Here is a 47,923-nt window from a genome sequence, read left to right on the forward strand (position 1 = left end):
CAGCCTCCTGCTCCTTGATCATCCCGATGATCTGCTCCTCGGTGAAACGGCTCTTCCTCATTCCTCTGCTCCTTCCTTGGGGCAGACTCTACATCAAAGCGAGGGAGCCAACCGGGGGCAGGTCAGGTTTTGCCAACGCTCAGTCGGCATATCGCGAGGGGAACAGCCGTTTCTGGTAAAAAGCCGGCGGGCAGCGCCCAAGCTGAAAATGCTGGAAATCGCTCGGTACGCTGATAGCTTCGCGTTGTGGAACTGATCTTCGTGAAGCGCGCCGGGAAATTTGATGAACTCACCGTTGTGAGGGAAGACGGCGTTTCGGAAACAATCTCCTGCCCGAAGCAGGGAATCATCCCCCACGACATGGCTCACTATGCGGTGGAGAGCGTGCTTGCGCATCGAGGGTTCCTGTCGCTCGTGCAGGATGGACTTCGGGCTGATTTCGCAGCGCAGGGTGGCGACAGCGAAGCCGCAATCGAGCGCTTGGTCGAGACATTCCAAGCCGAGATGTGGGGCGGTCGTGTGCCCGTCACGGACTTGATTGCGACCTATGAGCATGCGTGTGAAGCTCGGGGGCACAGCGTTGCACCGATTTCGGCGGAGGATGTGGAAGCGATTCGAGATCGGCTTGATGACCTTTCTCGCCGCTGGTCCGCTCTGGCGCTGAACGAGCAGCTCAAGCTCGAATTCTAAAGCTGGCGGCAGCCGAAGGCGTCAAGGTCAGAAGCGTCGGTATATCCACGTCTCTCGGCGGGTCGACTGGCCGCCCCGGAATGAAACGGTCTGATCAAGCCGGGCAGTCTGGCTTCCGCGCCGCCCGCGCCGCCGCGACCGCCTGGAGGATGCGGATCGTCTGGTGTTCGGCCTGTGCCTTAAGGTGGCGCGGCGCGGAAACCCAGAGGTCCGGGTGATATTGCTTGAGCAGCGCGCGGCCCTTCGCCTCGACCTCCGCGCGGCTCGCATCCGGAGCGACTTCGAGGACGGCCCACCAGCACGCCTCCGCCACCACCGGCGGCGTTGCCGCAGCCTGCGCGCGGTCCGAGGCCTGCCGCTCCGCTTCGCGCCAGCCGAGCCGCGCCTTGCCCTCGCGCGCCAGCCGCAGCCGGTCGGCGGCGAAGATCCCCGTAACCGCAATCGCCACGCTGCCCCCGGCGACGAACAGCAGCGAGGCGAATTGCAGGCTCTGCCAGGGCAGCCCGGCGAGCCCATGCGCCTGCAATTCGCCATAGATCGCCGCGCAGACGATCCGCAGCGCGACATAGCCGGCGCTGATCGCCATCACCCAGCGCGCGCTATAGCCGATCGCGTTGAGCATCGCCTGCTTGACCCCAGAGGCAAGCGGCCGGCGCAGGCACAGCAGCAGCGCGCCCCCCATCGCGCCGATGCAGCCGGGCAGCACCCAGGCCTTGCCGAGATTGTAGAAGGCCGCGGTCGCGCCGAGCCAGCCGACCGCCCACCACAGGAACAGTCCCCACAGCGCATTGCCGCGCGCGAAATCATGCGCGCGAAAGGCACGCCCGACGCGCTCGCCGACCAGCCACCCGATGAGAAGATTCATGCCGTCCCCCTGGAGCGGCAGCCCTATCGAGCCTCCACCAACCGGGCGTGAACGGCCATGGTTAACCGCGCGGTGAGGCGATCGAGTTCCGGCCCGACCGCCCCACCCCGATCCGGTCAGCGCGGCGTGAGGGTAACCTTACCGAGCAGCCCCGATGCCTGCCCCGCCAGCGCCTGGACGATCAGCTCGACGGTGCGCTGGCCGCTCCCCGCCGGGAAGGCCGCCTCCAGCGGTGCGGGCGCGGCATCGGTCTTCTCGGCCAGCTTCTTGCCGTCGACCCACAATTCCGCACGCCCGCCGACGCTGGCGAAGCGCAGCGTGCCGCCGCCCGTGGCGATCCGCTTCCACGGCGTGAGACGGTTGTTGTAGACGCGCCAGCCCGGCTGCGGCTCGGCCGGGGTCGGCATCGCGCTGCGCAGGAAGGCCCAGCTGTTGTTGTCGGGCACCAGGCCCGGCCTGGGCTTGTCGGCCACGAGCCCCGAGCGGCGCCAGTCGCCCAGCACCATCAGCGGCGGGGTGACGCCCACCTGCGCGCGCGGGGCGATGTCAGCGCGGTCAATGGTCAGCAGTGCGGGCTTCAGCCCCTCGGCGCTCGCCTTGACGGTGATCTTGCCGCGGCCGGTCCCCGCCTGCACCAGGATCTGCGCGAGGCCGTTGAACAGCGAGCGGGCATTGCCCTTCTCCGGCTCGTGGCTGTTCGGATCGCCATTGCCGACACCGATGATCGCCGCGCCCTCAACCGAGAAGTGCGTCATCAGGTTTGCGGTCGGCACGTGCCGGCCCTTGGCGTCGACCGCGTCGATGGTGATCGGCTGCACGTCCTCGTCGTCGCCCGCCATCACCGTGCGTGCAGGCGTGAGCCGCAACGCGACCGGCTTGCCGACCGTCTCGTGCACCATCCGTGCGACGACCTTGCCGCCGCGCAGCGCCTGCGCCTCCAGCCGGCCGGGCGCATAGGGCAGCTGCCATTCATTGCCCTGCAGCCGATCGACCTTCTGCGTGCCGATCGCCTTGCCGTTGAGCAGCAGCGTCACGCTCTCGGCATTGGAGGCAACGAATACCTTGATGCTCTGCCCCTCCTTGCCCGGCCAGGTCCAGTGCGGCGCGAGCCACACCACCGGCGCATCGTCGATCCAGGCGGCGCTGTGGATGCCGAACGCGGTCTTGGGGAAGCCGCACAGATCCATGATGCCGAAGAAGCTGGCGATGGTCGGCCATGCATAGGGCGTCGGCTCGCCATGATAGTCGAAGCCGGTCCACACGAATCCGCCGGCGATGAACTCGCGCGCGGCGATCAGCTGCCACGCCTTGCGGTGGGTGTTACCCCACGCCGCCGCTTCGTCGTCATAGGAAGTGATCACGTGCTTGGCGGGATCGCTGGCGAAGGCGCCGCGGGTCTCGAAGGCGCTGGTATCCTCGGAGCTGGTGCTGGGCCGCGTCGGGTTCAGCGCGTGCCACTTGTCATACTCGCCCTGGTAATAGTTGAACCCCATCACGTCGACGACCGAGGAGACGTTCTGCGGATTGTAGAAGGACCCGTTCATCGCCGAGGTGACCGGCCGGCTGTCGTCGAGCTTGCGCACCGCGGCTTCCATCCGGCGGACCATCTCGATGCCCGCCTCGGTGCCCTGCATCGGCTCTTCGTTGAACACCGACCAGAGGATCACGCTGGGATGGTTGCGGTCGCGCCGTACCATCCAGCTGAGCTGGGCAAGGTAATCGGGGGCCGGGTTGAAGTGGCGGTTCTCGTCCATGACGAGGAAGCCCATCCGGTCGCACCAGTCGAGCAGCTCGGCGGTCGGCGCGTTGTGCGACATGCGGATCGCGTTGCACCCCATCGCCTTGAGCCGCTCGAGCCGCCAGCCGAGCAGCGCGTCATACTGCGCCACGCCGGTGCCGGCATGGTCCTGGTGGATGCACACGCCCTTGAGCTTGACCGGGTGATCGTTGACGAACAGCCCCTTGTCGGCATCGAAGCGGACGGTGCGGAAGCCGATGGGCGTGCGCCGCTCATCGATCAGCTTGCCATCGCGCAGCAGCCGGGTGTGGACGGTGTAGAGCGTCGGCGTCTCGACCGACCAGAGCTTGGGGTTGGCGAGCGACAGCGTCATCGCCAGCTCGGCGCGGTCGAGCACCGGCACGCTGCCTGCGGTGGTGGCGAAGGCGACCCGCTTGCCGCTCGGATCAAGCAGTTCGGCCTCGACCGCGACCGCCACCGGCGCGCGCTCGATATTGCCGGCGGTCACCGTCACCGGCACGTTCCAGCCGGTCTCCGTCTTGCGCGGATCGCAATGTACCCCGTCGGTGACGATCGACACCGGCCCGCGGCGCACCAGCCAGGCATGGCGGTAGAGGCCGGCGCCTTCGTACCACCAGCCTTCCATCGCCTCGGCATCGACGCGGATGGCGATGACATTGTCCTCGTCACCGAAGCGCGCGAACGGCGTCATGTCGATGAGGATGCTGGCATAGCCCGACCAGCTGTGCGCGACGACGCTGCCGTTCACCCATACGGTGGCGTTGGTGGCGACGCCGTCGAGGTGGAGTTCGATCGTCTTGCCGTGATCGGCAGGATCCAGCGTCAGGCGGCGGCGATACCAGCCGATCCCACGCTTGCGATAACCCTGCGAGACATTGGCGGTCTGTTCGAAGGGCTGGAACGAGGCCCAGTCGTGCGGCAGGCGCACTTCGGCCCATTCGCTGTCGTCGAAATCGCGCGCGGCGGCACCGCGGGCGTTGCCTGCCTTCACGCTGCCATAGGTATCGTCATGGTCCTTGAGCGGCGCCGGCAGCACGTCGCCCTGATGAAAGCGCCAGCCGCGCTCGATACGGGTGCGGGTGGGGTCGCCGTCGGGCAGGCGCGGCATCAATGCGGTCTTGGGCGCGGGCATCGGGAAGGCGTCGCCCTCCACCGCGCGCGCGGCCGCCTCGGCCTCGGGCAGTCCCAGCGAGGCAAGCGCCCCCAACCCCGCGCTGCCGAGCAGCAACTGGCGACGATCCATGCAGCAATCTCCAAAAATCAGGCAGGCAGGCGGCTCAGACGTCGCTGAGTTCCGCCACGAAATCATAGGCATCGCCCCGGTAATAGGAGCGTGTCACTTCGGCCGGGCGGCCGTCGCGCAGGAAAGCGCGGCGCTCGATCAGCAGGCCGGCATGGCCGGGATCGACGCCGAGCATCTTGGCATGCTCGCCGAGGAACGGCACCGCGCGCAAGCGCTGGAGCGCGCGCACCGGCCGGTTCCCGGCGGCTTCGAGCGCGGTGTAGAGCGAGTCCCCCACCGCATCGACCGAGGGCAGGCAGTAGCCGGCGATGGTCGAGAATTCGAGCGCCATCGGCTCGCCATCGGCGAAGCGGATGCGCGAGAAGCGCAGCACCGCCGCGCCCGGCGACAGGCCGAGCGCCATCGCTTCCTCGGGCGTGACCTGCCCCGTGGAGCGCGCGATCCAGTTGCTGCTGGCGGCGCGGCCGCGTGCGGCCATGTCCTCGGTGAAGGAGGAAAGCTTGGAGAAGCTCTTCTCGACGCGCTCGGCGACGAAGGTGCCCGCACCGCGGCGGCGCGTGAGCAGCCCTTCCTCGACCAGACCGCCGATCGCCTTGCGCACGGTGATGCGCGACACGTCATATTCGACGGCCAGATCGCGCTCCGGCGGGATCGCGTCGCCCTGGTTGAGGATCTTGCCGCTGATCGCCTCGCGGATCAGTTGCTGCAGCTGCAGATAGAGCGGCGACGGGTTGCCTTCGCGAAACCGGCCGATCTGGTCCGAAAACGTCATCATCTCTCCCCCTTGCCCGACACCGTTGCCAAAGCCCCGACAACCGTATCTACGGCAGGTTTCCCGCAGCGCGTACACGCGTTCCTACGGACTTACATTGGTACGATGATACCAACAGCCTCAACGGCATAGGTCAAGAGGCTAAATGCAAAGAACTATGTCCGTGTGCGCAAGCCTGTTGCCCGATAGGATCTAAATTGGTTACACCCTTGCTCCGGCCCCGTTCGGCGGCCGCGACAAGAGGGGAGTTTCCGATGCGTGCGTTCCTGAAAACGGCAAGGCATTCCGGCTGGGCGGCGCTGCTGCTGTCCTCGACCGCTTTCGCCCAGACCGTGCCGCCGCTCACCCCCCTCCCCGCCAGCGTGACGCTGGGCAAGGGCAGCTTCACCGTGGGCAACGGCACCGCAATCGCCGCGCCGGCAAGCGACACCGCCGCCGCCGCCGCAGCCAAGCTGCTCGCCGCGCATGTGAAGGTGGAGCGCGGCCTGACGTTGGGCGCCACGGGCACCAGCGGCGCGATCCGCTTCGAGCGCGATGCGAGCATCCAAGGCGCCGAAGCCTATCGCATGACCGTCGACGCCAAGGGCGTGCGCATCGCCGCCTCGGGCGATCGCGGGCTGCTCTATGGTGCGATGACGCTCGCCCAGCTGCTCAGCCCCGACCATGGCTTCGGCAAGCCGGTGAAGCTGCCGGCCCTGAACGTCGAGGACGCCCCCCGCTTCGGCTGGCGCGGGCTGATGCTCGACGTCGCCCGCCATTTCCAGCCGATCGAGTTCGTCTATGGCGTGGTCGATCAGATGGCCTCGGTGAAGCTCAACACGCTCCACCTCCACCTCACCGACGACCAGGGATGGCGGTTCGAGGTGAAGCGTTATCCGAAGCTCACCGAGATCGGCGGCTGGCGCACCCCGCCGAGCACCGGCGGCGCGCCCGGCCCCAAGGTCGGCGGCTTCTACACGCAGGAGCAGCTCAAGGCGCTGGTCGCCTATGCCGCCGAGCGCGGCGTGACCATCGTCCCCGAGATCGACCTGCCCGGCCACGCCCAGGCGCTGGTCGCCGCCTATCCCGAGCTCGGCATCTTCGGCGACCAACCCGAGGTGTCGCACGACTGGGGCGTCAATCCGTACCTCTTCAACCCGGGCCCGAAGGGCATCGCCTTCGTCAAGGAAGTGCTCGACGAGCTGATGGCGGTGTTCCCCGGTACCTATGTCCACCTCGGCGGCGACGAGGCGGTGAAGGACCAGTGGGAACGCTCGCCGGAAGTGCAGGCACAGATCAAGGCGCTCGGCCTGAAGGGCGAGAACGGGCTGCAGAGCTGGATGATCGACCAGTTCGGCGCCTATCTCGAACAGCATGGCCGCCGGCTGATCGGCTGGGACGAGATCCTCGAAGGCGGGTTGCCGAAATCGGCCTCGGTGATGTCGTGGCGCGGCGAAAAGGGCGCGGTGGAAGCCGCGAATCAGGGGCATGACGTGGTGCTGACCCCCGCCCCCACCCTCTATCTCGACAGCCTGCAGAGCGACCGCCGCGACGAGCCGCCGGGCCGCCTGTCGATCCAGACGCTGGCCGATGTCTACAAATACGAGCCGATGCCCGCCGGCATCGACGCGGCCAAGGCCAGCCATGTACTCGGCGCACAGGGCAATGCGTGGAGCGAATATCTGATCACGCCCTATCAGGTGCAGCACATGCTGTTCCCGCGCGCGGCGGCGATCGCCGAGATCACCTGGTCGGGCAAGGACAAGCGCGATTTTGGCGGCTTCGTGCAGCGCCTCCAGCCGCAGATGGCGCGCTGGCGCCGTTCGGGCATGGAAGTCGCCGACAGCGCCTTCGCAGTCGACTACAAGCTCCAGGGCACCCGCGGCGAAGCGCTGCGGGCCAACCAGGCCAAGGTGGCGCTGACCACCCAGACCGGGTTCGGCACGATCCGCTACACGCTCGACGGCAAGCAGCCGAGCCCCAAGTCGCCGGTCTACAAGGCGCCGCTGACGCTCAAGCCGGGCACGACGATCACCGCCGCCGCCTTCGACGCTGCGGGCGTAGCCACCGCGACGCCGCGTATCTTCGATACCAGCCGCACCGCGCTGCTCACCCGCACCAGCTCGGACATGGTCGCCTGCCCCAAGGGCGCGCTCGGCCTGCGCGTGCCGCTCAATTCCGAGGCGCAGGAGAATGCGCCGGTGTTCAACGTCAACCTGTTCGACACCTGCACCGCCTATCCGGCCGCGCCGCTGGACGTGGCGACCGGCTTCACGGTCGATGTCGCCCGCACGCCGCGCAACTATGGCCTGGCACACGACTTCAACAAGGTGCGGGCGCATTACAATGTCAGCACCTACGGCGAGCTGATCGTCCGCGCGCGCTGCATCGCCGCCGCCAAGGATCCTTCGGTCAAGCCGATCGTCGTCGCCACCTTCGTGCTGCCCGATCCGGCCAAGGCGCCGCAGCAGTTCCGCTTCTCCGGCAGCCTGCCCAAGCTGAGCGGCGACGAGGATCTCTGCTTCCAGTTTACCTCACCGCTCAGTGACCCGTTTTACACGGTCGAGCGCGTCGTGCTGACGGAGAATGCGAAGTGAAGGCCCGCGCGCTCGCCCTCCTCCCGCTCCTCGCACTGGTCACCCCCGCCTGGGCCGATCCGCGCCAGTCGGTGTCGCTCGACGGCGCCTGGCAGGTCCGCATCGACCCCAGCGACGCGGACGCCGCCAGGGCGCACCCGAAGGAAGCCGCCTGGTTCCCCGCCAAGGTGCCCGGCAGCGTCCAGCAGGATCTGATCGCGGCGAAGCGCGTGCCCGATCCCTACAAGGGCATCAACGAGGCGCCGATCCAATGGGCCGGCCTCACCCGCTGGCAGTTCCGTCGCACGCTCACCATCACCCCGGCGATGCTGGCGCGCGACCATCTCGAGCTGGTGTTCGACGGGCTCGACACCTTCGCCACGGTGACGCTCAACGGCCGCAAGCTGATCGAGACCGACAACGCCCATCGCCGCTGGCGGGTCGACGCCAAGCAGGCGCTCAAGGCCGGTGCGAACGAGCTGGTCGTCACCATCGCCTCGCCGATCAAGACGCTGCAGCCGAGGGTGCTGGCGGAAAAATTCCCGCTTCCCGGCGAATATGATTCCGCCTTCGGCGACGAGCCCAAGGGCAAGCAGACCTCGCCCTATATCCGCAAGCCCAAATATGATTACAGCTGGGACTGGGCGCCGCGTATCGTCAAGATCGGCCTGTGGCGGCCGGTGCGGCTGGAGGCCTGGGACGATGCCCGCATCGACGGCTTCCGCGTCGACCAGGAAGCGCTCAACCCCGCCGAGGCGCGGCTGGTCGCGCGCTGGAAGCTGCTCGGCGACCGCGCGCGTGCCGTCACCGTCCGCACCCGCATCACCGGCCCCGATGGCCAGACGGTCGAGGCGAGCCGCACGCTCACCCTCGCCGCGGGCGAGAACGCGGTCAGTGTGCCGCTGACGCTGGCCAAGCCGCAGCTCTGGTGGCCGGCGGGCTACGGCGCGCAGCCGCTCTACAAGGTCGAGGCCGTGCTGGAGGAAGACGGCGCGGTCAGCGACCGCGTGTCGCAGCGCATCGGCCTGCGCACCGTCGAGCTGATCACCCAGGGCGGCGGCTTCGGCTTCCGCGTCAACGGGCTGCCGATCTTCGCCAAGGGCGCGAACCTGATCCCGTTCGACATGTTCCCCAACAACGTGTCCGAAGCGCGGATGCGCCGCATGCTCACCGACGCGCGCGACACCAACATGAACATGATCCGCGTCTGGGGCGGCGGCTATTATCTCGACGACGCCTTCTACGCCGCGGCCGACGAGCTCGGGCTGATGGTGTGGCAGGACTTCATGTTCGGCGGCTCGGTCACCCCGCCCGACCCGGCGTTCCGCGAGAATGTCCGCATCGAGGCCGAGGAACAGGTCGCCCGGCTCCAGCCGCATCCGTCGATTATCGGCTGGAACGGCGGCAACGAGATCCTGTCGGGCTGGGAAAACTGGTCCGATCGCAAGGCGTTCAAGAAGAAGGTCGGCGCCGACGAACAGGAGCGGATCGGCGCCGGCATGGCCGTGCTGTTCGACCGCACGCTGCGTGACGCGGTGCTGAAGGAAGCGCCCGGCACCACCTATTGGCCGGGCTCGCCCTCGAACGACTATACCGGCCCGGTCGACACCGACGCCACCGGCGACCGGCATTTCTGGGATGTCTGGTCGGGCTCCAAGCCGGTCGAGAACTATCTCAGCGGCTGCGCCCGCTTCATGTCCGAGTACGGCTTCCAGGCGATGCCGAACCTGTCGACGATCCGCGGGTTCGCCGGCAACGGCCCGCTGGCGATCGACAGCCCGGTGCTCAAGGCGCACCAGAAGTTCCTGGCCGGCGAAGGAAACAGCCGCCTCCAGCTCTATCTCGACCAGCGGCTGCGCAAGCCCGCCGACTTCGCCGATCTCGTCTATCTCACCCAGGTGAACCAGATGCAGGCGATCGGCATGGCCGCGCGCCACCACCGCGCCTGCGCGCCGGTGACCATGGGCTCGCTTTACTGGCAGCTCAACGATGCCTGGCCGGCGATCAGCTGGGCGAGCATCGACTATGACGGCCAGTGGAAGCTGCTCCAGTACGAGGCACGCCGGATGTTCGCGCCCCAGGCGATCGTCGCCGAGCATAAGGACGGCGCCACCCGGCTCGCCGCGGTGTCCGACGCGACCAAGCTGATCGCAGCCGAATGGCGCGTGCGCGGCTTCACCATGGGCGGCAAGCCGCTGGGCACCAAGGCAGAGAAATTCGATCTCTCGCCGGGCGCGCTCGAACTCGCCAAGATCGCCGATGCCGACCTGTTCGGCACCGCGGCGCCCGCCGACAGCTATGCCGTCGCCGAGCTGTGGATCGACGGCAAGCCGGTCTCGCGCGTGATGCTCGAGCGATTGCTGCCCAAGGACATGGCCTACCCGGCCCCGCGCCTCTCCGTCCGCTGGCAGGGCAGGCAGGTGACCGTCACCGCCGGTGCGCTCGCCCGCGCGGTGATGCTCGATTTTGGCGCCACCGTCGCACAGCCGAGCGACAACGGCTTCGACCTGCTGCCCGGCGAGAGCCGCACCCTCACCGTCACCTCCGAGGCGAATGCTGCCACGCTCGCCCGCGCCCTTACCCTCCGTACGCTGGGACCCCGTTGATGCCCCTCCTTCCCCTGCTTCTCCTCGCTGGCGACCCCGATCCGGTCGCCGCCGCCATCGCCAAGATGACGATCGAGCAGAAGGCCGCGCAGCTCCAGAGCACCGCGCCCGCCGATCCCATAATCGGCCTTCCCGCCTATGACTGGTGGAACGAGGGGCTGCACGGCCTCGCCCGCGACGGCACCGCCACGGTCTTCCCGCAGGCGATCGGCCTCGCCGCGACCTGGGACGTGCCGTTGCTCCACAAGGTGGGCGATACCGTCGCCACCGAGGCGCGCGCCAAGTTCAACGCCAAGCCGGTCAGCGCCGATCGCAAGATCTATGAGGGGCTGACGATCTGGTCGCCCAACATCAACATCTTCCGCGATCCGCGCTGGGGCCGCGGCCAGGAAACGTACGGCGAGGATCCCTTCCTCGCTGGCCATCTCGCGATCGGCTTCATCCAGGGGTTGCAGGGGCCGGACCCGGCACACCCCAAGGTGCTCGCCACGCCCAAGCATTTCGCGGTGCATAGCGGGCCCGAGGCCGGCCGCGACGGCTTCGACGTCGATCCCAGCCCGCAGGACCTGGAATCGACCTACACCCCCGCCTTCCGCCTCGCGATCATCGAAGGCAAGGCGCAGTCGCTGATGTGCGCGTACAACTCGATCCATGGCACCCCGGCCTGCGCATCGGGCGGGCTGCTCAACGACAAGCTGCGCAAGGACTGGGGCTTTACCGGCCTCACCGTGTCGGACTGCGACGCGGTGGCCAACATCCACAGCTTCCACCATTATACCCTCGACGCTGCCGAGGCGGCCGCGGTCGCGATCAAGGGCGGCAACGACCTCAACTGCGGCAACACCTATGCCGCGCTTCCGCAGGCGGTGAAGCGCGGGCTGGTCAGCGAGGCGGAGGTCGACGTGGCGCTGAAGCGGGCGCTTGATGCCCGCCGCGCGCTCGGCATCGCCTTTGGCGGCGCCAACCCGTGGAGCAAGATCAAGCCCAGCGAACGCGGCACCCCGGCGCAGCGCGCGCTGGCGCTGGAAGCTGCCCGCAAGGCGATCGTGCTGCTCAAGAATGACGGCGACCGCCTGCCGCTCACGACCGGCGGGCGCATCGCGGTGATCGGCGCCAATGCCGACGATCTCGGCGTGCTGGAGGGCAATTACCACGGCACCGCCAAGGACCCGGTGACCCCGCTCGACGGCATCCGCCGCCAGTTCGGCGCGGACCGCGTCCTGTACGCGCAGGGCTCGCAGCTGGCCGAGGCCGGCGCGGTGATCATGCCGGAAACCGCCTTCCGCGCCGGCGGCAAGCCCGGCCTCAAGGCCGAATATTTCGCCTCGCCGACGGTGAGCGGCAGCCCGGTCGCCACCCGGCAGGACCGCCGGATCGACTTCAACTATACCCGCGCCGCGCCGCTGCCGGGGCTGAACCCCACCGGCTTCGCCGTGCGCTGGAGCGGCGAGTTCACGCCCCCGGGGGCGGGCGAGTATGAGCTTGCGATCGACATCCCCCCTTGCTGGAAGGATTGCACCACGCACGACGCCGTGCGGCTGTGGGTGGACGGCAAGCTGCTGCACGACGGCCCGCTCGGCAAGGCCCGCGTCTCGATGAAGGTGGCGAGCGACGGTCGTCCCGTGCCCTTCCGCATGGAAATAGACCATCGCAGCGAGGATTTCGGCGTCCGCCTGATGTGGCAGCCGCCGGCCGCGCCGATGCTCGCCCAGGCGCTCGAGGTCGCGAGGAACGCCGATACGATCGTCGCGGTGCTCGGCCTGTCGCCCGATCTCGAGGGCGAGGCGCTCAGCGTCTCGATCCCCGGCTTTGTCGGCGGCGACCGAACCGACATCGCCCTGCCCCGCCCGCAGCTCGAACTGCTCAAGGCACTGCGCAAGACCGGCAAGCCGCTGGTCCTGGTCCTCACCAGCGGCAGCGCGGTGGCGGTCGATCCGAGCCTCGCGGACGCGATCCTCGAAGCTTGGTATCCGGGCGAAGAAGGCGGCACCGCGATCGCCGAGACGCTGGCGGGCAAGAACAATCCCTCGGGCCGCCTGCCGCTGACCTTCTACACCTCGGTCGACGACCTGCCGGCGTTCGTGGACTATGGCATGAAGGAGCGCACCTATCGCTACTTCACCGGCAAGCCACTCTGGGGCTTCGGCCATGGCCTCAGCTACACCAAGTTCGCCTATGACAGCGTTGCGGTGAAGGCGGCCGGCCTCGGCCAGCCGGTGCAGGTCAGCGCCAGGCTCACCAATGCGGGCAACCGCAGCGGTGAGGAAGTGGCGCAGGTTTATGTCGTCACGCCCGACGCGGGCAAACCAGGCGGGTTCACCACGCCCGTGCTCCAGCGCCAGCTCGCGGGTTTCCAGCGCGCTTCGCTCGCGCCCGGCAAATCGGCGAGCCTGTCGTTCACGCTCGACCCGCGCAGCATCAGCAGCGTCGCGCGCGACGGCACCCGCCGGGTGCTGCCGGGCACCTATCGCGTGTGGATCGGCGGCGGCCAGCCGGGCGACGGCGCAGGACAATGGGCCGAATTCACCCTGAACGGCGACGCGCAGGTGCTGCCGAAATGATCGCCAAAATAATCGATCGTCGCACCCTGCTCGGCGCGGGCCTCGCGCTTGCCGCCACGCCCGCCTTCGCTGCGGACAAGCCGGACTTCATCAGCAAGCGCCCCGCGCCGGCCGACCGGCGCTTCGTCAGCAAGGCTGTCGAGCGCGAAATCGCGCGTGTTTCCAGCAAGATCGCCGACCCCAAGCTGCGCTGGATGTTCGGCAACTGCTATCCCAACACGCTCGATACCACGGTGAAGATGGGCGTGGTGGACGGCAAGCCCGATGCGTTCGTCATCACCGGCGACATCGACGCGCTGTGGCTGCGCGACAGCTCGGCGCAGGTGCGGCCCTATCTGCACCTCGCCCGAGAAGACGCCGATCTGCGCCGGCTCTATCAGGGCCTGATCGCCCGCCAGGCGCGGTGCGTCCTGCTCGATCCCTATGCCAACGCGTTCCTTGCGGATCCGCACGCCCACACCAAGCTGAGCTGGGCGCTGCACGACAAGACCGAGATGAAGCCGGGCGTCGCCGAGCGGAAATGGGAGATCGACAGCCTCTGCTATCCCATTCGATTGGCGCATGATTATTGGAAGGCGACCGGCGACACCTCGCCGTTCGACGCGCAGTGGGCGGAATCCGCGCGCACCATTATCCGCACCTTCCGCGAGCAGCAGCGCAAGCATGGTCCCGGCCCCTATCGCTTTCTGCGCAGCAGCGATCGTCCGACCGAAACGCTGATGCTCGACGGCTATGGCCCGCCCAGCCGCCCGGTGGGGCTGATCCATTGCGGATTCCGGCCCTCGGACGATGCGTGCATCTATCCGTTCCTGATCCCGTCCAATCACTTCGCGGTGACCGTGCTGCGCGAACTTGCCACACTTGCAATGGCAGCGCGTCAGGATTCCGCGCTTGCGAACGACGCGATGTCCCTCGCCGGTGAAATCGAGGCCGCACTGCGCGAATATGGCACGATGCGGCTGCGCGACGGGCGCGAGGTGATGGCGTACGAAGTGGACGGCTTCGGCAACGCGGTCTTCATGGACGATGCCAATGTGCCGTCGCTCTCGAGCCTCGCCTATCTCCGCTGCGTCGATCGGAGCGACCCGCTATGGCAGCGCACCGCCGCGGCGTGCTGGAGCGAGACCAATCCCTATTGGTCGCGCGGCAAGGTCGTCGAAGGCATCGGCGGACCGCATGTCGGACTTGGCCACGTCTGGCCGATGTCGTTGATCATGCGCGGTTTCAGCTATGACCGCGATGTGCGAACGCTTCGCAATATTCTGCGAATGCTTAGCACTAGCGACGCGGGCACGGGATTCATCCATGAGGCGGTCGACCAGAACGACCCGTCCAAATTCACCCGCGACTGGTTCGCCTGGGCCAATGGCCTGTTCGGCGAACTGCTGGTCCATCTCGCTGCGGTCCAACCCAAGCTGCTTCAGGAAGCGTTGTGATCCTCTCCCGCCGCCATCTGCTCGGCTCCAGCGCGATCGGCCTTGCCGCCGCTGCTTTACCGCGTTCCGCCGCGGCGACATCGCCGCGCCGCACTGCACCCAATCTGTTCATCGGCACCGGCGGCACGGGCCACACCTATCCGGGGGCGACATTGCCCTTCGGCATGGTGCAGCTGAGCCCCGATACGGGGGTCGAGCGCTGGGAGACCTGCTCGGGCTATTATCATAGCGACGGCTCGATCCTCGGCTTCTCGCACACCCACCTCTCGGGCACCGGCATCGGCGACATGCTCGATCTGCTCGTTGTCCCCGCTCGGGGACCGGTGGTGTTGCAGCCCGGCACCCGCGAAAAGCCCGAGACCGGCTATCGCCAGCGCTATCAGGACGAGCATGCCGAGCCCGGCTATTACCATGTCGCGCTCGACAACGGCGTGCGCGCGGAGCTGACCGTTACCGAGCGAACCGGTTGGCATCGCTATACTTTCCCGGCCGGCGCCGGGCATATCCTCCTCGATCTGTCGCATTTGGTGCTCGACAGTTCGGACAGCCCGCCGCTGATCGCCGACGCGTTGCTGGAAGTCGAGGCCGACGGCACGATCACCGGCCGGCGACAAGTTTTCCGCTGGGCCAAGGGTCGCAAGATCTTCTTCGCGCTCCAGCTCTCGCGCCAGCCCGATCGCATCACCTTCTACGGCGATGACGATGCCGAGCAGCCCGCCGGCAGCCGCCGGGTCACTGGTCGGAGACTCAAGGCCGTCCTGCACTATGCGGACGCAGGAAAGGCCCCGATTCTCGTGCGTTGCGGGCTTTCGGGCGTCGACGTCGCGGGTGCCCGCGCCAGTCTGGTCACCGAAGCGAGACATTGGGACTTCGATCGCACCCGCCGCGATGCCACCGCCCGGTGGCAACTGGCGCTCGAAGCCATCAAGGTCGAGGGCGGCACCGCCGACCAGCGTACCATCCTCAGTACCTCGCTGTACCACGCCCAACTCGCCCCGACGCTGTTTTCCGACGTCGACGGCCGCTATCCCGGCATGGACGGCCAGATCCACAGCGTGCCCAAGGGCGGCGCGGCCTACAGTACCTATTCGCTGTGGGACACCTATCGCGCGCTGCACCCCCTCCTCACCCTGATCGCGCCCGATCGCACCAAGTCGCTGGTCGATGACATGATCCGGCAGACCGCCCAGTCACCCTATGGCCCGCTCGTCTGGCCGCTCCAGGGCAAGGAAACTGGCACGATGATCGGCTGGCACGGCGTCGTGCCGCTCGCCGAGGCGCAGGCCAAGGGGATCGAGGCCGATTATGCCGCCGCATGGCCCGCGATTCGCCGCCGCAGCTTCGATTTCACCGCGCCCGACAAGGACAATAGCAAGGGCCGCGATCTCTACGATCGCATGGGCTATGTGCCTGCGGATAAATGGTTCGAGAGCGTCAGCCGGACGCAGGAATATGCCTATGACGACTGGGCGTCGTCCCATCTCGCCGCAGCGATCGGCGAAAAGGGCGATGCCGCGCGGCTGCGCGAACGCTCGGGCAACTGGCGCAACGTGATCGACAGCAGCATCGGCTTCGCACGTCCGCGCTTCGCCGACGGCAGCTGGTGGACGCCCTACGACCCCATCCAGCTCGGCCATATGCCCAAGCCCTGGTGGCGCGACTATACCGAGGCGAATGGCTGGCAGGCGACCTTCCTTAACCAGCACGACGTCTATGGGCTGATCTGGCACATGGGCGGCGACGCCAAGTTCGAGGCCAAGCTCGACGCGCTGTTCAACGCCCCCTCCACCCTGCCCGACAACGCGCCGCCGGATATTTCGGGGCTGGTCGGCCAGTACGCGCACGGCAACGAGCCCGATCAGCACGCGCCCTATCTCTACGCCTATGTCGGCGCGGCCTGGAAGACCCAGGCGATGGTGCGGCGGCTGTGCGTAGAGATGTACAGGAACGACCCCGACGGGATCATCGGCAACGACGATTGCGGCCAGATGAGCGCCTGGTTCGTCTTCTCGGCGCTGGGTTTCTATCCGGTCGACCCGGTCGAGGCGGCCTATGTGTTCGGCTCGCCGCTGTTCGAGCGGGCCGAGGTAACGGTCGGCAACGGGCGGAAGCTGGTGATCGAGGCGCCGGGCAACCGCGCCGACACGCCCTACGTCGCGGCGGTCACCTGGAACGGCAAGCCGTGGACCAAAAGCTGGATCGCGCACGCCGATCTGGTGAAAGGCGGCACGCTGCGCTTCACCATGTCGGCAAAGCCGAACCCAGCGTTCGGGCGCGCGCCGGCCGATCGGCCGCCCTCCAACGGCCGCACGCCCGCCTGATGTTGCTCGCCGCCGCGCTCCTGACGACGACGGCATCCTGCGTCGCCGCCGGCTCCGGCGGCGCCGTGGCGGCCGACCTGCTGCGTGCGCGGCTGGAGGAGCGGCACACGCCGTGCGCGCGGGTGCTGCTGGCGCCGCGAGACAGTGTTGAGGCAGCCCTCCCCGCTTCTCGGCGGGCGGCATGGCGCAAGGTCGCGCCGAGGTACCTGCCGCGCGAAGGTTTTGCCGTCCGCCGGATCGGCGACACGCTGGTGATCACCGCGCAGGGCGCGCGCGGGCTGGTCTATGGCGCGGGCTGGTATCTGCGGACCGGCGCGCGGCCACTGCACTACGACAGCGCGCCGGCGCGGCCGGTGCGGCTCACCCAGATCGGCTATCGCGCCAAGAACAACAGCTATGATGCCTGGACGCTGGCGATGTTCCGCCGCCGGATCGAGGATTTCGCGCTGTGGGGCGCCAGCGGCGTCCAGGTCATCGCGCCGGTCTCCGACGACGATGCCACCAGCCCGCTCTTCCCCGCCCCGCCGCTGGAGACGCTGCGCGGGATCGGCGACATCGCGCACCGGCTCGGCATCGACTTCGCGCTCTATTACCCGAACCTGCATGACTATGACACGCAGGCCGAGCGGGATGCCGAGTTGGGCCGCTTCCGCGCGCTGCTCGGCGCACTGCCGCGAGTGGATGCGCTCTACGTCCCCGGGGGCGATCCGGGCCATGCCGCGCCGGACCGGCTCTTCCCGCTGGTCGCCGACGAAGCCGCCGCCCTGCACGCACGCAATCCAGCCGCCGGCGTGTGGATCTCGACGCAGGGCTTCGACGCGGCGGGACTCGACGCCTTCTACGCCCAACTTGCGCGCCGCCCGCGCTGGCTGACCGGCATCTTCGCCGGGCCCCAGACGCGCGACCCGGTCGCCGTCCAGCGGCACCATCTGCCCGCCGGCTACCAGCTGCTGCTCTATCCCGACATCGCCCACACCATGCACGCGCAGGTGCCGGTCGATCGCTGGAGCCCCGCCTTCGCGCTCACCGAGGGCCGCGAGCCGATCAACCCGCGCCCGCGCGCGATGACGTCGCTGTTCCGCCATCTCGATCCCGGCAGCAGCGGCTTCGTCACCTATTCCGAAGGCGTGAACGACGATGCGAACCAGTTCCTCTGGTTCCGCCTCGGCTGGGACCCGCAGACCACGCCCGAAGCGTTTGCGCGGGACTATGCCACCGGTTTCGTCGGCGATCCCGAAACGGCAAAGGCATTGTTCGCACTCGAAGACAATTGGACGGGCGATCCCGCCGCGAACAGCAGCATCGATGCGACGCTGGCGCTGGTGGACGGTCTCAAGCCGGCCACGTGGGCCGATTGGCGGGTCGACGCGCTCCGCTACCGCGCGGTCTACGACGCGATCGTCCGCCACCGCCTGATCGCCGCCCGCGCCCGCCAGTCCGCCGCCCTTGCCGCCCCCGATGCCGCGACGGCACACACAAGGCTGGCCGAAGCCGATCCCGCGCCCGTGCCCGCGCTGCGCACCCGCCTCTTCGATCTCGCCGAGCGGCTGTGGCAGGGCGCAAGGCTCCAGCTCAGCGTAAAGCTGTACGGCGCCTCCAATGTCGAGCGCGGCGCCAATCTCGACCGCGTCGATGTCGATCTCAACGACCGCGTGTGGATCGAAAAGCAGCTTGCCACCCGCACCCCGGCGCAGCTCGCGGACTACGCGCGCGCGAAGGAAGGCGCGCTCTACGACGATCTCGGCGATCCCTGGAACGCGCCCCACCTCGCCCGCGGCAGCAGCGCCATCGCCGATCCACTGCGCTTCCACGGCGCCGTGGAAGGCATCGCCGATCGCACGCCAAACCAGGGCTGGCGGATGTCGTGGATCAGCTATGCCGAAAGCCTGTACGACGCCCCGCTGCGGCTCCACTATACCGGGCTCGACCCCAAACGCCGCTACCGCCTCGTCGCCACCTATGCCGGCGAGGACTATTGGCTACCGATGCGCCTCGTCGCCAATGGCAGCATCGAGCTTCACCCGCCGCTCGATCGCAAGACCAACCCGATGACGGTGGACATCCCCATCCCCGCTGCCGCCACGCGCGGCGGCACGCTCGATCTCGCCTGGACGCGGCCTGCCGGCATGGGCGGCAGCGGCCGTGGCCATCAGGTCGCCGAGACCTGGCTCATCCCCGAACCCCTCTCCGGAGAACGCAAATGACGACCCTTTCCCGCCGCGCGCTCGTCGCCGCCGGCATCGCCACCCCGGCGCTCGCCCATGCCGCGACCAGCGCCGCCGCCAGGACGCCCGCGCCCAAGCCCTATGGCGCCACGCCGTCGGCGCGGCAGTGGAAATGGCATCAGCGCGAGCAATATGCCTTCATCCACTTCTCGATGAACACCTTCACCGACAAGGAATGGGGCTATGGCGACGAGGATCCCAAGACCTTCAACCCCAGCGATTTCAACGCCGATCAGATCGTCGCGGCGGCCAAGGCGGGCGGGCTCAAGGGCCTGATCCTGGTGTGCAAGCACCATGACGGCTTCTGCTTGTGGCCGACCAAACTGACCGAGCATTGCATCCGCAACAGCCCCTACAAGAATGGCCAGGGCGATATCGTCCGCGAGATGTCGGATGCGTGCAAGCGCGCCGGGCTGCCCTTCGGCGTCTATCTCTCGCCCTGGGACCGCAACCATCCCGAGTACGGCCGGCCCGCCTACATTGCCTATTACCGCGCCCAGCTGACCGAGCTCTGCACCCAGTATGGCGAACTGTTCGAAGTGTGGTTCGACGGTGCCAATGGCGGCGACGGCTATTATGGCGGCGCGCGCGAGACGCGGAAGATCGACGCCCCGGCCTATTACAACTGGCCGTCGATCGTGGCGCTGGTCCACCAGCTCCAGCCCGATGCCTGCACCTTCGATCCGCTCGGCGCCGACATCCGTTGGGTGGGCAATGAGGACGGCGTGGCGGGCGATCCCTGCTGGCCGACCATGCCCAACCACCCCTATGTCCAGAGCGAGGGCAATTCGGGCGTGCGCGGCGGCGCGCTCTGGTGGCCGGCGGAAACCGACGTCTCGATCCGGCCGGGCTGGTTCTACCATGCCGACGAGGATTCGCGGGTGAAGAGCCCCGAACGGCTGGTGCAGCTCTATGACGAGTCGGTGGGCCGGGGCACCAATCTCAACCTCAACCTGCCGCCCGATCGCCGCGGCCGCATCGCCGACCAGGACGTGAAGATCCTCAAGAGCTTCGGCGACGCGATCCGCGCTACCTTCGCGACCGATCTCGCCAAGGGCGCGGTCGCGCATGCCAGCGCCACCCGGGGCGCGGCCTTCGCAGCGTCGCGGGTCCTCGACGGCAACCGTGAGACCTATTGGTCCACCCCCGACGGCACGACGACGCCGACGCTGACGCTCGACCTCAAGCCCGGCACCCGCTTCGACGTGATCCGACTGCGCGAATATCTGCCGCTCGGCGTCCGCGTGGCGCGGTTCGCGGTGGATGCCGAGATCGACGGCACCTGGCAGCAGCTCGCCGAGAAGCAATGCATCTCGGCCCAGCGCATCCTGCGGCTCCCCCAGCCGATTGCCCCGCGTCGCGTCCGGCTCCGCATCCTCGAGGCGCCCGCCTGCCCCGCGATCAGCGAGTTTGCGCTGTTCCGCTCGGTCGCGCCGGTGCCGGTCGCGCCGATCGTCTCGTCGGACCCGACGGTGATCGACACGCGCAACTGGAAGATCGTGAGCGCGCCCGGCACCGGCGCCGAAAAGCTCCTCGATCGCGACCCCGGCACGATCTGGACCGTGCCCGCCCCCAAGCCCGGCGCACCGGTGGAGGTGACCATCGATCTCGGCAGCGAGACCGCGCTGGCCGGCTTCAGCCTGACGCCGTCGCGCCACGTGATGACCGATGCCGCCCCGCCCAAGGGCTATACGGCCGAGGTCAGCATGGACGGCAAGGCCTGGCAGCCTGCCGCGGGCGGCGAGTTCAGCAACATCGCCTATGCGCTTTCCACCCAGCGCATCGGCTTTGCGCAGGCGCGCCCGGCCCGCTATCTGCGCCTCCGCTTCGCCGAGACCGCGCTGGCCGAGCCCAAGCTCGCCATCGCCGAGATCGGCGGCTTCACCGCGCCGCGCTGAGTCGATTACGGGCTGCAAGCGGGCCGGGGCGCGGGTGCTGCGCTCCGGCCCGTTGCGTTTGGGCAACATTGGACTCAAAAAACGTAACGGATGAGACCATCGGCTGTCATATATAAAACCAGTTTCTTTATTTGGTATTGTATACCGATGGGACCTATGACAGCATCCCTTCTGCGCGGTGACAGCAATGTGACGTCGCGTGCAACGAGGAGAGCGGCGCAACGGCGCTGCATGGGGATGCATCGATGGGACTGGATCGGCGCGAGGCGTTGAAATTGGGGTTGGCGGGTGCAGCCGTGCTGCCCGCGGGCGCGGCGATCGCGCAGGCATCGGCGCCGCGCGCGCTGATCGTCTCGACCTGGGACTTCGGCGCGGCCGCGAACGCCGCTGCCTATGCCCAGTGGAAGAAGACCGGCTCGCTAATCGACGCGGTCGAGGCCGGCGGCTGGGTGCCCGAGGCAGACCCGAAAAACCACTCGGTGGGCCTGGGCGGCTATCCCGATCGCGACGGCCGTGTAACGCTCGACGCAATCATCATGGACGATCGCGGCAATGTCGGCGCGGTGGCCGCGCTGGAGGACATCCTCCACCCGATTTCGGTGGCGCGCCGCGTCATGGAGAAGACCCCGCACACCTTCCTGGTGGGCGAAGGCGCGCGCCAGTTCGCACTCGACCAGGGGTTCCCCAAGACCCGCCTGCTGACGCCCGAGGCCGAGGCGGCGTGGCGCGAATGGCTTAAGACTGCCCAGTACAAGCCTGTAGCCAATATAGAAAATCAGCGCGGCTCAGCGCTGGACCACGACACGATTGGTATTGTCGCCTGTGATGCCAATGGCCGCTTGGCGGGCGCCTGCACCACCTCGGGCATGGCCTTCAAGCTGCGCGGCCGCGTCGGGGATTCGCCCCAGGCCGGGTGCGGCCTGATGGTCGAGCCCGATGTGGGTGCCGCGACCTCCACCGGCGTGGGCGAGGAAGTGACGCGGATCGCCGGTTCGGCGCGCGTCGTCTCGTCGATGCGCGCGGGCATGGATCCGATGGCCGCCTGCCGCGAGGCCGTGCTGCACATCGCAAAATTGCGCGGCGATGCCGTGAAGGACGCGCAGGTCGCGTTCCTCGCCATCGACCGCCACGGCCGGGTCGGCGCCTTCGCGCTCCAGCCGGGCTTTACTTATGCGGTTACCGATCTTGGGGGGCAAACATCCGTGCATGCGGCGGCAAGCCTTGGGCAGGCCGCCACCGTCGCATCGTAGTTTCAGAAAAAAGGGACATAGGGTTTATGCGTAGTAAGTTGCTAGGATTTAAGGATTCGTCCTGTGTTGCGGCCCTGTTGATCGCCAGTTTCGCGGCCGCCGCTCCGGCGTTCGCGCAGGATTCTGCACCGGCTCCTGCACAAGGCCAGGACGGCGGCCAGGGCGCCAGCGGCGGCGACGAAATCGTCGTCACCGGCATCCGCGGCAGCCTTCGTCGCGCGATCGAGGTGAAGCGCAACGCCAATGCTGTCGTCGACGTCATCACCGCCGAGGACGTGGGCAAGTTCCCCGATCGCAATGTCGCGGAATCGCTGTCGCACATTCCGGGCGTCAGCATCGACCGCCAGTTCGGCATCGGTGAGAAGGTCGCCATCCAGGGCACCGATCCGGCGCTGAACCGCATCCTGATCGACGGCCACAACATCGCATCCGCAGACTGGGGTGGTGCGCCTGGCGACGTGACATCGCGCACCTTCAACTATTCGCTGCTTGCGCCGGAAATCGTCGAGCGCATCGAAGTGTTCAAGTCGCCCGAGCCGCGCATCGATGAGGGCAGCCTCGGCGGCACCGTGATCGTGCACACCCGCAAGCCGCTCGACCTCAAGCCGAACACGCTGATCGGCTCGGCTGGCTATTCGTACAACGACCGGTCCGACCTGGGCAATCCGCGCGGTTCGCTGCTCTACAGCTGGCATAACGACGCCGGCAATTTCGGCATTCTCGCAGCCGCGACCTACGACAAGGATTCGCTGGCGCGTGCCGGCATCGAATATTTCGGCTATGCCTCGGGCAAGGACTTCCTGAATACCGACGCCAACGGCAATCTTTCGCTGAAGAACCCGAACGCGCAGATCACCGGCGGCTCGCTGCAGGATCTCGCCAATGCGCGCTATCCGTACGGCATCAACCATGCCTATTTCAAGCAGACCCGCGAACGCATCGGCGGCCAGGTTGCCGTGCAGTACAATCCGTCGGACGCGCTGCACCTGACCCTCACCGGGCTGCACATCGACGGCACCTACAACAATTTCAGCCAGTCCGAATATGTCGTGCCGGGCTGGGCCACCGGTGCGCTGAACTCGGCAACGGTTTCGAACGGGCTGATCACCAACGCCTCGTTCGGATCGACGACGCTGCCGTCGACCAGCGCCCAGCTGGACAACAACTATCGCAAGACGAAAGTCCGCACCTCCAGCGTCAACCTTGCCGCCGACTGGACGGTAGGCAAGGTCACGCTCAGCGCGAACGGCGGCTGGACGAAGGCGACGGGCGGCACCGATCCGGAGTATCTGTTCAACGTCCAGAGCAACATGCCGTTCAGCTACGCCTATTCGGCGAACAGCTCCGACGTGACCTTCGCGACCGATCCGACCAACCCGAACGCCTTCTTCCGCAGCGACCTGCGGCCGACGACCCTGCCTGACGGCAGCGTGATCAACGCCTATCAGATCGGCGGCATCGGCCGCAGCCAGACGCTCGACGAGGAAGGCTATGGCCAGTTGGACATGGCGGCGGACGTGGACAACAGCATCTTCACCAAGGTGCGCCTGGGCGTGAAATATTCCGATCACATCAACCGCCTCGATGCGTTCGGTTCGCGCGTATACTTCACCAGCCCGATCACGCTAGCGAACTACAAATATGTGCTGTCGCCGGAAGGCCTGTTCGACGGCCTCAACGCCACCGGCAATTCGAACCGCTTTGCCACGTTGACGGGCGACGCGGTGATTGATGCGCTGAACAGCGGCATCTATGTCGACGCAGGGCGTGATTATGGTTCGTCCTACCGAGTCCGCGAACAGAATGGCTCGGCCTATGCCCAGCTCGATTTCGAGCGCGGCCCGGTGCGCGGCAATGTCGGTTATCGGATGGTCTATACCAAGGACATCTCGGACTATGCGACCTTCCTGAACGGTTCGTCCACACCGATCCCGACGCGGACCACGACGGATTATCTGAAGTTCCTGCCCAGCATCAACGTCGCCTATCAGGTCACGCCGACTTTCCTGGTTCGCGGCAGCATTGCCGACGTGATCGCCCGTCCGCGCTACAATCAACTGGCCGGCTCGTTCAGCCGCAACGATACCCAGCTAACCGCAGGCGGCGGCAACCCCAACCTGGCGCCGTATGAATCGCGCAACTACGAGCTCTCGGCGGAATGGTATTTCCGTCCGGGCGGCCTCTTCTCGGTGGAATATTTCCGCCGCGAGATCAGCTCGTACATCGTTTCCAAGACGAGCGTGCAGACGCTGTTGAACCAGCTGACCGGGCAGCTGGCGACCTATCAGGTGAACCTGCCGGTCAACGCATCGGACGCGACCGTGAACGGCGTGTCGGTGGCGTTCCAGACCCCGATCTGGGGCGGCTTCGGCATCCAGACCAACTATACCTACGCCAAGGACGACGCTGGATCGGACGCTGACGGCAACGTGCTTAACCTGCCCTATCTGTCGCGCCACACCATCAACGTGATCCCCTATTACGAAAAGGGGCCGCTCCAGGCGCGCGTGAGCTGGAACTGGCGCAGCCACTATTTCACCGGCATCGGCCGCCTCAACTCGGTCGACAGCACCGACGGCTACCACCAGCTCGACGCTTCGATCGCGTACAAGCTGACCGAGCAGGTGACGGTGAGCGTCAACGCACAAAACCTGCTGGACGAAACCTATTATTCGTACAGCGGCACCAAGGATGCTCCGACCGCCTTCTACAAGAACGGTCGAGTGTTTGCGGCAAGCGTTAGCTTCCGCATGTAACCGATGCGCTGCGTTCTCGGGGTAAAACCCTGGGAGCGCAGCCCATCGAGCGTATCGACAGCGCTCCGCCAGCACCTGCCGGCGGGAGCCGTGTTGCAGGCGCGGTCGCCGTCAGGCCCTTCCCGCTTGACCCGCTGCGACAAACCGCGCAGATGCGGGTTTAGCCTCGCTTCGCAGCAAGCCAGGGCCGGTTTAGCTCAGCTGGTAGAGCAGCGGTTTTGTAAACCGAAGGTCGCGGGTTCGATTCCTGCAACCGGCACCATTTTTCGATCCCAGGAATTCCCATACGGCTTTGTAAACCGCAGAAATCTGCGGTATTTTTTGGCCGTCCGGTTCGTGATCGCTCGTTCAGTTCCACTGAAGCGCAAGGCCAAGTGGGGCCCTTTTCCCAGGATTGCGGATCTAAAATTTGGCATGAGGCCCCACCCGGTCGGGCTTCGCTACGAAAGGCCCGAACCATGGCGCTGAGCGATATCGCAATTCGAAAGGCCAAGACTCGCGACAAGGCCTACAAGCTGTACGACGAGCTAGGCCTGTTTCTCGTCGTGTCGCCGTCCGGCTCCCGCCTCTGGCGGATGAAGTACAAGCGCCACGGCGTCGAAAAGAAGCTCAGTTTCGGCGCTTACCCCGAGATAGGCCTGCGCGACGCGCGCAATCTGCGCGACGACGCCCGAGAACTTCTGGCAGAAGGGAAAGACCCCGCTCTAGAGCGGCATCGCGAGAAGCTCCGGAAGGAAGCGCTTGCGGACATTACCTTCACCCGTGTCGCCAACGAATACTGCTCAAAGAGACGGCGTGATGGTGACCGGGCGTGGGCTCCTGCAACCGCGTCACGCAGCGAATATCTCCTCAGCCTGCTCGACAACTCGATCGGCAAGATGCCGATCCACGAGATCGAGCCGATCGATGCGCTAGCCGCGATCCGGAAGATCGAGAAGCGCGGCAAGCTGGAGACCGCACGGCGCACCCTCCAGTTGGCGAGCGCCGTGTTCCGCTACGCGATCGCCACTGCCCGATTAAAGTCCGATCCGACACGGGATCTGCGTGGCGCGTTATTGACGCCGACCGTCACGCATTATGGCGCCGTCACCGAAGCGAAGGATGTCGGGAAGCTGCTGCGTGCCATTGACAGCTACGAAGGCCAGGGAATGACCAAATGGGCACTGCAGCTGGCGCCCCATGTGTTCGTCCGCCCTGGGGAATTGCGCCATGCCCGGTGGGAGGAGATCGACTTGGACGCCGCCGTGTGGACCATCCCGGCCGAGAAGATGAAGATGCGCAAGCCACATCATGTCCCACTCTCGACTCAGTCGATCGCCATCCTCCTTGAGATCCGCTCGATCACCGGGTCCAATGGCTATGTCTTCCCATCGATGCGGTCTCGCACGCGGCCGATGTCGGACAACACCCTCAACGCTGCACTTCGCCGCCTCGGATACTCCAGCGACGAGATGACGGCACACGGCTTCCGGGCGATGGCGAGCACCTTGCTGAACGAATCCGGCAAATGGTCCTACGACGCCATCGAACGCGCGTTGGCGCACGGCGACAGCGACAGGGTCCGCGCGGCTTACCATCGCGGCAGACACTGGAAGGAACGCGTGGCGATGGCACAGTGGTGGTCGGACCTGCTGGATAGCCTGCGCAGCGGGGCGACTATCCTGCCTTTTCCTGAGGTGATGGCTTGTTAGATGCTTTGGGCTTACAGGACTCATATCGGATGCTGTAGCCCGCAGAAAAGCGTGGGTTCTGACACGACCAGCAATCCGTGGCCCCTTCGTGGCCCACCAAAAAGTCTGGTCCGAAACCCGGACAAGAACCCGCGCTCCTTGAACCTAATTGGTACTCGCCGAGCATGATTCAAAGCATGCTTTCGGGCACGTCGTATCGGTCATCGGGCGTAAGTTTTGCAGGTTCCAGCAGAGTCATTTCTAAGCGGAGCCGGTCGCGAGATCGCGTCGTATGCGCGGCGAAGTGGATCAGCCCTCGCCGCATTCCTCGCGAATTGGAGTCATCACCCTGAGATGCGCATAGATGCGCTCAAGGATGTTCAGCGGAACAACCTCGCGCTCCGGAAGCTGCCACCAGTGCGCATGGACACGAGCCGTCCCTACCAAGGCTTCAAGGATCGCTGGTTCCGGGAGACGCGATTTGCGAAGACCTTCCAGCGATCTGCCGTCAATGCCTTGAACGAGCGTTCTCAACGCTGTCGAACTCACGACCGACTGCCCTCCCATAGCCACCCCCGCCGGGCGTTTCGATGACAATCCGGTCGCCTTTCGCCAGCTCAGCGCGCGCGGTGCCGCCGATCGGCTCTATCCGCCCGTCCGCGCGCTCAATCCGCTGGGTGCCCGGCTGCCCCGCCGCGCCGCCCGCCAGCCCGAACGGCGCGACCGTGCGGCGCGAGGCAACCAGCGTCACGGTCATCGGCTCGAGCATCGTCACCGCGCGTACCGCGCCGTCGCCGCCCGGCCACTGCCCCATGCCCCCCGATCCGCGCCGGATCCCGAACCGATCCAGCCGCACCGGATAGCGCAGCTCCAGAATCTCGGGATCGGTGATCCGGGTGTTGGTCATGTGCGTGTGCACGGCCGAGGCACCGGCAAAGCCGGGCCCCGCCCCCGCCCCGCCGCAGATCGTCTCGTAATATTGGTGGCGGTCGTTGCCGAACAGGAAGTTGTTCATCGTGCCCTGCGAGGCCGCCGCCGCCCCCAGCGCGCCGAGCAGCGAATTGCACAGCGCCTGGCTGACCTCGGTATTCCCGGCGACCACCGCGCTGCCCGGCGGAGGCGCAAGGAACGAGCCTTCGGGAATGATGATCTGGAGCGGCGCGAGACAACCTTCGTTGAGCGGAATTGCCTCGCCCGCCAGGCAACGAAAGGCATAAAGCACCACCGCCCGCGCCACCGAAGGCGGCGCATTGAAATTGCCCGCGCTCGCCGGGCCGGTGCCGGTGAAGTCGATCACCGCCGTGCGCGCCGCCTGATCGACCGTCACCGCCACCTTGAGCGGCGCGCCATCGTCCAGCCGGTCCTCGAACACGCCGTCATGCAAACCGGCGACGACGCGGCGGATGCTCTCCTCGGCATTGGCCATGACATGGCCCATATAGGCGCGGACCATCGGCCAGCCCCGGGCGGCGACCAGCGCCTGCAGCTCGGCCACGCCGCTGGCATTGGCGGCCAGCTGCGCCTTGATGTCGGCGACGTTGACGTCCGGATTGCGGGCCGGCCATTCGGCCTCTGTCAGCAGGCGACGGAACGCGGCTTCCTGGAACACGCCGCCGTCGACGAGCAGGAAGTCGTCGATCACCACCCCTTCCTGGGCGAGCCGTGTCGATTCCGGCGGAGTCGATCCGGGCGTAAGCCCGCCGATATCGGCATGGTGGCCGCGATTGGCGACGAAGAAGCGAAGTTCGCCGCCGTCGAACACGGGGGTGATCACGGTCACGTCGGGCAGGTGCGTGCCGCCGTGGAAGGGATCGTTGAGCGCGATCGCGTCGCCCGGCTTCAGCGTCGACCCGCGCCGCGCCAGCACCGCCCGCACGCTGTCCCCCATCGCGCCGAGATGCACGGGAACGTGAGGTGCATTGGCCACCAGCCGCCCCTCGGCGTCGAACAGCGCGCAGGAGAAATCCAGCCGTTCCTTCATGTTGACGCTGCTCGAAGTGTTGCGCAGCACCACCCCCATCCGCTCGGCGATGCCCATGAACTGGGTGTTGAACAGCTCGAGCTGCACCGGATCGGCGATTGCCGGGTCGGGTTCGACGCGCTTGCCGGCGCCTTCATGGTCCAGCACCAGCTCGCCGCCGTCGCGCACGCCGAGCACCCAGCCCGGCTCGACCATCGTCGTCGCGGTCGCCTCGCGGATCAGCACCGGGCCTTCCAGACGGTCGCCGGGGCGCAACGCCGCGCGATCGAGCACCGGCACCGCATGCTCGGCGCCGCCTGTCCACACCGGCACGACCGCCAGTGGCGCAGCGATCGGCCCCTCGCGCGGCAGCAGCGGCGGCGGCGCAACGGTCTCGCCGGGCCGCACCGCCTCGACCATCAGGCTCTCGATCACAATGTCCCGGCCCGGACTGGTGAAGCCGAACCGCGCCTGGTGGGCCGCCTCGAACGCCACGCGCATCGTCGCCGCCGCGCCGAGCGGCACGCCGAGGGCGGTGTCGGTCCCCGCATAGCGCAGATGGGCGGTAGCAGTGTGGTGCACGGCGGCACCGTCGCCCAGATCTCCGGCGGCCTCGTCGCCCAGCCTCGCTGCCAGCGCCTCGAGGTCCGCGACCGCTGCGGGTACAAGAAGCTGCTCGATCGAGCGCTGGCGGAGCGCCGCGCGATCGGCCAGCCCCATGCCATAGGCCGAGAGCACGCCGGCCAATGGATGGATCAGCACCTGTCGCATCCCCAGTAGCTCGGCGACGCGGCAGGCATGCTGCCCGCCCGCACCGCCGAAACATTGCAGCACGAAGCCGGCGACATCCTCGCCGCGCTCCAGGGCGACGCGCTTGATCGCCGCCGCCATGTTGGCGACCGCGATCGAGAGGAAGCCCTCCGCGACGGCGCGCGGATCCTGCGGCGTGCCGGTTGCCGCCGCAATCCGCTCGGCTAGCGCGGCGAAGCCCTGCGCCACCGAGTCCCGGTCGAGCGGCTGGTCCCCGGCGGGACCGAACACGGCGGGGAAATGCTCGGGGCGGATCTTGCCGACCAGCACATTCGCGTCGGTCACGGTCAGCGGCCCGCCGCGGCGATAGGCGGCTGGGCCGGGATTGGCGCCCGCACTGTCCGGCCCCACCCGATAGCGCGCGCCGTCGAAGTGCAGGATCGAGCCGCCGCCGGCCGCCACCGTCTCGATCGCCATCATCGGCACGCGCATCTCGACGCCCGCCACTTCCGCATCGAACACCCGCTCGAAGCGGCCGGCATAAAGCGCCACGTCGGTGGAGGTGCCGCCCATGTCGAAGCCGATCACCCGGTCGAAGCCCGCCCGCTCGGCGGTGCGCGCCGCGGCGACGACGCCGCCGGCCGGCCCGGAGAGGATCGCATCCTTGCCCTGGAAATGCGCGGCATCGGCAAGCCCGCCATTGGACTGCATGAAGTGGAGCGGCGTGCTGCCCAGCGCACCCGCGACCCGATCGACATAGCGGCGCAGCACCGGCGACAGATAGGCGTCGACGACGCTGGTCCGCCCGCGCGCGACCAGCCCGATCAGCGGGCTGACCGCATGGCTGGCGGAAACCTGCGCGAACCCCGCCGCGCGCGCCAGCTCGGCGACCCGCGCCTCGGTCGCAGGATGCGCCCAGGCATGGGTAAGCGCGATCGCCACCGCTTCATGGCCGGCGATCCGCGCCGCCCGCAGATCGGCGAACACGGCATCGTCGTCGAGCGGCGCGATCGTCCGGCCGTCGCGGTCGATCCGTCCGCCAATCTCCAGAACGCCGTCGTGGAGCGGCAGCGCAGGCCGGATCGCGAGATCGAACAGCGCGGGTCGCGCCTGGTTGCCGATCGCCAGTAGGTCGGCAAAGCCGCGATCGACGACCAGCAGCGTCCGCGCGCCCTTGCGCTCGAGCAGCGCGTTGGTGGCGACGGTGGTGCCCATCTTCACCTCGTCGATGAGGCCCGCCGGCCAGGGATCGTCCGCGCCCAGCCCCAGGATCTGCCGGATCCCGGCGATCGCCGCATCTTCATACAGTTCGGGATTCTCGCTGAGCAGCTTCGCGGTGGAGAGCGTGCCGTCGGGCGCGCGTGCGACGATATCGGTGAAGGTGCCGCCACGATCGATCCAGAACCGCCACCCGCCCATGTCCCGCATCCTCAACTGTAATTTATCGATGAATCGCAGCATAAATGTTGACAGTTCACTTGCATAGCGCAAGCTTCCTGCAGCGGGAGGTGGACGATGTCGGAGCGGGCGAGAGGCAAAGCGATCGTATCGTCGGCGCATCTCGCCGATGGCGCCGCGCCGGCCCTGTCGGAGCTGGAGTTCAGCCTCACCCTCGCCGCCACCGCCTATCATCGCTGGATCGCGCGGTGCGCCGCCGCAGCCGGCATCGCCCTGGCCCCGCTCGAAGTGCTGATCCTCCATACCGTCCGTCATCGCGATCGGCCCAAGCGGCTTGCCGACATCGCGCTGGTGCTCGACGTCGAAGATACGCATCTCGTCACCTATGCCATCCGCAAGCTGGAGAAGGTCGGGCTGGTGACGACGCGGCGCGCTGGCAAGGAAAAGCTGATCGCCGCGACGGAGGCGGGCGTGGAATTCTGCACTGCCTATCGCGCAATCCGGGAGACGGTGCTCGCCGAGTCCGTCGCCGCCGACGGCCCGGATGCCGCGGCGCTCGCCCAGGCCGCCGGGCTGCTCCGCCGCCTCTCCGGCCAGTACAACCAGGCGGCCCGCGCCGCCGCGACGCTCTGAGGAGGCGCAGCGATGCTGGTCCTGTCGGGCATCGTCATCATCGTCCTGGGCTTTGCGCTCCGCATCCATCCGCTGCTGGTCGTCACCGCCGCGGCATTCGCCAGCGCGGCGGCGGCCGGGCATGGGCCGATCGCGGTGATCGCACTGATCGGAAAAGCCTTTGTCGACGCGCGTTTCCTCGCGGTCGCCTGGCTGGCACTGCCCGCGATCGGGCTGCTCGAACGCGCCGGGCTCCGCGAACAGGCGCGCGCGGTGGTGCAGCGGCTGCGGCGCGCGACGGCGGGCCGCGTGCTGCTCGGCTATTTCCTGCTGCGCCAGGCAGCAGCCGCGCTAGGTCTCACCGCGCTGGGCGGGCATGTGCCGATGGTACGCCCCATCGTCGCGCCGATGGTGGAGGGCGCGGCCGAGCGCGACACCGATGCCCCGCTGGACGACGACACCCGCCAGCGCCTCCGCGCCCATGCCGCCGCGGTCGACAATATCGCGCTGTTCTTCGGCGAGGACGTGTTCATCGCGATTGGCTCGATCCTGCTGATCCGCGCAATCCTGCAGCAGGAGGGCGTGACCGTCGCGCCACTGGAAGTGGCGATGTGGGCGATCCCCACCGCGCTCGCCGCACTGGTGGTCCACGGTGCGCGGCTGCTGCGGCTCGACCGCACGCTGCCGCGATGATCGGCTTGGACGCGATCGGCATCGCCGCCGCTACCCTCCCCGCCGCGGTCGCGCTGCACCACGCGCGCGACACGCGGTCACCCCGGCACTGGCGGAATGCCGCCTTCTGGGGCGCCTTCGCCGTCACGCTCGGCGCAGGCCCCTGGCTGCCCGATCTGGTCAATGGCTGCCTCGTGCTGGCAATGGTCGCGCTGGCGACGCTGGGACTCAAGCCGGGGCCCGTCACCACCACCGATGACTCGACCCGCGCGATGCTCGCCCGGCGATGGGGCGCCCGGCTGTTCCTGCCGGCGCTGGCACTGCCGCTGGTCACCCTCGGCGGCACGCTCGCCCTCCCGCAGGGGCGGCTGGCAGGCATCGCCCTGATCGACCCCAAGCAGGTGACGCTCGCCGCGCTGGCGGCCGGCGCGGCGGTGGCCCTCGCGCTCGCGCTCCTCCTCACTCGTCCGCCGCGCGGCACCACCCCCACCGAAGCGCGCCGCCTGGTCGACGGGATCGGCTGGCCGATGGTCCTGCCCCAGATGCTCGCGGCACTGGGCGGAATCTTCGCGCTGGCCGGGGTCGGCAAGGTGGTGGCGGGCGGCGTGCTCGGGCTGGTATCGGTCGATACGCCCTTCGTCGCGACCATGATCTATTGCCTCGGCATGGCGCTGTTCACCATGGTGATGGGCAACGCCTTCGCTGCCTTCCCGATCATGACGCTGGGTATCGGCGTACCGATCCTGATCCACCAGCTGCACGGCGATCCGGCGGCGGTGGCGGCGCTGGGCATGCTGTCCGGCTTCTGCGGCACGCTGCTCACGCCGATGGCCGCGAATTTCAACATCGTCCCCGTCGCGGCGCTGGAGCTGCGCGACCGGTTCGCGGTGATCCGCGTGCAGGCGCCGACCGCGCTGCTGCTGCTCGTCTTCAACATCGCGGCGCTGACGCTGCTCGCCTTTCCCGGAGGCCCGAAATGATCCCCGATCTCGCCGCCAGCTTCGCCCGCATCGCGCTCGGTCATGTCGAGCGCGAATATCCGCACAAGGCGGACCATGTGATGGACGGGGATGCGGACGCCTATGTCCCGCATCGCGTCCACCCGATCTTCTACGGCAGCTTCGACTGGCACAGCTGCGTCCATGGCTATTGGCTGCTCGCCCGGGTGCGGCGGCTGTTCCCCGATCTTGCGGAAGTGGCGGCCATCAACGCGCTGTTCGCGCGCGCCTTCACCACCGAAAAGGTCGAGGCAGAGCGGCGCTATCTTGATCGCCCAAGCGCGCGCAGCTTCGAGCGCCCCTATGGCTGGGCCTGGGCGCTGATGCTGGCCAGCGAACTGATCGTTGCCGACAGTCCGCACGCGGCGACCCTGCAGCCGCTCGCCGATGCATTCGTCGCGCGCTTCCAGGCGTTCCTGCCCAAGCTGCACTATCCGGTGCGGGCGGGCTTTCATTCCAACACCGCCTTCGCGCTGGTGCTGGCCGAACGCTATGCGCAGGTCTCGGGTGATGCGGCGTTCCGCTCCGCGCTCCGCACCGCCGCTGCGGGGTGGTTCTCGCAGGATAGCGGCGCGCAGGCCTGGGAGCCGAGCGGTGAGGATTTTCTGTCCCCCACGCTGACCGAAGCACTGGCGATGCAGGCGCTGCTGCCGCCAGAGGCGTTCGCCCCGTGGTTCGCCGCGTTCCTCCCCGATCTCGCCGCAAGCCGGCCCGCGGCGCTGTTCACACCTGCTCAGGTCAGCGATCGCAGCGACGGCAAGATCGCCCATCTCGACGGCCTCAACCTGAGCCGCGCCTGGGCGATGCGCAGCCTTGCAAGATCGACTTCCGGCGACGTCGCCCGCGCGTTGAACGAGGCCGCAGCCCGCCACCTCGAGACCGCCATCGACGAGGTCGCAGGCGACTATATGGGCGAGCACTGGCTCGCCAGCTTTGCGATGCTCGCCTTTACCGGCACCGAGGGCACCTTGTAGCTACTGTGCCGAGACTGTTCGCCTCGGTTTCCGTAACGGTGCTCAGGCGTCGAACAGGGCATCGACCAAAGCTTCATGCTGCATCCAGTCGACACCGCGCGCTCTAAGCCAGTCGTCGTCATAATAGGTGCAGCCATAGCGTTCCCCGCCGTCGCACAGGATGGTGACGATCGATCCGGTCTCACCGCCATGCGCCATCGCAGCCGCCAGTTCGGCGACAGCGACCATGTTCGTACCCGTCGAGCCGCCGACCCGTCGCCCCAGACGACGCGACAGCGCGCGCATCGCGCCGATGCTGGCAGCGTCCTCGACGGCGATCATGCGGTCGATCACCGTGGGGACGAAGCTCGGTTCGACGCGCGGTCGCCCGATTCCCTCGATTCGGCTGGCGCAATCCTGCGGCAGGGACACGACGGAGCGATCGGCGAAATGCCGGTGGAAGATCGAATGGACCGGGTCCGCCACGCACAGGCGGGTCGCATGCCGTTGATAGGCGATATAGCGCCCGATCGTCGCCGACGTACCGCCCGTGCCGGCACCGCAGACGACCCAGGCCGGGATCGGATGTTCCTCCGCCGCCATCTGCGCGAAGATGCTCTCCGCGATATTGTTGTTACCGCGCCAATCGGTTGCGCGTTCCGCATAGGTGAACTGGTCGATATAGTGGCCGCCGGTTCCGCGCGCGAGGCGATGGGCGACGTCATAGACGGTACGCGGATCGTCGACGGCATGGATCTCTCCGCCATAGAAGCGGATCGCGTCCAGCTTGGGGGCAGCCGTGGACGCGGGCACCACCGCGAGGAAGCGCAGGCCCAGCATGCGGGCGAAATAGGCCTCGCTAACCGCAGTCGATCCCGAGGACGCCTCGATGACGCAGGTGTCGGGCCCGATCCAGCCATTGCATAGCGCATACAGAAAAAGCGAGCGGCCGAGGCGATGCTTCAGGCTGCCCGTCGGGTGGCTGCTCTCATCCTTCAGATAAAGGCTGATACCGGGATAGCGCAACAGGTCGATGCGGATGAGATGGGTGTCGGCGGATCGGTTGAAGTCCGCCTCGATTCGCCGGATCGCGTCGGTACGCCAGGCGCGCGCGGCATCGCTGGTGGCGCGGTTCATGGCCGTGCCAGTCCGTGCCGCGCCAGCATCGCTTCGGGCTCCGCATCACGACCTCGGAAGGCGCGGAAACTGGCCGCTGCGGGACGGCTGGCACCGCGCGCGAGAACTTCATCGCGGAACACCGCTGCGGTGGCGCGATCGATCAGCCCGGCCTCGGCAAAGCGCTGGAAGCCATCCGCCGCCAGCACCTCGGCCCAGAGATAGCTGTAATAGCCCGAGGCATAGCCGCCCGCGAAGATATGGGTGAAGGCGTGCGGGAAGCGATGCCAGGACGGCGGACGCACCACCGCCACTTCCTCGCGAACCGCTTCGATCACCTCCATCGGATCGCTGCCCAGCAAGCCGAGGTGAAGCAACAGGTCGAACAGCGCAAACTCGATCTGCCGCACGATGAACATGCCCGAGAGGAAGTGACGTGCGGCGAGCAAGGTATCGAACACGGCGTCGGGCAGCGGCGCACCCGTCTCATGATGCCCCGACATGTCGCGCAGAACCGCGCGGTCCCACGCAAAATCTTCCATCAACTGGCTGGGGAGCTCGATCGCATCCCATTCGAATCCATTCGTGCCAGCGATGTTGGGGCGATCCACCCGCGTGAACAGGTGATGCAGGCAATGCCCGGTCTCGTGAAGGAAGGTGACGACCTCCTTGTGGCTGAGCAGCGACGGATTGCCATCCGTCTTCGGCGCGAAGTTGCAGACGAGATAGGCGACCGGCACGCGCCGGACATTGCCGTCGTTGAGCCGCGGCCGCGCCTGCGCCATCCAGGCGCCGCCGCGCTTGCCCGGCCGCGCGTGCAGATCGACATAGACGCCCGCGAACACCGTGCCCTGTTCGTCAGCGACATCATAATAGCACGCGTCCGGATGATAGACGGCAACGTCCTGCCGCGCGATCAAGCGGATCCCGAACAACCGATCAAGCAGCCGCTGCCAACCGGCGACAACACGCTCGACCGGAAAATAGGCGCGCACCTGCTGTTCGTCGATCGCATACTGTGCCTGGCGCATCTGCTCCCCGACGAAGCTGACGTCCCAGGGCTGAAAGTCCGGGATGTCGAGATGCTTGGCGGCGTAATCGGCCAGTGCGGCCATCTCCGCTTCCGCGGCAGGTTTCGCCCGGGCGGCGAGATCGCGCAGGAACACGAGCACCTCGCCCCCGCTGGATGCCATCTTGGTGGCGAGCGACCATGCGACCGGATCGGCAAAGCCGAGCAGCCGCGCCGCTTCGTGCCGCCGCGCGAGGATGTCGGCAATCCGCACCGAATTGTCGAACTGTCCGGCGTGCGGCCCCTGATCGGAAGCGCGTGTGCCCGACGCGGCATAGACACGCGCGCGCAGTTCTCGATTTTCCGCGAAGGTGAGCACCGCGCTGACACTCGGCATCTGGAGCGTCACGACCCATCCCGAGAGGCCCCTGGCCCGCGCCGCTTCGGCGAACATCGCCTTGTCCGCCTCGGACAGCCCGGCGAGCATCGCTTCGTCTTCGACCTGCTCGAACCAAGCATCGGTCGCGTCGAGCACGGCATTGCCGAACGCCGTCGAAAGCTGGGACAATTCCACCGATAGGGCGGCGAAGCGCGCGCGTTGCTCGGGTGCGAGGGCAACGCCGGAAAGCTCGAAATCGCGGACCATGTGCTCGACCGCGGCGCGATCAGCCTCCGCCAGCCCTGCGAACTCGTCCGTCCGGGTCAGCGCGACCAGAACATCATACAGGCACGCGTTCTGCATGACCTGGAGCTGGTTCTCCACCAGTCGCACCTGGCCGGTGGCATAGGCGGCACGCAGGTCTGGCGTGTCTGCGACGCCGTGAAGATGCGAGACGGCGGACCATATCGCCGTGATCGCGGCATCGGCGCGCTCCAGCGGCATCCAGGCATCGGCAAAGCGGGTCGGCCGGGTCTCCACGATCCTGGCGACGACTGCGCGGTGCTCGGCAATCGCCTGATCGAGCGCAGGCACGATATGGTCGGACCGAATATCACCAAAATGCGGCAGCGCCAGCGTGTCGAGCAGCGGATTCGTCGTCATCATCGTCCCTTTCAGACCGTCATGCCGGTGTCGGCACCGTCGGCTGCGATCGCTCGCGCGTTGTGGCCCGCCAGATACCGCTCGGCTTCGAGCGCCGCCATGCAGCCCATGCCCGCCGAGGTAACGGCCTGTCGAAACAGCTTGTCCTGCACATCGCCCGCGGCGAACACGCCCGGCACGCTGGTCGCGGTCGAGCCGTGGGTGACAAGGATATAGCCCTCGTCATCCATGTGCAGTTGGCCCTTGAACAGGGTGGTTGCGGGATCGTGGCCGATCGCCACGAACAGCCCGTGCACCGCCAGCTGCGAAAATGTGCCGTCTCGGGTGTCACGCAGCGCCACGCCGGTCACGCCCCCGCCATCGCCCAGCACGTCGGCGACTTCAGCGTTCCAGACCATTTCGATCTTCGGATTGGCATGGAGCCGGGTCTGGTTGGTGCGATCGGCTCGCAAGGTATCGCGGCGGTGGATCAGATAGACCTTCTCGGCGAAATTGGTCAGGTACAAGGCTTCCTCGACCGCCGTATTGCCGCCGCCGACCACCGCGCAGACCCGCCCGCGATAGAAAAAGCCGTCGCATGTCGCGCAGGCGGATACGCCACGCCCGCGATACTCGGCTTCGCTGTCCAGCTCCAGCCAGCGCGACGACGCCCCCGTGGCGATGACGATCGTATCGGCGGTATAGTGCGTGCCGCCATCGCCGACCGCGCGAAAGGGAGTGCGCGCCAGGTCGACCTCGACGATCATATCGCTCACGACATCGACGCCCGCCGTGCGCACCTGCTCACCCATCCGCGCCATCAGATCCGGGCCGAGCACGCTGGCGTCGCCCGGCCAATTCTCTACCTCGGTTGTGATGGTCAACTGTCCGCCCGGCTGCGGACCCTTGATCAACGTCGGCGCCAGCGCAGCCCGCGCAGCATAGACCGCCGCGGTATAGCCCGCCGGGCCCGAGCCGATGATCAGTACCTTGCTGTGTCGTGCGCTCGGCACGGCTGCCTCCGATATTTCGATTTCCACCGCCATTACACCGACATGCGCGCTGCGATCGGGGCCTGCTCCATCATCTCGACCGCTTGCCAGGCGACCGCGCGGCTTCTCGCGCCGGACTCCTCCACAAGCTCGAGCCGCACGCGGAACTGCTCGGCCAGCGCGGGATGATCGGCATCCAGGATGGCGAGAACCCGAGCGAGCCCCTCGAACTCGGCCTTGTAGCCGTCGGTCTCGGCCTGCTTGCGGATATGGAAGACGCGGCTCTCGTCTTCCTCGGTCCAGCCGACCCTGGAAAGGGAGAGCTGGAGTTCGGCCGTGCCCAACGCATTCAGCGTGTCACGCAACACGGTCCGCATCGTGCCGGGCCAGGCCGCGGCCTCCACGACCTGGGCCGCTCGGCGCTCCAGCGTTCCTTCCGCCACCGCGTCCGTGGCCGTGACGGCAGCCAGGCGGGCCGCCTTCCACGTCTTGCGATCGGGTTCGTCGCCGTCGATGGCGCGGCGGTGCAATGCCATGATCGCTTGGCGGCCCTCTTCGGCCTCCGGATGCCCCGCGATCAGCGTTGCCAGTTCCGCATTGGCGAGCAGGTCCAGGACCAGATGCGACACGACCTTCGTCAGATCCGCGCCGACCGGTGTCCGCTCCAGCCACACCTCTGCAAAGCGCTCCGCCTCCGCCTGCGGGCGGAAGCTATTGACGAACATCGGCAGCATATCCGCCAGCGCGAGCGGATACCCCAGTCGCGCGGCATAGGCCGGCGTATCATCTGCCTCGACGACCGCACCGATGACGTTCGCCTTCCCGTCCTCCCAGGCCGGGAAATAGACGAAGCTGCCCGCCGCGATATGTCGTCGGAGGCGATCCAGCGCATCTTCCTTCACCGCAGGATCGCCGCGAAATGCAACAACGGCCATCACGCCGCTCCCACATGCGCGTCGACAAAGGCGTCAAGGCGGCTGCGCGAGAGGGTGCCGAAGGTCCGCGCGGTTTCCGCGCCGTCCCGCACGATCATCAGCAACGGGATCCCACGCACGTCGAAGCGTTGGGCGAGCCCGGGATTCTCCTCGATATCGACCTTCACGATCTCCATCTCTTCCGCATATTCCTCGGCCAACTCCTCGAGCGTCGGAGCCAGCGCCTTGCACGGTGCGCACCAAGGGGCCCAGAAATCGACGAGCACGGGCTTGTCGTTGTTCATCACGATCTCGTCGAAATCCTGCTCAGTGGCATTACGCATGATACGGTCCTTCCGGGGAAATGAGGTCAGCCGCCCTGCCCACCGACCATCATCCGGTCGATGCGCAGCGTGGGTTGGCCGACGCTGACGTGGAGCGACTGGCCCTGCTTGCCGCAGGTCGCCATGCCGCTGTCGAGCGCGAGGTCGTTGCCGACCATCGAGACATGGCGGAGCGCTTCGTGCCCGACGCCAATCAGCGTCGCGCCGCGCACGGGCGCGATCAGGCGGCCCTTCTCGACCAGCCACGCCTCGATCGTGGTGAAGTTGAACCGTCCCGTGACGATGTCGACCTGACCGCCGTCGAATTCGGTCGCGTAGATACCGCGATCAATCGAAGCGATGATGTCCGCGGGGTCCGCTTGCCCGTTGGCCAGAAAAGTGTTGGTCATGCGCGGCATCGGCAGGTGGGCATAGGATTGGCGGCGACCGTTGCCGGTCGATCGGGCATTCATCAGCCCTGCGTTGAGCCGGTCCTGCATCAGCCCGGTCAGCATCCCATCCTCGACCAGCACGGTGCGATCGGGCGCCGTGCCTTCGTCATCGATGCCGAGCGAACCCAGACGCCCCGCAATGCCGCCATCGTCGATGACCGTCACGCCGGGCGCGGCGATCCGCTCGCCCATCTTGCCGTCGAAGGCAGACAGATGCTTGCGATGGTGATCGCCCTCGAGACCGTGACCCACCGCCTCGTGAAACAGCACGCCGGGATAGCCCGGCCCCAGCACGATCGGCATTTCACCGACGGGCGCCGGAATTGCGTCCAGATTGTTGAGCGCCATCCGTGTCGCGGTCGCGACCATCGCGTCGACCGCCGCGAGATCGAATCCGTTCAGGCCCGCACGCCGCCCCAGGCCCGCCTGCCCGCGCGCGCGGCGGCCGTCCTTCTCGGCGATCACGACCATTGACAGGATTGTCATGGGCCGCACATCTGCCGCCAGCAATCCGTCGGCATCGGCGACCAGTATGGTGGTGTCGCTCGCGAGGACATTGGCATCGACCCGCACGATACGCGGATCCTGCGCACGAGCGCGTTCGTCGATCCGCTCCAGAATGGCGATCCAGCCGGTTGCATCTTCGACCGCGACGGGATCGATAGCAGGATAAAGCGCATGGCCAGCCGCACGGCGGCCCAGCGAGACGGCCTGCGGAGGACGCTCTGTATCGCTGCCCCGCTCAAGCGCGCGTACCGCACGGACGGTCTCGAGTAGGGCGCCTTCGCGGATATCGGCGGAGTGGGCAAAGCGAACCCGGCCACGATGGGCTGCACGTGCGCCCACCCCCTGCCGCATCGAAAAGCCGCCCTGTGACACGCGCCCGCCTTCGAGTTGCCAGCTGCGCATGCTGCTCGATTCAAAGTACAGATCGGCCAGGTCGGCGCCGCCGCCCGCCAACTGCCCCAGCGCGCGGCCAATCGCCGCCTCGCCGAGCCCGGCGGGCTCCAGCAATCGCGCACGCGCCCGATCGATCGCGATGTCGTCGCCGTTCACGCCCTGCCTCCCAGTTGCATGTCGTCGATCAGGATCGATCCGGTACGGATCGCGCCGATCCGCTCGACGTCGCGCCCGACCGCGCGGATGGCGGCCAGCATCGCCGGAACGTGCCCGGCCAGTGTCACGTCGGTGACGGCGTGGATGATCTCCCCATCCTCCACCCAGAGCCCACGTACCGCCTGCGCCCAGTTCCCGCTGGCGGGATCGGTCTTGCCGCCTTCGAAGTGAGTCACGACCAGTCCGGTCCCGAGCATTCGGAGCATCTCCGGCCAGTTGCCGCTCTCCGCCGTGCTCGTGAGGCGAAGATTGTAATAGCCGTCGGCATTGCCCGTCGACGCCATGCCCAGCTTGCGGCCGGAAAAGCTCGACAGGAATAGTCCCTCGACAATGCCTGACCGCAGGATTGGCCGCGAGGCGCCTGCAATGCCCTCACCATCGAAACCACCGCTGGCCAGCCCCAGCGGCTCGAAGGGGTCTTCCCGCAGGTCGAGGTGAGGCGCGGCGACCTGACGTCCCAGGGGATCGGGCAGGTAGCTCATCCGTCGATACTGCGCCGTGCCTGCCAGCGCTCCCGCCAGCGTGTCGACCAGCATGGCCGCGGTCCGAGGATCGAACAGCACCGGGCCGCGGCGACTGCTGACGGCGCGTGCACCCAGCGCTCGGCGGGCACGACCGGCGGCTACCATCGCCAAGCTCTCCGCGGAGGACTAGGCATCGGCGGACCGTTCCTGCGACTGGCAGAAATCCGAAACGCTGCCCCCCCGGTCCTGCGCCAGCATGACGGTCCAGCGCGCGTCCTTGCCGCGCAGCACGCTGCGGCAGAAGCCGTCGCTCGTCGCCAAGGCCCAGATCTCTTCGGTCGCCACGGCCACGGACTCACCCGCCCGCAAACTGCTATCTGATGCGGCGACCCGTCCCGCAACCTTGTCCAGCGCTCCCGCTGCTTCCAACACGGCTTCGGGGCTGCGCGCGCTCTCGGCATAGACCAGCGGCGCAGGACTCTCGAAAGCCAGACCGTCGGCACCGGGCAGGTCGGCGTCGGGATCGGGTTGAACATGGCCCGAGATCAGCAGCGCCTCCTCGACCACGCGGTCGATCGCCTCTCGGTCGAAACCGACCGTCGACGCCGATCCACGCCGCCCCTCATGGAACACAGTGAGGCTGAGGCTCTGGGTGCCGCTGCGCTCCGCCGTCTCGATATCGCCGCCGCGGATCGCCACCTTGGCGATGCCCTCATGGCGGATCGATGCGCGGGCACGGGCGCCGTGCCTGGCCGCCAGGTCGACTGCCCATTGCGCGCTCTCGCGCAGGGCCAGTTCGCTGTGGGTCAACAAGATGGTCATGCCGCGGCGCCGATCTGCGAGGCGGTGGCGTGACCGTGATGCAGCGTCAGGCGGTGCGTATGGTAGGTCGCCAGCTTCTCGTCATGGACGACGCTGACGATGGTCGCATCTGGCATTGCGGCGAGCACCGATTGATAGAAGTGCGCGGCATTGTCGGCGTCGAGCGCGCTCGTAGCCTCGTCCAGCACCAGCAGGCTGGGGCTCTGCAGTAGTATCCGGGCTAGCGCCACACGCTGCTGCTCGCCGGGCGAAAGTTCGTCCTGCCACATCCGCAGCGCATGAAGCGCATCGACATGCGCGTCGAGCCGCACGCGCTTCAGCAGATCCGCGATGATCGCGTCATCATGGTCCTCGGGACGGTCGGGGAAGCAGATTGCGTTCTTGAGCGTGCCGAGCGGCAGGTAAAGTCGTTGCGGGACCAACATCGCGGTACCGCGCCGGGTCATCGCCACCTGTCCGGCCCCGTCCGGCCAGAGACCCGCGATTGCGCGCAGCAGCGTCGTCTTGCCCGTGCCCGAAGGGCCCTCGATCACCCAACGCTCGCCGTCAGCAACCGTCCAGTCCGCCACCGAAAGCAAGGGCTCGCCGTTCGGGCGGCGCAACATCAGCCCAGTCGCATGGACCGCGACACCCTCCGGTGTCCCACCCCGCGTGAAGCCGATGCCACGTGGGCGATCATAGTCGAGCGCATCCTCCAGCGCCTTCAAGCGATTGATATTGGCAATCTGCCGGGCGATGCCGGGATAACCGTTGACGATGAAGGACAGATTGGACGCGAGCTGGCTGAAGGCGTCGCGGGCCGCCTGGACCTGCCCGAAGCTGATTGCGCCGGCAAAATATCTCGGCACGGTCAGCAGAAGCGGCACGATACCCATCGTCTGCTGGTAAATGCCCTGCCCTACCCCCAGGCCCGCATTGGCGAGCATCAGCCGATACCAGTTGCGCCGAACGTTGGCGAACGCCGTATCAAGGCCCTCTCGTTCGGTCTTCTGCGCGCCGGAAAAGGCAATCTGTTCGCTGTTGCGCCGGACATGCAGCAGGTCGCTGCGAAAATCGGCCTCATAATGCTGTTCGCGCATCCGGCGGCGCACGAAGGGCTTGCCGATAAAGGTGATGAACACCGTGCCGAAAAGCACATAGGCGATCGCGGTCCAGACGATGTCGCCGCCCGGCAGCGGGATGCTGTACCCGAACAGGGGGATGCTGAGCGGCGTCGAGGTCTGCATCAGGATGACGGCGAACAAGACCCCGCGCACCAGGCTGAAGATCAGTGCGATCGTAATGCTGAGCGGCGACGTTCCGTAGATCGTGCCCATCGCCGTGAACTCCTTCAAGTCCTCGGCGATGCGCTGATCCGGATTGTCGATCATCCGCAGGCGTTCGAGCTCGTAGAAGCGGTCACGAGCAAACCAGCGCCCCAGATACCAGTCCGTCAGCCATTGGCGCCACCGCATCGACAGGGTCCAGCCGATGATGTTGTGGGCAAATGCGGACCCGATCTGAAGAAGAATGATCATTGCAAAGGCGAATACCAAGGACAGGAACAGGCCACCCTGCCGCTGCTCGATCGCGTCGTAGAAATTGCGTTGCCAGTGATTGGCCAGCAGGAACGCATAGGTCGTGCCGATTTCCACCGCGCAATAGCACGCCAGCAGGAACCACGCCCATTTCCAGTCCTCGGAAACGAAGTATCGCGTGCTCAGTCGCCAGGCATGGGCCCAGCGTTCCCGGGCTGGCTGGTTGGACTGGATACCCGCTTCGCGGCGGGCCTCCTCGACATTGGCAGGTGTTGGGACCATTGCTCGGTTCTACCCGATCAGAAAAGACGTTTGGAAATGCTGAGGCGCACCGTGCGCGGCTCGCCGACCGGGACATAGGTGAAGAGCGATGTCGACCCATAGTTCCGCCGATCCAGGATGTTCCGAACACCCAGGTTGAGGTCGAAACCCTTGAAGCTCAGGAACACGTTCGCATCGACCTGCCGCGACGCCGGCACGACATATTGTGCCAGCAGATTCGCGTAGGAGCTCGATCGTCCGTACAGCCCCGCCGCAACGCCGCCACTGACTTCATCCGAAATTTTCGTGCGATAGGTCGAATAGACGCTGTACGTATCCCGCGGCTGCTGCGCGACGACCGTCTGCAGGCTAGTCTTCGTCAGCAGGCTGTAGTTGGTGCGCGTGAGCGACGCCAAGACCGTCCACCCCGGCAAGAGCTTGCCCGCGATGTTCAAGTCGATGCCGCGGCCGCGCTGGCCCGGTCCGGGAAGCAGGTTCGTCGGATCGGCCGGATCGCGAATGATGATGTTATCCTGCTGGATGTCGAAATAGGATGCGTTGATCGTGGCGCTCTTGTGGAAGAGATCCAGTTTGATGCCGGCTTCCTTGTTGGTGGTGATGACGTTCGGCAGGATGCTGCCGTCCTTGGCCGCCGTGAACGTGGCCTGCTCGCCCCGCGCATAATTGGCGAAAAGAGAAAGATCGCTGGTAGCGTCGAGGATGACGCCGGCGCTAGGCGACACGCCATTCTTTCGCTGCACCGAAACGGCCGAGGGACCCGCGAAGAAGGTCTGCGACTTGGTCTCGAACCAGTTCTTGCGAACGCCGCCCAGGATCTTGATCTTCCAAAACTCGATCAAGGCCTGGCCGTAGGCGCCCTGCTGCGAGCCAGCGCTGTAGGTTTGCAAGGCGCCGATCGGCGACCATGGGATGACGACCAGGGGAGTATTCGCGTTCAGCGAGGGATTGGTTGCCCGATTATAGACCAGTCCGCTTCGCTGCTCGGCTGAGCCGTCGCTGTAGTTATAACCTACATTGAAACTGGCCTTCAATGCGTCGCCGAGATGCGTCTTGATCCGCAGATATCCGTCCAGCGCATTGGAAGAGCCGGTTTGCTGCGAACCCTGGGTATCCGCTACCAGCGCGCCCGCGCGGCTGTAGCCCACGCTGGCAGCACGGGTGGTCAGCAGCGTCTCGTCGTGCGAGCCACGGGCAACGAGTTCGACGCCCTGTATCAGCTGCCGGGTCGCCTCGAAGTAATAGCGTTTGGTATCGATCTCGATGCCCTGGTTGGGCGCGTAGATCGGCCTGGTTGGATCGCGATCGATGAGTTGCTGAGTCTTGTTGTCGAATAGCGTGTAGGCACCGATCCCGCTGGTCGCTTCGTTGATGCTGGCGCCGATTACGATGTCGGTCAGGCGATCCTTGTACCGCAGCGACGGCGCGAACAGCCAGCTCTTGTCACCGGTGTAGCCGCCGTAATTATGATCCATCGTCTGCGCACTGGCGATGATACGCGCCGACAGCTTCTTGTCCGCGGTGATCGCGGTATTGGCATCGATCACGCCGCGCACCAATCCGTACGAGCCGGTGTCGAAGCTGACCGCCAGCCGCTGCTCGGCGCTGGGCTTCTTTGTCACCACGTTGACGTTGCCGCCGAGGTTGCCGAAGCCTGCCATCAGCGCATCGGGGCCCTTCAGAACCTCGACCCGCTCGATATTGGCGACCGGCTGATCGGCACCCGCGCTCACGCCATATTGCGATGTCGTCGAAAGGCCGTTGACGAGCCCGCCGGCCGAGAAGCCACGGATCGTGTAGCTTGCGCCGCTGTTGGGGGTGTTGCCAAGCAGCGACACACCGCCCGCGTTGCGCAGGATATCGGTGATGTTGAGCGCTTGCTGCTCCTCGATGGTCTTGGCAGTAATGATCTGCGTGTTGCGTGGCTGATTGCGCAGACCCAGGCCATTGCGGTCGGACGTGGTGGCCTGGCGCACCAGGACGTCGGTTTCCGCCTCGTCCCGCCGCGCGGTCACGACGATGTCGTTGACGACGACCAAACCCTCCTTGGAGCCCCGCATCACCGTGAGGCTGCTGCCCTGGATCGCCGCCTGCACTGCGTGCTGCGCATCCTTGACGCCGCGGACAGGGCGGGATCTCAGGCCCTTGACCGCATCCGGATCGTAATTGATCGTCTCGCTCGTTTGCGCGGCGATAGCTTGCAGCGCCTCGGCCATCTGCATGGCGGGCAAGTTGACCGAGCCGGGACTCGCCGTCTGCGCGATAGCGGATGATGGCATGGCGACGTTCGCCAGCGTAAGAACGCCGAGGCTTGCGACGTTCAATAGACAACGGGCCTTGACAGTCATATGCAACATGCAACTCCCTCCCCCAGGGTCGAGCGACTGCCGCGCACGAGCAGATTGCCCGTCCGGTCAAACCCTGAACCCTGTGACAAAAACGGACTCGCCTTGCGGCGAAAAATCAGTCGATTACCGATTGGATACGACTGCGGCCGTCCTCCTGCGCGACGGCGTTCCCTGTCTTGGAGCTCTTGAGCGCCAGCGGGATTTTTCCGTCGAAATGGAGGCTATGCGTCACTTGGGTTACGGGCAAATTCGAAGTGCTCATGCCCGGCATGAACGCTATCGATGCCCCTCCCGGCCTCTGAAGCCGGCCGAGAACGTCGCTACATGCGCCTCGATCTGCGCTACGAACCAGGCGAGCATCGGATCGCGTCGCCGGTGCATGGGCCATTGTGCCACCGTCACCGTCCCTTCCTGCACGAACGGCGCCGAAACGGCCCTGACGGGCATGATGGAGGCGAAGTGCTGGAATAGCCAACTGCTGCCAGTGGCGACCAGGTCGCTGCCGATGATAATCGCTGGCAAGGCCGCCTGTGAGCTCGTGCGCATCGCGATTCTCCGGGCCTTCAGCAATTCGGCCGTACGCCGGTCGACGGCGAGGGCCGGCATTCGCTCGTCTCGAGCGATCACGTGACGAGCGGCACGATATTGCGCCTCATCTATATCGAACTGGCCGGCGAATTCGGAATGGCCCGTCCATATCAGGCACGAAACATACTCCGTGAGGATCGGAATAGTCTCGAGTTCAGCCAATGCGATGTCGGCGGGTAACAACAGCAAGTCGGCGCCAAGATCGAGCGCACGAGTTGGGGCAGTGGTATCCAGGGGCAAAATGTTCACTGCCAGGCCGGGTGCGGCACGCAATAGACGCTGGACAACCGGCCCCAGCAGCATCTGCTCCACGACGTCGGACGCGGCGACGGTGATCGTGCCGATGCCAGCCGAGGGATCAAAGGACAGTGCGAAATTGAGCGTCCCGTCGACATCGCGTAACACGCGGCGCACCTCGCTGCGCAATGCCATGCCGAGCGGGGTAAGCTGCTGGCCGCCGCCCGCGTGATGGACGAGCTCGTCGCCAAAATGCTCGCGCAGCCGGCGGAGGGCGTGGCTCATCGCAGACTGGCTAAGGCGCACCCGACGTCCCGCTGCGGTTAGCGTCGGCGCGTGAAGGATCGCGTCAAGGGGATACAGCAGGTTGAGGTTCAGGCGGTGGACCGGCGCCTCTTGGATCTCGGCAGCACTGCGCGCCGCGCTCCTCTTGGGTTTATCGATAGTCAACTCAGCCAGCCCTCGAAGTTCCCATTACTGCGTGGTGGATAACAGATCCAGAAGGCATCGCTGCTGCCACGGTCCCAGGATTTTGAACGATGAGAACGTATCGGCATTACGTGCCGCAGCGCAATGTTTCTCGTTGGCCTCGGCGGGCGGCATGTCAATGTAACGCCGTTCGATTTGCTGGTCCTGCGTACAGCGCACTGAACCGCGCCGGGTTTGCCGGAGGCTCCAACTCCTGAGAAGGTGGAGCCTGTATGAGCAAGACGACGAACAAGTTTTCTCCTGAGGTCCGCGAGCGTGCGGTGCGGATGGTATTCGATCACGAGCA

General features: G+C 66.8%; 31 protein-coding genes and 1 tRNA gene. 17 read left to right on the plus strand and 15 right to left on the minus strand.

The window, feature by feature from the left end:
• Positions 1-256: hypothetical protein (locus CA234_RS24660; protein WP_206431235.1), on the plus strand; the 256-nt coding region annotated here is incomplete at its 5' end.
• On the plus strand, positions 247-690 hold the full coding sequence (locus CA234_RS18240) for a hypothetical protein (protein ID WP_126002408.1): 444 nt from the start codon (positions 247-249) through the stop codon (positions 688-690). The genes CA234_RS24660 and CA234_RS18240, both read left to right, overlap by 10 nt.
• Positions 691-784: 94 nt before the next feature.
• On the opposite strand, the gene CA234_RS18245 is transcribed toward CA234_RS18240, so the two are convergent.
• The 3 genes from CA234_RS18245 to CA234_RS18255 all read right to left on the minus strand — a co-directional run bounded on the left by CA234_RS18245 (position 785) and on the right by CA234_RS18255 (position 5,329).
• Complete coding sequence (locus tag CA234_RS18245; RefSeq protein ID WP_126002409.1) at positions 785-1,555, minus strand: J domain-containing protein; 771 nt, start codon at positions 1,553-1,555, stop codon at positions 785-787.
• Between the two features lie 116 nt (positions 1,556-1,671).
• The gene (gene galA / locus CA234_RS18250) at positions 1,672-4,557 is read right to left on the minus strand and encodes a beta-galactosidase GalA (protein WP_126002410.1); all 2,886 of its coding nucleotides are present in this window, start codon (positions 4,555-4,557) and stop codon (positions 1,672-1,674) included.
• Positions 4,558-4,591: 34 nt separating this feature from the next.
• A complete protein-coding gene (locus tag CA234_RS18255) occupies positions 4,592-5,329 on the minus strand; it encodes a GntR family transcriptional regulator (RefSeq protein WP_125977764.1) in 738 nt (245 codons plus the stop codon).
• A gap of 254 nt (positions 5,330-5,583) precedes the next feature.
• Between CA234_RS18255 and CA234_RS18260 the strand changes: the two genes are divergently transcribed.
• The 11 genes from CA234_RS18260 (at position 5,584) to CA234_RS18310 (ending at position 26,628) form a co-directional block, all read left to right on the plus strand.
• A complete protein-coding gene (locus CA234_RS18260) occupies positions 5,584-7,905 on the plus strand; it encodes a family 20 glycosylhydrolase (RefSeq protein ID WP_126002411.1) in 2,322 nt (773 codons plus the stop codon).
• Positions 7,902-10,490 (plus strand): glycoside hydrolase family 2 protein, encoded by a 2,589-nt coding sequence (locus CA234_RS18265; protein WP_126002412.1) that lies wholly within the window; start codon positions 7,902-7,904, stop codon positions 10,488-10,490. The genes CA234_RS18260 and CA234_RS18265 overlap by 4 nt, the downstream gene beginning before the upstream one ends.
• Positions 10,490-13,051 carry a glycoside hydrolase family 3 C-terminal domain-containing protein gene (locus CA234_RS18270; protein WP_126002413.1) on the plus strand — a complete coding sequence of 854 codons (2,562 nt, stop codon included), beginning with the start codon at positions 10,490-10,492 and terminating at the stop codon, positions 13,049-13,051. The genes CA234_RS18265 and CA234_RS18270 overlap by 1 nt, the downstream gene beginning before the upstream one ends.
• Entirely contained in the window at positions 13,048-14,487 is a 1,440-nt protein-coding gene (locus CA234_RS18275; protein ID WP_206431236.1) for a glycoside hydrolase family 125 protein, read from the plus strand. The genes CA234_RS18270 and CA234_RS18275 overlap by 4 nt, the downstream gene beginning before the upstream one ends.
• On the plus strand, positions 14,487-16,808 hold the full coding sequence (locus CA234_RS18280; RefSeq protein ID WP_126002434.1) for a GH92 family glycosyl hydrolase: 2,322 nt from the start codon (positions 14,487-14,489) through the stop codon (positions 16,806-16,808). Before CA234_RS18275 ends, CA234_RS18280 begins: the two co-directional genes overlap by 1 nt.
• On the plus strand, positions 16,808-19,012 hold the full coding sequence (locus tag CA234_RS18285) for a hypothetical protein (protein WP_126002414.1): 2,205 nt from the start codon (positions 16,808-16,810) through the stop codon (positions 19,010-19,012). Before CA234_RS18280 ends, CA234_RS18285 begins: the two co-directional genes overlap by 1 nt.
• Entirely contained in the window at positions 19,009-20,931 is a 1,923-nt protein-coding gene (locus CA234_RS18290; protein ID WP_126002415.1) for an alpha-L-fucosidase, read from the plus strand. Before CA234_RS18285 ends, CA234_RS18290 begins: the two co-directional genes overlap by 4 nt.
• Positions 20,932-21,176: 245 nt before the next feature.
• On the plus strand, positions 21,177-22,181 hold the full coding sequence (locus CA234_RS18295; RefSeq protein ID WP_126002416.1) for a N(4)-(beta-N-acetylglucosaminyl)-L-asparaginase: 1,005 nt from the start codon (positions 21,177-21,179) through the stop codon (positions 22,179-22,181).
• 77 nt (positions 22,182-22,258) lie between these two features.
• Positions 22,259-24,937, plus strand: coding sequence for a TonB-dependent receptor (locus CA234_RS18300; RefSeq protein WP_241213574.1), 2,679 nt, complete (start codon positions 22,259-22,261; stop codon positions 24,935-24,937).
• A gap of 186 nt (positions 24,938-25,123) precedes the next feature.
• Positions 25,124-25,199, plus strand: a tRNA-Thr gene (locus CA234_RS18305).
• A gap of 196 nt (positions 25,200-25,395) precedes the next feature.
• Positions 25,396-26,628, plus strand: coding sequence for an integrase arm-type DNA-binding domain-containing protein (locus CA234_RS18310; protein ID WP_126002417.1), 1,233 nt, complete (start codon positions 25,396-25,398; stop codon positions 26,626-26,628).
• A 487-nt stretch (positions 26,629-27,115) separates the two neighbouring features.
• Here the strand turns inward: CA234_RS18310 and CA234_RS18320 are convergent, their stop codons facing one another.
• Positions 27,116-30,736: a hydantoinase B/oxoprolinase family protein gene (locus tag CA234_RS18320; protein ID WP_126002418.1), complete on the minus strand. Its 3,621-nt coding sequence runs from the start codon at positions 30,734-30,736 to the stop codon at positions 27,116-27,118.
• A 96-nt stretch (positions 30,737-30,832) separates the two neighbouring features.
• Here CA234_RS18320 and CA234_RS18325 point away from each other — a divergent pair, with 96 nt between their 5' ends.
• From CA234_RS18325 to CA234_RS18340, 4 genes are read left to right on the plus strand one after another with little or no spacing between them, the layout of a single operon-like run.
• The gene (locus tag CA234_RS18325) at positions 30,833-31,348 is read left to right on the plus strand and encodes a winged helix DNA-binding protein (RefSeq protein ID WP_126002419.1); all 516 of its coding nucleotides are present in this window, start codon (positions 30,833-30,835) and stop codon (positions 31,346-31,348) included.
• A gap of 12 nt (positions 31,349-31,360) precedes the next feature.
• Positions 31,361-32,020: a DUF969 family protein gene (locus tag CA234_RS18330; protein WP_126002420.1), complete on the plus strand. Its 660-nt coding sequence runs from the start codon at positions 31,361-31,363 to the stop codon at positions 32,018-32,020.
• The gene (locus tag CA234_RS18335) at positions 32,017-32,979 is read left to right on the plus strand and encodes a DUF979 family protein (RefSeq protein ID WP_126002421.1); all 963 of its coding nucleotides are present in this window, start codon (positions 32,017-32,019) and stop codon (positions 32,977-32,979) included. Before CA234_RS18330 ends, CA234_RS18335 begins: the two co-directional genes overlap by 4 nt.
• Positions 32,976-33,971, plus strand: coding sequence for a DUF2891 domain-containing protein (locus CA234_RS18340; RefSeq protein ID WP_126002422.1), 996 nt, complete (start codon positions 32,976-32,978; stop codon positions 33,969-33,971). The genes CA234_RS18335 and CA234_RS18340 overlap by 4 nt, the downstream gene beginning before the upstream one ends.
• Positions 33,972-34,013: 42 nt before the next feature.
• Here CA234_RS18340 and CA234_RS18345 read toward each other — a convergent pair whose 3' ends face one another.
• From CA234_RS18345 to CA234_RS18395, 11 genes are all read right to left on the minus strand, one after another.
• The gene (locus CA234_RS18345; protein ID WP_126002423.1) at positions 34,014-35,087 is read right to left on the minus strand and encodes a PLP-dependent cysteine synthase family protein; all 1,074 of its coding nucleotides are present in this window, start codon (positions 35,085-35,087) and stop codon (positions 34,014-34,016) included.
• Positions 35,084-37,120 carry a M3 family metallopeptidase gene (locus CA234_RS18350; RefSeq protein WP_126002424.1) on the minus strand — a complete coding sequence of 679 codons (2,037 nt, stop codon included), beginning with the start codon at positions 37,118-37,120 and terminating at the stop codon, positions 35,084-35,086. Before CA234_RS18350 ends, CA234_RS18345 begins: the two co-directional genes overlap by 4 nt.
• Before the next feature lie 8 nt (positions 37,121-37,128).
• Entirely contained in the window at positions 37,129-38,142 is a 1,014-nt protein-coding gene (gene trxB / locus CA234_RS18355) for a thioredoxin-disulfide reductase (RefSeq protein ID WP_126002425.1), read from the minus strand.
• On the minus strand, positions 38,142-38,990 hold the full coding sequence (locus CA234_RS24445; RefSeq protein WP_164521864.1) for a hypothetical protein: 849 nt from the start codon (positions 38,988-38,990) through the stop codon (positions 38,142-38,144). The genes trxB and CA234_RS24445 overlap by 1 nt, the downstream gene beginning before the upstream one ends.
• A gap of 32 nt (positions 38,991-39,022) precedes the next feature.
• Positions 39,023-39,346 carry a thioredoxin gene (gene trxA / locus CA234_RS18365; RefSeq protein WP_126002427.1) on the minus strand — a complete coding sequence of 108 codons (324 nt, stop codon included), beginning with the start codon at positions 39,344-39,346 and terminating at the stop codon, positions 39,023-39,025.
• Positions 39,347-39,372: 26 nt separating this feature from the next.
• Positions 39,373-40,833, minus strand: a complete 1,461-nt coding sequence (locus tag CA234_RS18370; protein WP_126002428.1) for a metallopeptidase TldD-related protein — start codon at positions 40,831-40,833, stop codon at positions 39,373-39,375.
• A complete protein-coding gene (locus CA234_RS18375) occupies positions 40,830-41,522 on the minus strand; it encodes a metallopeptidase TldD-related protein (protein ID WP_241213575.1) in 693 nt (230 codons plus the stop codon). Before CA234_RS18375 ends, CA234_RS18370 begins: the two co-directional genes overlap by 4 nt.
• Before the next feature lie 21 nt (positions 41,523-41,543).
• A complete protein-coding gene (locus CA234_RS18380; RefSeq protein WP_126002430.1) occupies positions 41,544-42,179 on the minus strand; it encodes a DNA gyrase modulator in 636 nt (211 codons plus the stop codon).
• Positions 42,176-43,978, minus strand: coding sequence for an ABC transporter ATP-binding protein/permease (locus tag CA234_RS18385; protein ID WP_126002431.1), 1,803 nt, complete (start codon positions 43,976-43,978; stop codon positions 42,176-42,178). The genes CA234_RS18380 and CA234_RS18385 overlap by 4 nt, the downstream gene beginning before the upstream one ends.
• Before the next feature lie 17 nt (positions 43,979-43,995).
• Positions 43,996-46,323, minus strand: coding sequence for a TonB-dependent receptor (locus tag CA234_RS18390; RefSeq protein WP_164521865.1), 2,328 nt, complete (start codon positions 46,321-46,323; stop codon positions 43,996-43,998).
• 276 nt (positions 46,324-46,599) lie between these two features.
• Complete coding sequence (locus CA234_RS18395) at positions 46,600-47,598, minus strand: LysR family transcriptional regulator (RefSeq protein WP_126002433.1); 999 nt, start codon at positions 47,596-47,598, stop codon at positions 46,600-46,602.
• Positions 47,599-47,923: the final 325 nt, after the last annotated feature.

Source organism: Sphingomonas sp. ABOLE (assembly GCF_003950455.1).
GTDB classification, from domain to species: Bacteria; Pseudomonadota; Alphaproteobacteria; order Sphingomonadales; family Sphingomonadaceae; genus Sphingomonas; species Sphingomonas trueperi.

Excerpts from the sequence above, each read along its gene's own strand:
- CA234_RS18320 (WP_126002418.1), bottom strand. The coding sequence starts at position 30,736 with ATGGGCGGGTGGCGGTTCTGGATCGATCGTGGCGGCACCTTCACCGAT.
- CA234_RS18255 (WP_125977764.1), bottom strand. The coding sequence starts at position 5,329 with ATGACGTTTTCGGACCAGATCGGCCGGTTTCGCGAAGGCAACCCGTCG.
- CA234_RS18260 (WP_126002411.1), top strand. The coding sequence starts at position 5,584 with ATGCGTGCGTTCCTGAAAACGGCAAGGCATTCCGGCTGGGCGGCGCTG.
- CA234_RS18285 (WP_126002414.1), top strand. The coding sequence starts at position 16,808 with ATGTTGCTCGCCGCCGCGCTCCTGACGACGACGGCATCCTGCGTCGCC.
- CA234_RS18340 (WP_126002422.1), top strand. The coding sequence starts at position 32,976 with ATGATCCCCGATCTCGCCGCCAGCTTCGCCCGCATCGCGCTCGGTCAT.
- CA234_RS18380 (WP_126002430.1), bottom strand. The coding sequence starts at position 42,179 with ATGACCATCTTGTTGACCCACAGCGAACTGGCCCTGCGCGAGAGCGCG.
- CA234_RS18275 (WP_206431236.1), top strand. The coding sequence starts at position 13,048 with ATGATCGCCAAAATAATCGATCGTCGCACCCTGCTCGGCGCGGGCCTC.
- CA234_RS18385 (WP_126002431.1), bottom strand. The coding sequence starts at position 43,978 with ATGGTCCCAACACCTGCCAATGTCGAGGAGGCCCGCCGCGAAGCGGGT.
- CA234_RS18295 (WP_126002416.1), top strand. The coding sequence starts at position 21,177 with ATGGGACTGGATCGGCGCGAGGCGTTGAAATTGGGGTTGGCGGGTGCA.
- CA234_RS18270 (WP_126002413.1), top strand. The coding sequence starts at position 10,490 with ATGCCCCTCCTTCCCCTGCTTCTCCTCGCTGGCGACCCCGATCCGGTC.
- CA234_RS18325 (WP_126002419.1), top strand. The coding sequence starts at position 30,833 with ATGTCGGAGCGGGCGAGAGGCAAAGCGATCGTATCGTCGGCGCATCTC.
- CA234_RS18375 (WP_241213575.1), bottom strand. The coding sequence starts at position 41,522 with ATGGTAGCCGCCGGTCGTGCCCGCCGAGCGCTGGGTGCACGCGCCGTC.
- galA (WP_126002410.1), bottom strand. The coding sequence starts at position 4,557 with ATGGATCGTCGCCAGTTGCTGCTCGGCAGCGCGGGGTTGGGGGCGCTT.
- CA234_RS18290 (WP_126002415.1), top strand. The coding sequence starts at position 19,009 with ATGACGACCCTTTCCCGCCGCGCGCTCGTCGCCGCCGGCATCGCCACC.
- CA234_RS18390 (WP_164521865.1), bottom strand. The coding sequence starts at position 46,323 with ATGACTGTCAAGGCCCGTTGTCTATTGAACGTCGCAAGCCTCGGCGTT.
- CA234_RS18245 (WP_126002409.1), bottom strand. The coding sequence starts at position 1,555 with ATGAATCTTCTCATCGGGTGGCTGGTCGGCGAGCGCGTCGGGCGTGCC.
- CA234_RS18310 (WP_126002417.1), top strand. The coding sequence starts at position 25,396 with ATGGCGCTGAGCGATATCGCAATTCGAAAGGCCAAGACTCGCGACAAG.
- trxA (WP_126002427.1), bottom strand. The coding sequence starts at position 39,346 with ATGCGTAATGCCACTGAGCAGGATTTCGACGAGATCGTGATGAACAAC.
- trxB (WP_126002425.1), bottom strand. The coding sequence starts at position 38,142 with ATGGCGGTGGAAATCGAAATATCGGAGGCAGCCGTGCCGAGCGCACGA.
- CA234_RS18330 (WP_126002420.1), top strand. The coding sequence starts at position 31,361 with ATGCTGGTCCTGTCGGGCATCGTCATCATCGTCCTGGGCTTTGCGCTC.
- CA234_RS18335 (WP_126002421.1), top strand. The coding sequence starts at position 32,017 with ATGATCGGCTTGGACGCGATCGGCATCGCCGCCGCTACCCTCCCCGCC.
- CA234_RS18350 (WP_126002424.1), bottom strand. The coding sequence starts at position 37,120 with ATGATGACGACGAATCCGCTGCTCGACACGCTGGCGCTGCCGCATTTT.
- CA234_RS18345 (WP_126002423.1), bottom strand. The coding sequence starts at position 35,087 with ATGAACCGCGCCACCAGCGATGCCGCGCGCGCCTGGCGTACCGACGCG.